Source organism: Micromonospora sp. HK10, assembly GCF_000982955.1.
In the GTDB taxonomy this organism is placed as follows: Bacteria; Actinomycetota; Actinomycetes; order Mycobacteriales; family Micromonosporaceae; genus Micromonospora.
The window spans coordinates 1-55,591 of sequence record NZ_KQ058833.1 but is presented as its reverse complement, the minus strand read 5'-3'; the positions used below and the strand labels follow the sequence as shown (position 1 = coordinate 55,591).

The following is a 55,591-nucleotide window of genomic DNA, read 5'->3' as shown; positions in this document are numbered from 1 at the left end:
CAGACCCCGTGCAGCAGGTCCCGGATCCGCTGGGAGCGCAGGGTGCCCTGGACGGCGCGCTGCAACCGGTCACCGACCCGGTCCAGCGCCGTGGTCTGTTCGAGTTTCGTCAGTAGTTCGCGCACCTGGTCCGACTTCCCGGCAGGAGGACTCCCAAACCGGGCGGCACCGACGATTCACGCCATCGGGTGGTTCCGCCCCGCCGGCCACCGATCGCGGCAACGTCCTCGGAGCCGAGCCAGCCCGACCCGAGCCAGGGCCGGGGTCGAAGCCGGGGCCAGAGCCGGGGCCGAAGCCAGGGCCGGGGCCGAAGCCAGGGCCGGGGCTGAAGCCAGGGCCAGGGCCGGCAGGCGGGACGAGGCGATCCGGGCCGGGGCGGTAGCGTCGGGTGCATGGCCCGCCGCATCCCGCGCTGGCTCGCCCGCGCTCCGATCCCCCTCTACCGCCACGGCCTCGGCCGACTGCTCGGCCGCCGGCTGCTGATGCTGGAGCACCGGGGGCGCCGCTCCGGCCTGCCCCGCTACGTGGTGCTGGAGGTGGCCGACCGGGAGCCGGGCTGCCTCTTCATCGCCTCCGGGCACGGCCAGGACTCGCAGTGGTTCCGTAACCTGCGGGCCGATCCGCACGTCCGGGTCTGGACCGGCCCTCAGCGGGGCGTCCCGGCCCGAGCCACCGTGCTGACCGGCGAGGAGACCCGGCAGCGGCTGGAGATCTACCGGCGACGCCACCGGCGGGCGGCGGCCGCCCTCGGCCGTACCCTCGACATCCCGGAACTGCGCGACACCGGGCCGCTGCCCGCCGACGTCGACGCCCGGCTGCCGTTGGTCCGCCTCGACCTCGGCGAGGGTTGAGCGCGCGGCACGGTTTCCGCCCGGGAGCCGGTGTCAGCGGGCTCGCGCCCAGGCCAGGAACCGTTCGGTCAGGTCGTCGGCGATCGCCGACCCGTTGAGGTGCGACAGCTGCGTACCGGCCTCGGCCATCAGGGTGCTCAGGTAGATCAGCAGGGCGCTCCGATCCGCGCGGTACTCCACCAGCAGCGCGAGCCGCGCCGGCTGGCAGGGCCACGGCGCGGCACAGGCCCGGCAGAGCCACAGCGGTCGCATCGGCAGGTGGGGGCGGGCGGGCCGGCTCACCTCGGACCGCCGTTCCGCCGCCACCCGTCGTGCCGTCCTCGGTGGGCGCCTATGCCGGGCTGAACGGGCCGTTCGTGATCGCGCAGTGCCCGGACCACCGGCTCGCCGGCTACCTCGACAACCAGGTCCAGGGACAAGTGGTTAGCGATGTCGATGACCTCGCGGCGATAATGGCCGCCTGGGAGAACGTGCGCGGCGAGGCGCTCTCCCACTGGCAGTCGGTCGATCTCATCATGGAAGTGGCGGAGACATGGAACTGACGGGCGCCCGGTGGCGCAAGAGCAGCCGCAGCAGCGGCAACGGCGGCAACTGTGTCGAGGTCGCCGACAACCTGCCCGGCCTGGTCGCGGTCCGCGACTCCAAGGACCCGACCGGCCCGGCCCTCACCTTCACCCCCACCGCCTGGCGCACCTTCCTCACCCAACCACCCACCCGCGGCTGAGCGATCCACCCACGCCATCAAGTCCGTAGCGGCCGCCGACCCATGACCCACCCCCGCCGGGCCCGCGACGACGCGCGCCACGAGAGGCATGACGACCTGGACCCGACGCCGGCTGGCGCGCCGGCCACCGTCGGGGGCATGCTGATCCGATGGGGGTACGCGTCGCGCACGCCGGGCCGGTGACCACGGTGATCCTGGACCGGCCGGAGGCCCGCAACGCCGTCGACGGCCCGACCGCCCGGGCCCTGGCGGACGCCTTCCGCGCCTTCGAGGCCGACCCTGGGGCGGCGGTCGCCGTGCTCTGGGGCGCGGGCGGCACGTTCTGCGCGGGCGCCGACCTCAAAGCCATCGGTACGCCGCGCGGCAACCGCGTCGAGCCGGAGGGCGACGGCCCCATGGGCCCCACCCGGATGCGGCTGTCGAAGCCGGTCATCGCCGCGATTTCCGGGTACGCCGTGGCCGGCGGTCTCGAGCTCGCGCTCTGGTGCGACCTGCGGGTCGCCGAATCCGACGCCACCCTCGGGGTGTTCTGCCGGCGGTGGGGCGTACCGCTGATCGACGGCGGGACGGTGCGGCTGCCCCGGCTGATCGGGGAGAGCCGGGCGATGGACCTGATCCTCACCGGCCGCGCCGTCCCGGCCGACGAGGCGTACGCGATGGGTCTGGTGAACCGGCTGGTCGCGCCGGGTGAGGCCCGGGCGGCGGCCGAGCGGCTCGCCGCCGAGATCGCCCGGTTCCCGCAGACCTGCCTGCGCAACGACCGGGCGGCGCTGCTGGCGGGTGCCGGCCTGCCCGAACCCGAGGCGATGGCCACCGAACTCGCCTTCGGCACGGAGTCACTGATCACCGACGCGGTCCAGGGCGCGGCGCGGTTCACCGCGGGCGCGGGCCGGCACGGCGCAGCCGCCGACTGACGCTACTTCAGCGACCGCAGGGCTTCCTCGATCGCCCGGTGGAAGGTCGGGTACGCGTAGATCATGTGCCGGAGCTGGCTGACCGGCACGGCCGCGTGCACCGCCACCACCAGCGCGGAGAGCACCTCGCCCCCGGCCGGGCCGACCGAGGTGGCGCCGATCAGCACGCCCTGGTCGGCGTCGGCGACCAGCTTGATGAAGCCGGCGTTGCCGGCCTTGTGGATCCAGCCCCGGGTCGACGCGGTGAGATCGGTGTAGCCGACCTGCACGTTGATGCCGCGCTCGCGGGCCTGCCGCTCGGTGAGGCCGACCGCCCCCACCTCGGGATCGGTGAAGGTGACCCGGGGCAGCGCCCGGTAGTCGGCGACCGGCACGCTGCCCGGCGCCCCGCCCGAGCTGCCGGCGCTCATCGCCCCGCCGACGGCGCTGACCACCCCGGCCGCGCCGCCCATCACGCTCGCGGTGCCGCTGGCGTCCGGGCCGCCCCTGGTCCGTCGCATGTGGTCGAGGACGTCCGCCACCACGATGGCCGCCTGGTACATGGCGATGTGCGTGAAGGCACCCTCGCCGGTGAGGTCGCCGACCGCCCAGATCCCGTCCGTGACGTGCATCCGGTGGTCCACCGGCAGGTAGCGCTGCCCGGCGTCGACACCGACGGTGTCCAGGCCCAGCTCGTCCAGGTGCGCCCGGCGGCCGGTCACCACGAGCAGCCGGTCGGCGGTGAACCGGCGCTCGCCCGCGTGCACGGCGAAGCCGGAGCCGTCGTGGCTGACCCGCTCGGCCTTGACCCCGGTCTCGATGGTCACCCCGTCGGCGCGCAGCGCCGCCGCCGCGACCTCCGACGCCTCCGGCTCCTCCACCGCGAGCACCCGGTCGGCCGCCTCGACGACCGTCACCCGGACACCGAACCGGGCGAAGACCTGGGCCAGTTCCAGCCCGATCGCGCCGCCGCCCAGCACCAGCAGCGACCCGGGCAGCTCCTCGACCTCGATCGCCTGGTGGTTGGTCCAGTACGGGGTGTCCGCGAGCCCGTCGATGGGCGGCACCGAGGGGCGGGTGCCGGTGCCGAGCACGATCCCGTACCGGGCTTCGAAAACCTGGTCGCCGACGCGTACCCGGTTCGGGCCGTCGAGCCGGCCGCTGCCCCGCACGAACCGGCCGCCCTTGCCGACGAAACGGTCCACCGCCGCCCTGTCGTCCCAGGTGTCGGTGGCCTCCTCGCGGATCCGCTTCGCCACCGGCGCCCAGTCGGGCCGCACCTCGGCCGTGCCGGCCAGCTCGTTGACCCGGTGCGCCTCGGCCAGCGCGTTCGCCGCCCGGATCATCATCTTGCTGGGGATGCAGCCCCAGTACGGGCACTCCCCGCCGACCAGGTCCCGTTCGACGCCGACGACGGTGAGGCCGGCTTCGGCGAGCCGCCCGGCCACCTCCTCGCCACCGACGCCGAGCCCGACCACGACCACGTCCACCAGTTCCGGTTCCGCCATCCCGCCAGCATCACCCACCGGCGGGCGTCCGGCCATCGCAGCGGGCCGGAATTCCCACCCCGGTCACCCGCCCGACGGCTACCGTGGCCGGGTGCACGCACGCTTCGCCCCGGTCCGGGACTGCTTCCACGACCTGTTCGGCGCCGGCCGGGAGACCGGCGCGGCCCTGAGCATCTGGTACGACGGGGCGCCCGTCGTCGACCTGCTCGGCGGGACCCGGGCGGTGGTCGCTCCCGGGGTGCCCGTCCCGGTGGTGGGTGCCGCCGACCCGTGGCGGCCGGACACCCTGGTCAACGTCTACTCGGTGGGCAAGCCGGTGGCCGCGCTCTGCCTGCTCCTGCTGGTCGACCGGGGCCGGGTCGACCTGGACGCGCCGGTGTCGGCGTACTGGCCGGAGTTCCACGCCCCGGCCACCGTGCGGCAGGTGCTCGACCACACCGCCGGGCTGCCGGCCTTTCCGGTGCCCCGGCCCGCCGGTGCGGTCGCCGACTGGGGGTTGCTCTGCGCCGACCTGGCCGCCGCCGAACCGGAGTGGACGCCGGGCACCGTCGCGGGCGAGCACGCCTGGACGTACGGGCACCTGGTGGGCGAGGTCGTCCGGCGGGTGGACGGGCGGCCGCTGGGGCGGTTCCTGGCCGAGGAGATCGCCGGCCCGTGGCGCCTCGACCTGGCCTTCGGGCTGGGCGCGGCGGACCAGGCGCGCTGCGCCGACCTGTCGTACGCCGATCCGGACTGGCCGGTGCGGTCCCTCGGTGAGCCGGGGTCGCTGCGGGCCCGGGCGATGGGCAATCCGGCCGGCGGCCTGGACCTGGCGGTGCTGAACAGCCCGCTCTGGCGTGCCGCCGAGATGCCGGCGGTGAACCTGCACGCCACCCCGGCGGCCCTGACCCGCCTCTACGCGGGCCTGCTGGCCGGCGGCACCCTGGACGGGGTGCGGTTGTTCAGCCCGGAACTGGTCGGCGAGGCGACCCGGGTGCAGTACGACGGCCCGGACCTGGTGCTGGACCGGCAGGTGTGCTGGACGTTGGGCATGCAGCGGGAGCCGGACGGGAGCTGGGGGATGGCCGGGCTCGGGGGCAGCAGCGCCTGGGCCGACCCCGACCGCGGCTACCTCTTCGCGTACGCGACGGCCCGGCTGGCCAGCCACGACCGGGTCGACGACCTGATCGACGCCCTGCACTCCTGCCTCTGACCCCTGAACCGCCACGGCCGGGCGCGCCGGGCACCCTGACCCGCCGTCCGGCGCCGCGACCGGCGGACCGGCAGGACCGGCAGGGCCGGCAAGAGCCGGCAAGAGCCGGCAGGGCCCGCGGTCAGGGCACCGGCACCGCCGCCGGTCGAGGTGCCGGGCCGGGGAGCAGCACCGGGGCGCCCGCCCGGGTGAGCAGCGACCGCGCGGCCACCGCCGCCCGCTTCCGGCCGGGCACCCGGGCCCGGCGCGCGAAGACGTCGTAGCCCTGGGCGGCCACCGCGTCGAGGATCCCGCCGTAGAGCGCGTACGCGGTGCGCATGCAGGCCTGCGAGGCAGGCGCGAGCAGCGGGATGCCCGGCGCGGCGGCCAGGTAGTGGGCCTGGGCGCGGGCCGTCTCGTACCGGATCAGGTCGCGGATCGCCGGGGTGGTGCGGCCGGCGGCCCGGGCGGCGAGCAGGTCCTCCCGGGTGAGGTCGAACCGGGCCAGGTCCTCGTCGGGCAGGTAGGTGCGGCCCCGGTCCAGGTCCTCGGCGACGTCCCGGATGAAGTTGGTGAGCTGGAACGCGAAGCCGAGCTGGCGGGCCGGTTCGCGGGCGGCCACCGGGTCGGAGCTGCCCAGGATCGGCAGCATCATGGTGCCGATGACGGCGGCCGAGCCCTCCATGTAGTCGAGCAGGTCGTCGTAGGTCGGGTACGACAGGACGGTGAGGTCCATCGCCATGCTGCGCAGAAACGACGCGAAGTCGGCGCGGTCCAGGTCGAAGACGGCGATGGTGTGCAGCACCGCGGGCAGGAGCGGGTCGTCGACCGGCTCCCCGTGCAGGCCGGCGAGGAAGCGCGCGGACCAGTCGCCCAGCTTCGCGGCGCGCTCGGCGGGCGGCAGGTCCTCGGTCCGGTCCACGATCTCGTCCGCGTAACGGGTGAAGCCGTACAGGGCGTGCACATGCCGGCGTTTCCAAGCGGGCAGCAACCGGGTGGCGAGATAGTAGGTGCGGCCGTGCCGTCGGTGCAGCTCACGGCAGCGTTCGTAGGCGGCGGCGAGATCGGTGTCCACCGGGCCCTCCTCAAATTCGACGCAGCAATCGACGCAACTCGTAACCCTAGGGTACGCTCCACCGCATGGCCAACGACGCAGTTGCGGGAGACACCCTCCGCGTCGCACCGGCACAACCGGGAGCGACAGGAGATCCGGTCCGCGGCGTGCTATCCGCGCTCACCCAGGACCTGGTCACCGGGATCGACGAGGTCCTGGCGGCCTTTCTCGCCAACGAGGTCGACTCGCTCACCGAGATCGACGCGGCGATGGGAGGCTTCGCCGCGGCGGCCCGCGACTGCGTGCTGGCCGGCGGCAAGCGGATCCGGCCGACCTTCGCCTACTGGGGCTGGCGCGCCGTGGTCGGCGGCGACGAGCGGCTGCCCTCGGTGTTGCCGGCGCTCGCCGCGCTCGAACTCCTGCACACCTTCGCGCTGGTCCACGACGACGTGATGGACGCCTCCGACACCCGGCGCGGGCTGCCCACCGCGCACCGGGCCGCCGCCGCCCGGCACCGGGCCGCCGGACACACCGGCGACCCCGAGCGGTACGGCGAGGCGGTCGCCGTGCTCATCGGCGACCTCTGCGTGGTCTGGGCCGACCGGCTGATGGCGCACGCCACCGTGCCCCCGACGCGGCTGCTCGACGTCCGGCGCTGCTACGACCAGATGCGGGTGGAGACCGTGGCCGGGCAGTTCCTCGACGTGCTGGGCGAGCACGACGCGGCGGGCTGGACGGTCGACCGGGCGCTGCGGGTGGCTCGCTACAAGACGGCGAGCTACACCGTCCAGCGGCCACTGCTCTTCGGCGCGCACCTGGCCGGGGCCGACGCCGACTCGCCGCTGATCGCCGCGTACACCCGCTACGGGCTGGCCGTCGGCGAGGCGTTCCAGCTCCGCGACGACCTGCTCGGGGTGTACGGCGACCCGGTCACCACCGGCAAGCCGGCCGGCGACGACCTGCGTACCGGCAAGCCGACGGTGCTGCTCATGCTGGCCCGGCAGCTCGCCGGCCCGGCCCAGCGCCGGGCACTCGAGCGGGCCGGCTCGGTCACCGGGGCCCGCGAGGTGAGCCTGCTGGCCGACCTGGTCCGCGAGACGGGCGCGGTGGCCCGGGTCGAGCGGATGATCTCCGACCGGGTGGCCGACGGGCTGGCCGCGCTGGACACCCCGGCGATCGACGGGACCGCGCGGAGCGCGTTGACGGCCCTCGCCACCGCCGCCACCGCACGGTGGGCATGATGGTCAACTTTGGGATGGAGGTGGTCACGTGCGCGCCGTGAACGGACGGACGGACCGGGTGGTGATCGTCGGTGCCGGCCTGGGCGGGCTGGCCTGTGCGCTGCACCTGGCTGGCAGCGGCCGGCAGGTGACCGTCCTGGAACGGGAGCCGGTGCCGGGCGGGCGCGCCGGCCGGCTCAGCGTCGACGGGTACGAGTTCGACACCGGCCCGACCGTGCTCACCATGCCCGACCTGATCGCCGAGGCGCTCGGCGCGGTCGGCGAGGAGCTGACCGACTGGCTCGACCTCACCCCGCTCGACCCGGCCTACCGGGCGTACTACCCGGACGGGTCGACGCTCGACGTGATCACCGACACCACCCGGATGGCCGCCGAGATCTCCCGGGTCTGCGGCCCCCGCGAGGCCGACGGCTACCTGCGTTTCGTCGACTACGCCCGCGACCTGTGGCGCTGGGAACGGGCCGACTTCATCGAGCGCAACCTGGACGCCCCCACCGACCTGCTCACCGGCAACCTGCTGCGGCTGCTGGCCAACGGGGCGTTCCGCCGGCTCCAGACGAAGATCAACCAGTTCTTCCGCGACCCGCGTACCCAGCGGATCTTTTCCTTCCAGGCGATGTACGCCGGCCTCGCGCCGCACGACGCGCTGGCCATCTACGCGGTCATCGCGTACCTCGACTCGGTGGCCGGGGTGTGCTTCCCGCGCGGCGGCATCCACGCGGTCTCCCGCGCGATGGCCGGCGCGGCCGAGAAGCACGGCGTGCAGATCCGGTACGGCACCACGGTGACCCGGGTGGAGACCGCGCACGGTCGGGCCACCGGCGTGGTGACCGCCGACGGCGAGCTGATCCCGGCGGACGTCGTGGTGCTCAACCCCGACCTGCCGGTCGCCTACCGGGACCTGCTGCCCCCCGCCCGGCAGCGCAAACTCACCTACTCGCCGTCCTGCGTGGTGCTGCACGTCGGCTCGACCCAGGGCTATGGCAAGATCGCCCACCACAACATCCACTTCGGCCGTGCCTGGAAGGGCACGTTCGACGAGGTGATCCGGCGAGGCGAGCTGATGACTGACCCATCGCTGCTGGTCACGAACCCGAGCCGAACTGACCCGTCGGTCGCCCCGGCCGGGCGGCACACCTACTACGTGCTCGCCCCGGTGCCGAACCTCGACCGGGCGCCCTTCGACTGGCGCGGCGACCTGACCCGCCGCTACACCGACCAGCTCATCGACACGCTGGAGGAACGCGGCTACGTGGGCTTCGGGGCGGGCGTCGAGGTGCTGCGCGCGGTCACCCCGGCGGAGTGGGCCGAGCAGGGCATGGCCGCCGGTACCCCGTTCGCCGCCGCGCACAGCCTCTTCCAGACCGGACCGTTCCGCCCGCCCAACCTGCACCGGACGCTGGACAACGTGGTCTTCGTCGGCTCCGGCACCCAGCCGGGCGTGGGCGTGCCGATGGTCCTGATCAGCGGCAAGCTCGCCGCGTCCCGGGTCACCGGCGGTGACCGGTGAGCGCGAGGAGTGCAGCGGAGCGGAGCCCCGCAGTCGCAAACGAGAGGTTGGCACGGTGACCGCGCGGGAAGGGCACCTGGTCGAGCTGGTCGACGACGGCGGCCGGGTGCTCGGCGAGGCGACCGTGGCCACCGCCCACCAACCGCCGGGCCGGCTGCACCGCGCGTTCTCGGTGCTGCTGGTCGACCCGGCGGGGCGTGTCCTGCTCCAGCGACGGGCCGCCGCCAAGACCCGGTTCCCGCTGCGCTGGGCCAACTCCTGCTGCGGTCACCCGCTGCCCGGCCAGTCGGTGGCGGACGCCGCCAACCGGCGGCTGGCCGAGGAGCTCGGCATCGAGCCGGTCGACCTCACCGAGATCGGCGTCTACGTCTACTACGCCGAGGACCCGGCGACCGGCCGCGTCGAGTTCGAGTACGACCACGTGCTCCGCGCCGACGTGCCCGCCGGCCTGCCCAGCCGGCCCGACCCCGACGAGGTCGCCGAGCTGCGCTGGGTCGACCCGAACGAGCTGGCCGGCAAGCTCGACACCGACCCCCGGGCCTACGCGCCGTGGCTCGGCGGGGTGGTGAACCGGCTGCTGAGCCGGACCGCCGCTCCCGGGTCGCCCCACCCCGCCCGGGCCGGCGTACCGGCCGACGAGGCACCGGAGCGGCCGGGTGGCCGATGAGGCGCTGAGCGCGGGGTCGGTGGCGCGCCGGCTCGGTGTGGCGGTCACCACGCTGCGCACCTGGCACCAGCGGTACGGCCTGGGCCCCAGCGAACACGTACCGGGCCACCACCGGCGCTACACGCCGGTGGATCTGGCACGTCTGGAGGTGATGCGGCGGCTCACCGCCGAGGGGGTGGCCCCGGCGGAGGCGGCCCGCTGGGCCCGGCAGGCGCCCCCCGGCACGCCCGCCGACCTCGCCGCGCTCCGCCCCGGCCTCCGGGACGGAGGTGGCACGACCATCCCGGTCGGCCGGGCCGGGCCGGTCGCCCGCGGCCTGGCCCGGGCCGCCATGCGCCTGGACTCGGCGGCCATCACCGGCACGCTCGGGCGGTCCCTGGCCACCAGCGGCGTGGTGGGCACCTGGGACGGCCTGATCCGGCCGGTGCTCGCCGGGATCGGCGAGCGGCACGCCGCCACCGCCGGCCTGATCGAGGTGGAACACCTGATGTCCCGGTGCGTCTCCGAGTCGCTCGCCGCGGCCGCCCGGGCCCACCCGGTCGCCGTACCGGCCCGGATCCTGCTCGCCTGCGCCGACGAGGAGCAGCACACCCTGCCGCTGGAAGCGCTCGCCGCCGCACTCGCCGAGGTCGGGGTGGGCTACCGCATGCTCGGCGCGCGGGTGCCCGTACCGGCCCTGCTGGAGGCGGTCAGCCGGACCGGGCCGGCCGCCGTGGTGCTCTGGTCGCACACCCGGGCCACCGCCGACCCCCACCAGCTCACCGCGCTGCTTGCCGCCCCACGCCGGCCGCTGCTGGTGCTCGCCGCCGGGCCGGGCTGGCGGGACGACACGTTGCCCGGCGGGGTGGTCCGGCCGGTGGACCTCACCGAGGCGATCTCGCTCGCGACCGCCGTACGGGACTCGCTCGACCAGTCCGCGGCCGGCTGACCCGGGTCTGCCCTTTCGGCGCTTCGTCCGCTACGGTCGGAAAGTCCGCGTACCCCGACCCCCTCTCGGGAGCGACGATGCGTCCACGCGCCGCGCTGGCGCTCGCCCTCGGCCTGGTCCTGTTGCTGACCGGCTGCGGTGAGCCCGGCAGGACGCCGCCCCAGGCCGGCGCGCCGCCAGCGGCCTCGGCCACCCCGGCACCCAGCGCCAGCCCCACCCCGAAGCCCAGCCGCACCACCCGCCCCAAGCCGGCCCTCCGCCCGCTGCCGAAAAAGCTCCCCGCCGGGCTGCACCGGCACAGCGGCGACCGGGCGGTCGCGCTCACCTTCGACGACGGGCCGGACCCGCGCTGGACGCCGCAGGTGCTCGACCAATTGCGGGCCGCCCACATCACCGCGACCTTCTGCGTGATCGGCCGGCAGGCCCAGCGCCACCCGCAGCTCGTGGCGCGGATCGTCCGGGAGGGGCACCAGCTCTGCAACCACAGCTGGCGGCACGACCTCAACCTCGGCCGGCGTCCGGTCGCCGAGATCCGCGCCGACCTGCTCCGCACCAATCAGGCCATCCGGGCCGCCGCGCCACACGCCAAGATCGGCTGGTTCCGGCAGCCCGGTGGCCGGTGGACCGCCGAGGAGCTGACCGTGGCCCGCCAGCTGGGCATGCAGCCACTGCACTGGAGCGTCGACCCCCAGGACTGGGACCACCCGACCGCCAAGACGATCATCAAACGGGTGTCGACGGCGGCCCGCCCCGGCTCGATCGTGCTCATGCACGACGGGGGTGGCGACCGGAGCCAGACCATCGCCGCGTGCCGGCAGCTGATCCCCGACCTCAACCGGCGGTTCCGGATCTCCAAGCTCCCCTGACATCGGCTCTGAGCTGCGGTTATGCCCACGGGTGCGCCGGGGGTCATACCGGTTTGGCCGACCGACCGGGCATGACATATGCTTCTCATGCCTCCGGCGGGGCCGGATGGGAGCAAGTCCGCTTGAAGTTGCGAGTGTGCAATGATGGCGGGGCCGCCCTCATCGTCTAGCGGCCCAGGACGCCGCCCTTTCAAGGCGGTAGCACGGGTTCGAATCCCGTTGGGGGCACGGTCCGGTTCAGCCGGATGCAACACCAGCCAGGTCCTGTGGAGCAGTTGGAGTGCTCGCCGCCCTGTCAAGGCGGAGGTCGCGGGTTCAAGTCCCGTCAGGACCGCAAGCGCTGACGCCGCGCCCATCCTGCGCGGCGTTCTGCGTATCGGCCCGTGCGGTAGCATGAGCCGAGCAACCCGGCCAGGTAGCTCAGTTGGTACGAGCGTCCGACTGAAAATCGGAAGGTCGGCGGTTCGACCCCGCCCCTGGCCACATAGCCTTTCGCCGGGCTACAGGAGCGCCGACCAGCGGAAACGCCGGTCGGCGTTCTGCTTTTCGCCCAGGGATCCTGCTGTCCGGTCTGGCCCTCGTTGGGCCCGGAATCCCGCTGATGGCCGCCCGATGTGCGTCATCCACCTCCTGATTGCCTGCGACGACGGCACCCGCACCGTCCGACGCACCACCGACCAGCCCGTCCGCAACCTCAAAGCCAGCCGGCCCCGCAAGGTGACCACGGCATGAGGCGGTCAACGCAGAAGACGACCCCCGTGAGAGCCTGTCGCGATGTCGCGTGCCCGCCTAGCGCTGACCGCCGGGGTTCTCCTGCTCATCGCCTCGTGCCTGCTGCCGTGCCTACCGTTCCTGGATCTGTCCGGGATCTCGATGCCCTACCAGGACCCCACCCCCGAGATGCTGGAAAAGCAAGCCGCCGACATCACCGCAGCCGAACACAGACTCGCCGTCCACGCAGCCATCGCCGGTGCACTCGCCGTAATCGGCCTGGCAGCCTTCATCTACGCCTGGAAGCACAGACGGACCCGCAAGGCCGACCACGGAATCTAGACCAAACGTAAAGCCTGTGCGGAACGGATCTGTCTGGCGCAACCCGCTGTCCTCCGTCGACTGATGCGCAGCACATGTCCGCCAACTGATCTGCGACACCTCGGCGCGCTGCTCGCAGAAGCGGACGTTCGGTCAGCGACCTCAACGGCGCGCCGTGAGGGGCACGAGGACGAGGACGGCAACGCCAAGTGTCGTGGCGCCGATAGCCCACCACCAGAAGAATCCCGAAAAGACCGAGGCGATCAGGAGCCCCATGCCGAGGCCGGCCAGCAGGCCGAGTGCGAACAAGGCTCGTGGGGGCAGGGCGAGGTAGGGCAGGCGCCGTACCACGAGCACTTCCAGCCAGGTGCCGCCCAACGCCAGCAGTGCTGCGCCGACCCCGTCTACGGCGGATAGTCCGTGACCTTCGCTGAGGGGCACGAGGACTCTGCCCTCGTCACTGGCGGGGACGAAGAGGATGAGCACTCCGGCGACGATGAGCAGAGCGGTGATTGCTACCTGCGTACGCGGCGCACCCCCGGCATCTTCAGACATCGCTACAGTCTCGGTCATCCGCCACGGTCTCCGCAGGAGCCGTATCGCCGAACAGCGACAGGCCGATGGAGGTGAACGCCGGCGGGGTCCGTTATGCCACCATGCTCCGGTGACGCTCACGGATCAGCTGGCACAGTGGCGGGAGTCGCTTGTCCGCCTCGGCGCTCCGGTCGCGCCAGTTCTGAAGCCAGGCAGGAGTCGACCTGAGATCGAAGCGGTGCTCGGCGCGACCGCTCCGCGCGCCGTGCTCGAGTGGTTTCTGTGGTGTGACGGCGTTGAGTACGCACCGGGACAGACGATCGGTGATTCCTGGGCGATCCCCGGCTTCTGGCCCGTTGAGCTGCAAGACGTCACCGGGATCAGGGCTGACTGTCACGACGAGGGCAGTCCACTTCTCGCAGGGAATTGGGTGCCGCTGCTACAGAACGGCAGCTCCGACCTCTACGTGGCGGCCTGGTCGGACACCAGCGAGCCGGCCGTGGTCACGATCATGCCGGAGTTCGCGCCGCCGGAGGTGGAGTTTCAGAGCGTCGAGCAGATGGTCACCGTGTTCAACGAGTGCTTCGCCCGGTCGGCCTACTACTTGAACGCGGAACGCCAACTGGACGTTGACGAGGAGCTGTACGACGAGATCTACGCGGCCGTCGTCGGTCCTCGCCCGACCGGCTGTTGGTGAGCGGTGACGGATCAAGTACGGCGGGCCTCACCTCATCCCTGCTGGTCAGCCGGGACGGGGGCGGCATTTCACCACGGCACGCGAGTACGACCAGCTCGCTGGCGCGGTCGGGGCCGCCCCGGGTTTCGCCTGGCTCTACGGGCGGGACGACACGTCGGCGCTGGGCGCGGACCACATCGCGATCACACGGGATGGTTCCTCATGGACCCGACTCGATCTCCCTCACTAAGCCGACGCCAGTGTTGTTATGGCCCGTCGACCGATCGGTTGGCCGGAGGAGACAACCGGCTGTTTCCATGTGCGACGAGCCGGCCGGGGCACCTAGGAAGGAGGCATGGCCAACGAGGTGACCGTTCCCCTGCTGCCGTGCGCGTCCATCGACGACATCGTCGCCTTCTACGAGGTCCTCGGTTTTCGCACGACCTACCAGCAGCGCAAGCCCAACCCGTACGCGGCGTTGCAGCGCGAGGACCTGCATCTGCACTTCTTTGAGATGGCCGGGTTCGACCCGGCTCAGTCCTACGGCTCCTGCCTGGTGCTCACCTCCGACCTTGAGGGACTGCACCGGGCGTTCGCCGCCGGCATGCGCGCCGCGTACGGCAAGGTGCTCGTCACCGGAACTCCGCGGATGACGCGACCCAGGGCGCGGAAGAACCAGGACGGGCTGAGCGGGTTCAGCGTCATCGACCCGGGCGGCAACTGGATCCGCGTCGTCCGGAAGGCCACCACTGAGCCGCTGCCCGCGACCACGCCGGCGGGGCGTCTGGCCAAGGCGCTGGCGAACGCTGTGGTGCAGGCCGACTCCCGGGGTGACGTCCGGCAGGCCGTCCGGATCCTCGACAGCGCACTGGCCCGCCCGCAACCCGACGACGACCCGGTCACGCAGGTAGAGGTCCTCGTCTACCGCGCGGAACTGGCCTTGATGCTGGACGACCCGGAGACCGCCGCCGACCTGCTGGACCGCGTCAAGCGCGTCGTGCTGAGCGAGGAGGAAACCGAAAGGGCGGCGTCCGCGTACGAGAACGCCGCCGACCTGGCGGCGGCACTGCGGCGGGTCTAGTCGGTCTGGTCGCGGGGGATGGACACGAAGCCGTCGTTCCACTGGTCCTGGTCGACGGTGTAGCCGTTGACAGCGAAGCAGTCCGGCTCGTCGCGGAAGCCCGGCAGGTTCCTGGCGCGTTGGATCCGGTCCGCCGCCCGGGCCTCGGACGAGTACACCCCCAGGAGCTTGAGGTCGTCACCGTCCTCCTCGTCCCAGACCAGCTCACCGGCCCCGTCCCGGTGCGTTGTCGCCCGCCCGTCGAACCACCGGGCGTGACGGACGTGCCAGAGCAGGAAGACCTCCATGCGGCCGGACGCTACCCGCCCGCCATCGACGAAGGTGACGGGCGATCGCCGAAGAGCTGTCCCTAGGCGCCCCAGGCGCCGACCCCACCCGCGCCGCTGCCCGCACTGCCGTCGGTCGGGTTGCGGTGATCGTCCAGTCGCCGGCGCGCTTCGGTTGACGCCTGGAGGTCACGGACCTGGCCGTCGTCGAGTACCGCCCGCCGCCGGGAACGGCGCCACCGCCAGACCGCCGCGACGAGCGCCAACACGATGATCAGAACGATGAGCCAACGCATTGTCGACCTCCGTCTGTCGGGCGACCGCCGCCCCGACGGGGCAGGCGGTGCGCATGTCACTGCGCTCAGTATGCGCAGCCCTGGTCAAGCCGCCAGCCCGGCGACCCGGCCGGTGCGCGACGACGGACCTACGGCACCGGAACAGGCCCGGTCAGTCCAGCACCTCCACGGCATCACCGACGCCGACCGTACGAACGGGGCCGGCGGACCCACCCGGCTCGGCCAGGACCGTCAGCTGGAGACCGAAGAGCAGCTTCTGGCCGATGTTCCGCCGGGCGGCGAGCATCCGCAGCGGCTCCCGTCCGTGCTCCCCGGTCTCCTGGTCGATGGTGGCGACCAGGCAGCGACCGCACTCGCCGACACCGTGGAACACGGCGCCGCCGATCCTGATCCGCCGGCCGACCCACGTCGCCTCGGCCCACGGCGCGGCGCCGCTGACCACCAGGTTCGGGCGGAACCGGGCCATCGGCAGTGGCCCCTCGGGGCTGCCCGATTCCCGCAGCCAGCCGTTGAACGCGTCCAGCGACGCGGCGTTGGCCAGCAGCAGCGGGGTGCCGTCGGCGAAGCTCACCTCGGCGCCGGTGCCCGCCGGTACCGGCCACGGCACGCGGTTACGGCTGGGCTCACCGAGCCAGACCAGCCGGGCCGGGCGCCCCAGCAACCGGTGCAACCAGCCGTCGGCTTCGGGGCCGGCGGCGCGTACCGGTGCGGGCGGCCGGCTCCGGAACACCCGGACCCGGACCTCGTCGCCGTTGACCGGCTCGGCCAGGTCGAGCGGGGTCAGCCCGGGCGCGTCCAGGGTCAGCCCGCCCGGCCGGGGCACCGCCCGCAGCGTCACCAGCTGCCGGTGCTGGCGCTGGGTGAGGCCGATCCCGGTCTCGTCCACGATCAGCCACCGTCGGTCGCCGTCCAGGCCCCACGGCTCGACCCGTGCCGTGTCGCGGTCCGTCCGACGGCACCCCTTGACGGGGTACGTGTGAATCGAGGCGACTCGCATCCGGTCAGGATGGCACCGCTCGGGACGCCGGCACCACCGGCCGTTCGGCAGGCCCGGGTGACCGGCACCTCCGGCACCGCAATCCACCTGCAACAGGGCCCGGATAGCCTGCACGTCGTCGGCCGCGACCGCGCGGCCGTCACCGGCATCCGGGAGGCGGATCGGCGCTTGCGTCACCCCATCGCTGAGCAGGCCGACGCGGCCGGACGGCAGACCGGCGACGTGCGACAACTGGCGACCCTGCTGCGCGAGCACCGGACGGCGGCGCGGCTCAGCCAGGAAACGCTCGCCGAGGCGGCCGGGGTCGCGGTGCGGACCGTACGCAACCTGGAGGGCGCGCGGATCGCCCGGCCGCGCCGCCGGACCGTGGAGGAGCTCGCCAACGCCCTCGGCCTGACCGGTCAGCCGCGCGCCCGGCTGCTCCAGACGGTGCACGCGATCGGGCTGGCGCCGGCGTGGCAGCAGAGCAGCCTGCCGCCGGTGGTGTCCGACTTCGTGGGCCGGGAGGCCGAGCTGGCGCAGTTGGTCGCGCAGGCGCGGCGCCTCGCCGACCAGCCGGGCAACGCCACCGTGGTGATCAGCGGCCCGCCGGGGGTGGGCAAGACCAGTCTGGTGGTACGGGCCGCGCATCTCCTCGCCGCGGAACTGCCGGGCGTCGCGTGCCACGTCGACCTGCACGGCCTGGACCTGACGCCGCTCTCCGCCGACCAGGCGATGGAACAGCTGCTCACCAGCCTCGGCGACGGCCGCGCCGGTCCGTTGCCGGCGAGCCCGGGCGAACGGGTCGCCCGCTACCGGATGTTGACCGCCGCCCGTCCCGGGCTGCTGGTCCTCGACAACGCGGCCACCGAGGACCAGGTGCGGCCGCTGCTCCCGACCGGTCCCGGCTGGCTCACGTTGGTGTCCAGCCGGTTCACCCTCGGCGGCCTGGACAGCACCTGCCGGCTACGCCTGGCCGACCTCGACGAGGCCACCGCGCGGCGGCTGCTCGAGGAGATCGTGGGCGCCGACCGGGTGGCGGCCGAGCCGGCCGCCGTCAGCGAACTCATCCGGCTCTGCACCGGCCTGCCGCTGGCCCTGCGGGTGGCCGGTAACCGGCTCGCGTCGCGACCGTCCTGGACCGTCGGTTGGCTGGTCGAGCGGCTGCGCGACGAGACGCGCCGGCTCGACCTGCCGCAGCCCGGCGGCAGCCCGGTACGGGCCGGGTTCGAGCTGTCGTACGACCAGTTGCCGGAGATCGCGCGGCGGACGCTGCGCCGGCTCGCGCTGCTGCCCTGGCCGGACTACTCCGCGCCGGCGGTCGCCCAGTTGCTGGCGGTCGACGTCGGTGCGGCGGAGGCGGCGCTCGAGACGCTCGCGGACGCCAGCCTGCTGTCCCCGGCCGCGGCGCCCGGCCGTTATCTGCTGCACGATCTGCTGCGCGTCTTCGCCGCCGAACGCCTCGCCGCCGAGGAGCCGCCAATGGACCGCGACGAGGCCACCGCCCGGGTACGGGCGTGGCTGCTCGCGCAGGTCGAGGACGCCGGCCGTTGGCTCGACCCCGACCCCCGCCGGGAGCCGGCCGCCGGCACCGCGTTCGACAGCGGCCGGGCCGCGATGTCGTGGCTCACCGCGGAGCGGCACGGCTGGTGGTGGGCCGTTCGGCAGGCGGCGGCGGCCGGGCGGCACCGGGAGGTGATTTCGGCCGCCGAGGCGCTGCACTGGTACTCGGACCGCTACCACCACGTCGTCGACTGGGCGGCGTTGTTCGGCCTCGCGGTGGCGGCGGCGCAGGCCTGCGGCGACCCGGTCGCGGAGGCCGCGCGGCGCAACGCCCTCGGCTGGACCGAGGGCCTGGTGCTCGGCCGACCGGCGGCGGCGGCCCGGCAGCACCGGGCGGCCTTCCGGCTGTCCGCCGAGGCCGGTGACCGGCGCAACCTCGGGTGGGCGTGCTTCTACCTGACCGGGGAGCGCCACCGGCACGGCGACCTGGCGGGCGCCGTCGAGACCTGCGCCCGGGCACTGCGGGAGCTGACCGGGGCGGGCGACCTGACCGGGCGGGTCATCGCGGCGTTCACGCTGGCTGACCTCCGGCGGCAGCGCGGCGAGGCGACCGCCGCGATCACCCACCTGCGGTACGCCCTCGACGACTGGCAGGCCGCCCGGGCGGACCAGCCGGCCGACCGTCATCTCGCCAGTCGCCCTCTGCAGGGCTGGATCCACCACCGGCTCGGGCATGCCCACGCCGACCTCGGGCAGTGGCCCGAGGCGGTCGCCTCGATGGAAGCGGCCGTCACCGACTTCGCCGCCGGGGGTGACCCGTTCGGTGCCGGTGAGGCCGCGCTCGGCCTCGGCGAGGTGTTGCTGCGGGCCGGCGACCCGCGGGGGAAGCGGGTCCTGCTGGACGCGGTACGGCGTTTCGAGGCCGACGGCGACCAGGGACGGGCGACCCGGGCCCGGCGGTTGCTCCGCCCCGGCCCAGCCCTGACACGGCAAATTGCCGGTGATCTTGCCTGGTCGGCCCCGGCGGCCGAACCTAGCGTTTCCCTCGACGTCATCCAGGTTGCCGACGACTGATCGCAGCCCCGCCAACGGTGGTGGACCGAACCGGCTGGGTGGCGTCGGCATCTCCTCCGGATCGAGGGGTGCCCCGTGGCCTGGGAGCGCTCCCAGGCAGGAGTGTGGAAGGAGTCTCGTGGCTACGAGCACGAGGAGAACCCGGCACCGGAGGAGACTGGCGATACCCCTGCTGGTACTCGCCCTGGCCGGCACCGGCACGGTCGCCACCGCGGGCACGGCAGCGGCCTCGCCGGGTGCCGACCGGATCGACAGCGGCCTCGACTTCGGACCGGCCAGGAACCACGACCGGCTGGACCTGACCGGCGGCGGGGGCCGGACCGGGAAGCCCGACCCGCAGCGCAAGGCGCCCTCCGGTCCGGCCCGGTACGTCGTCGAACTGGCCGACGAGCCGGTGGCGACGTACACCGGCGAGGTCCCCGGGCTGGCCCGGACCCGGCCGGCGGCCGGCGGACGGCTGATGCCGCAGTCGGCGGCGGCGAAGGCGTACCGGCAGCACCTGGGCGCCCGGCGGGACGCGGTGGCCGGGGCCGCCAACGTCAAGGTCGACCAGGTTTACACCACCGCCTTCGACGGGTTCTCGGCGACGCTGACTCCCGCTCAGGTCGACGCGTTGAAGCGGGACAAGCGGGTCCGTTCGGTCGTCGAGTCCCGGGCGTACAGCATCAACCAGGCCAGGCCGGGCGCGGCCGACCCGACCACCGCACCGCCGGCCAGCGCCACCCCGACCACCGGCGCGCCGGCCACCGGGCCGGCCACCGGCACCGGGACGGCCGGCGGACCGAAGCCGGGCGAGCCGAAGCCGGGCGGGCCGAAGCCGGGCAGCGGCACCGGTGCCGGGATCGTGATCGGCGTCCTAGACAGCGGCGTCTGGCCGGACAGCCCGTCGTTCGCCAAGACCATGCCGGCCCCGGCCGGATGGCACGGCACCTGCCAGACCGGCGTCATGTTCGTCGCCGAACACTGCAACGGCAAGATCGTCGGCGCCCGGTACTTCGCCGACACCTACCTCGCGGTCACCGGCGGGCTGCCGGACGGCGAGGTGCTCTCCGCCCGGGACATGGTCGGGCACGGTACGCACACCGCGTCGACCGCCGCCGGGCTGCCCGTCGAGCACGTCACCATCTCGGGCCGGGACTTCGGATCGGTCTCCGGCGTCGCGCCCGACGCGCAGATCGCCGCCTACAAGGTCCTCTGGGGCGGTGCCGGGTACGACGCCGACATCATCGCCGGCATCGACGCGGCGGTGGCCGACGGCGTGCAGGTGCTCAACTACTCCATCGGGAAGCAGCTGGGCGACTGGGAACCCAACACCCCGATCGGCACCGCCTTCCTCAACGCCACGCTGGCCGGGGTCTTCGTCTCGGCGGCCGCCGGCAACGACGGCTTCAGCGGCGCGATCAGCAACGCCCAGCCGTGGGTGACCACCGTGGGCGCGGCCGTGACCAACGTGAACGAGGGGACCGTCAAGCTCGGCGACGGGACCAGGATCGTCGGCGCCTCGCTGGACGTCCTGCCCGGTGGCCGGCCCCGCCCGCTGGTCTTCGGCGAGCAGGCCGGCAAGCTGGACGACGGCGCGGCGTACTGCTACGGCCTGGACCCGGCGAAGGTGAAGGACAAGGTCGTCGCCTGCGCCTTCGACGACCCGTACGCGGCGGTGGCCGAGGCCAGGGGCAAGGGCGCCGCGGCGCTGATCCTCTTCGACCCCGTCGGCAACTTCCGGGTCAACTCGATCCACGACTTCCCGGTGCTCTACCTGAACACCAGGGAGCAGGCCGGCCAGATCTTCAACTACCTGATGCGCCATCCGACCGACGGCACCGCCGTGGTCACCTCCGGCGGTGACGGCTCCAGCGTCCCCGCCGGCGTGCCGAGCGTGGCGGACTACTCGTCCACCGGCCCGGACAAGACCCACAACGGGCTCATGAAGCCCGACCTGGTCGCGCCCGGCAGCGACATCATCGCGGCCGTCTCGCCGCCCGGAAACTTCGGCCGGTACTACGACGCGTACTCGGGCACCTCGATGGCCACCCCGCACGTGGCCGGCGCGGCCGCGATCCTGCGGGCGAAGCACCCCGACTGGTCGCCCGGCGCGGTCGCCTCCGCGCTGCGGACCACCGCCACCGACACCGTGGGCACCGACAACCCGCTGACCCAGGGCAGCGGCCTGCTGGCCCTGGACCGGGCCGACGACCCGGGGCTGGTCCTCGAGCCGGCCGCCGCGGACCTGGTCGCGTTCGCCTCGGCGGCGCAGCCGGACGGCCGGGAGCTGAACCTGCCGTCGATCTCGCTGCGCGAGTACGACGGCACCAGGCCGGTGACGCTGACCCGCAAGCTGACCAACGTCGGCGGCAAGCTGGAGCAGTACCAGGCGTCCGTCAATGGACTGCCGGGCATGGACGTCACCGTGACGCCGAAGGTGGTGACGGTGCCGCCGGGCAGGACCGCCACGGTCACCATCATGCTGCGCCGCGGCAGCGCCCCGTGGGACCGCTACGTCACCGGCGCGATCACCTGGCGCAGCGCCGCCCACCAGGTGAAGGTTCCGGTCGCCGCCCGCCCGTGGGGGATCTCCCCCCGGCTGTACGACGACAACCTGGAGGACTTCAACCGGCTCGCCAACGGCGCCTTCGGGTCGATGCAGCCGGGCTTCACCGGCAAGGTCTCCGGCCGGTCGACCGGCTACGCCCCCGTCCACTGGGACTCGTACTCGATGCCGGCCGGGGTCAACGGCGGGGTCTTCGACCCGGCGGCTCTCGGGGTGCGGGCGCACACCTTCACCGTGCCGGCGGGTAGCGCCGGGATCGTGGTGGAAACCGCCACCGACGACCCGAACACCAACCTGGACCTCTGGCTGTACCGGGGCGACAAGCTCGTGTACCGGAGCGCCGCGAGCTGGCACAGCAGCGAGCGGGCCTGGGCGTTCATGCCGGAGGCCGGCACCTACACGGCGTACGTCTTCGCGCAGACCGCCGGCGGCCCGGTGGTTGACTACCGGCTCGGCCACGTGATCATCGGCCGCAACGGCCGGTACGCCCCGGCCACGCTGGAACTGCCGGCCAAGGTGGAACGGGGCACGACCGCGTCGTACCGGCTGCGGCCGGACGCGCCGCTGGCGGAGAACCTGGAGTACTGGGCGTACACCGAGCTGTCCACCAACGGGCAGGTGATCCCCGGACAGCTGGTCTCCACCGAGCAGTTCTGGTGGGAGTGACCCGCTGATGGTCCGCTGAGGTGGGGCGGGAGGTTCCGCCGCCCCACCTCAGCGGGCACCACCCGTCGCGAGCAGCGCTTCGGTGCCGCTCGCGGCGCTGCCGTATCGGCGGGATCACGCGGCGCCGGCCGAGCTTCTGCCCTGAGCCGCACGGCCTACAGGACGTCGAACTCGTTGCCCTCCGGGTCGGCCATCGTCACGTGGTCGGGAGTGTCGTCCGGTTCGTCCACGTGGAGCACGGTGCCGCCCGCCGCCACCAGCGTGTCGACCACCGCCTGGATCCGCGGCCAGCGCACGTCGAACGGCTCCTGCCGGCCGCCGCCGACGTGGAGGTCGAAGTGCATCCGGTTCTTGACCACCTTCGGCTCCGGCACCTTCAGGAACGAGATGCCGGGCCGGACGCCCTCGGGGTCCTCGATGAAGGCGCCGTCGTCCCACTCGTCCTCGGGAACGTTGCAGTGGATCTGCCATTCCTCCCAGGTGGCGAACCCGTCCGGGGGAGCGGCCGGGACGTATCCCAAGGCGCGGCACCAGAACTCGGCCAGTTCGCGCGGGCGCGCGCAGTCGACGGTCAAGGACCACTGTTCGGACATCGGCCCACCATAGGTGCCACCGGCAAGCGACAGTGACGATCCGGCTCGCGCCGCCGCAGGCGACCGGGGGTGCCGAGCGCCGCCGGACGCCGCTCAGCGCTTGGGGCGCTGCTGACGGTTCTGGCCCATGCCGCCCTGGATCGCCTCCCACACGCTCCGGCCCGCCTGCCGCAGTGTCTCCCCGGCCTGCCCGGCGAGCTGGGCCGCGCTCGGGCCGCTGGGCCGCCCAGCCTCGGACGGCTGCTTCGCCCCCGGTGCCTGCCCCGCACCGGCACCTCCCGGTGCCGGCTTCGCCGCACCGGAGTCAGCCCTCGGCCGGTCCTCCCCGCCGCCGGCACCGCCCGCTTCGGACCCCGCGCCGCCACCGCCGGCTTCGGACTCCCCGCCGCCACCAGCGGCCGCAGGCCTTCGCGCGCCCCCGTCACCCGCTCCGGACTCTCCGCTACCGGCACCACCCGGCGCGGGCTTCCCAGCGCCGCCGCCCGAAGGGCCGCCGGACGGGCCACCGCCGGACGGGCCGCCGGACGGGCCACCGCCGGTCGAGCCACCGCCGGACGGGCCGCCGACGGACCCGCCGCTGCGGGGGCCGGCCACGGCCGGACCGCCCACGGCCGCGCCGCCCACCGTCTCACCGGCCGGCGTCGGCCCGCCGCCGGCACCGGGTGCCGCCTGCCCGGCCTCACCCGTCGGCGGTTCGGGTGGCCGAGCCCTGGTCGGCTCCGCCGCCGCCGGTTCCGCCGTGTCGCGGCTGCGGAGCGCCCGGTCGGCCACCGCGCCGACCTGCTCGCCGAACTGGTCGACCACGGGTGCGTCCACACCGGCGAGCTTGCGGGCCTCCCGGTTCACGTCGTCGAGCGAGACCCCCGCCGACCGCGCGAGCGCCTCGATGACCTGCGGGTTCCGGTCGATGGTGGTGAGCGCCCGGTCCAGGATCTGGACCAACTTCTCCAGCCGTACCTTGAGCAGCGCCTCGGCGCTCACGCCGGTGACGTCCAGCTCCACGCCCTCCAGGTGCACCCGGACGCCGGCGTCGAGCTGCACCAGGTTGGCCAGCCGGGCACGCAGCGACAGGTCGGCGTCGAGTCCGTCGACCGCGAGCCGGATCTCGTCGACCGTCACCTCGGGGATGTCCAGCAGGACGTCCGGCTCGGGCGTGCCCTCGGGCCGGTGCCCTGGGCGTTCGCTCGTCGGGTCCGGTCCCCGCTCGGTGGCTGCGCTCTCGCTCATGCTCCCCGCTCCCCGCTGGCCCGTCCATCCCGGGCCGGATCAGCCGCGGTTACCCGGTTTCGGTCAGCGCATCCGTCCCCGCCCCGGGGAGTCGGTGGCGCACGGGACCCAGGTCGGCCCGACGGGCTGTCGGAAAAACGGGGACGGAGGTGAGAAACCGGCACACGCGAAGCTGCACACCGGGGCATCAGCCGGTATGGTCCGGGCCTATGGGACAGGAGATAGCCGGCCCGGATGAGGTTCGTCAGGAATTTGACCGGTTTGCCCTACGAACTTACCTCCTCGTCCCCGCCTCGGCCGAAACCGCGTTCGCCGTCTTCACCGGGTCGCTGACCGACTGGTGGGTGCCGGAATACACGTGGTCGGGACCGGAGGCGCTGGCCGAGCTCGGCGTCGAGCCGCGGGCCGGCGGCATGTTCTACGAGATCGGCCCGTACGGCTTCCGCAGCGACTGGGGCCGGGTGCTCACCTGGGACCCGCCCCGCCGGCTGGTCTTCACCTGGCAGATCGGTCCCGACCGGGTGCCGGTGCCGGACCCGGCGCGGGCCAGCGAGGTGGAGGTGCTCTTCCAGCCCGAGGCGCCGGAGCTGACCTGGGTCGAGGTCGAGCACCGCAACTTCGACCGGCACGGCGAGGCGGCCGAGGGCTACCGCAAGGCACTCACCGCCGGCTGGCACGAGCTGCTCAGCCGCTACCTCGCCACGGTCACCCGCGCCGCCGGCTGACGCCGACCGGTCAACGGCCGATGCCCGGCCAGCCGGCCGCGCCGGTCACGCCCGTACCGCCCAGCTCGGCGCGGCGGCCGGCCGCCGCGCCGGGAGCGAAGCCACTGCCCGCGAGCCGGCGACGCGGCGCGGTCCGCAGCCGCGGGTAGACCTCGGCCAGCCGGCGCTGGACCCGGTCCGAGCGGTCGGCCAGCACCAGCGCCACCGAGGGCGCCCCCGAGTCGGCGACCGCACCCGCCTCGGCCGCCCGCAACCGCTCGGCGACCACGTGCGCGAAGCCGGCCAGCCAGGTACGCCGGAACGCCGCCGGGTGTTCGTCGGCCGGCACGGTCGCGCCGGCCAGCCCGTGCGCGGCCTGCACCAGCAGCGACGTGAAGAGCAGCTCGACCCGTTCCAGGTCACTGGCGAAGCCGAACAGGTGCAGGGCGAAGCCCGACCCCGCGCGGCGCCGCACGCAGCGGCAGCGCAGCGGTTCGGCGACGGCGGCGAGCAGGCCGGCCTTGTCCCGGGCGTACGGGGCGACCACCTCGACCACCCGGTCACCGACCGGGTCGGTGGCGGGTGCCCGGGCGGCCAGCAGCGCCCGGTCGACGCCGTAGCGCGCGATCAGCTCGGTCGCCTTGGCCATGAACGCCGCCGCCTCGGCGGGCGTGCAGGCCGGGTCCTCGGCCTGGGCGAGCAGCTTGCGGACCTTGCTCAGCATCGCCTCGGACATGCACCAGAGCTATCACAGCCCCGCCGCGGCGCGCGGTCAGCCCGTCCGGCTGCGCAGCGTCGCGACCGTCGAACCGGCGAGGGTGAGCAGGCAGTCGGGGAGCTGGCCGTCGGCCACCGCGGCCCCGAACAGGGCTTCCCCGGTGTCGATGTCGTCGTTGGCGTACGCGCTGACGAAGCGGGCCACCCAGCGGGTGTCGTAGTCGGCCTGGTCGATCCCCGGGAAGTCGAGGGCGGCGCCGCCGGCCGGCGCGTCGTCACCGACCATGGTCGCGGCCAGGCACCAGGCCACCCCGTACGCGCCGGCCAGACCGGAGCGGTCCACCACGGCGTCGAAGGTGCCCACCACCCCGTCGCCATCACCGGCAAGTGCCCAGCGGAGCACGGCGGTCGCATCGTCCAGCGTCTGCTGTGCTTCGTCGGTCACCTGCGGAACTGTAGGACGAAGGGTCAAGCGGTGACCCCGAACCGGGCCCACCGTCACGCTGCGTAATAACGGGAGTCGGGGTGCCGACGGAGCGACCTCCACGGTCCCGTGTCCAGCGGCGGCACGCTATCGTGCCCAACGGACCTTCGCCGGAGGAAGGACGACCATGCCCGTATCACGCGCGTCGCGCGCGGCCCTGTCCACGGCCTGCGCGGCGCTCCTGCTCGCTACCAGCGCCTGCGGGAGCGACCAGCCCGAAGAGGCAGCCACCACCACCCAGGTGCGCCTCTACGGCACCGACGGCAACATGCAGAACTCGTACGCCGACGAGCTGAAGGACCGCGCGGACCTTCTGAACGGCATGAAGGGCACCACGCCCCTCACGCAGTTGCCGGAGAGCTTCAAGGAACGGCTACGCACGGTAGACCCGAAGCTGCGGGACTACCTCTATTCCGCCGAGTCGTACGACGCGGTGGTGATCAGTTCGCTCGCCGCTCAGCTCGCCGGCACCACCGAGCCGACCGAGATCGCCAAGCAGATCGTCGGCGTGACGAACGGCGGCGAGCGCTGCGAGGAGCCGGCGGCCTGCCTCCAGCTGGCCCGGGCGGGGCGCGACATCGAGTACCGCGGGGTGTCGCTGGACCGGGCCGGGTTCACCGACGCCGGCGAGCCGGCCACCGCCAGCTACGCCACCCTGCACTTCGACGACCAGAAGCTCAACGACGGCAAGACCGAGTTCGTCGGCGCCGGCGACGAGTCGGCGGCGAGCACCAAGGCCCCGCCGCCGGCGAAGAAGCAGCGCGGCGGCAAGTCGTACAAGGGCGACGGCTCGCCGCTGGTCCTCGGCGGGCTGCTGCCGAAGACCGGTGACCTGGCGCTGGCGTACCCGCCGATGGCGGCCGGGGTGGGTCTCGCGGTGCGGGAGATCAACGCGGCCGGCGGGGTGCTCGGCGAGCCGGTCACCTGGATCGAGGGCGACGACGGCACCGACCCGAAGGTGGCCAAGGCGACGGTGGCCGCACACATCGCCAGCGGAGTGCACGTGATAATCGGCGCGGGCGCGTCCGGCATCTCGCGGGCCGTGCTGCCGGACGTGGTGGCGGCCAAGCGGATCCTCTTCTCCCCGTCGAACACCGACGCCGGCCTGACCACGGTGGACGACAAGGGGCTCTACTTCCGGACCGCGCCGCCGGACGGGCTGCAGGGCCGCGCCCTGGCCGACGTGATAATGCGCGACGGGCCGCACAAGATCGCCATCGTGGCACGTAAGGACTCCTACGGCGAGGGCCTGCAGGAGAACGTCCGCGCCGAGCTGGAGCGGGCCGGCATGGGCGCGGACCGGGTCAAGCTGCTGACGTACGTGCCGCCGGAGGGTGCCTCGGCGCCGCCGGTGGACTTCTCCACCGGCGCCCGCGAGATCAAGGCGTACGGCGCGGACGCCGTGCTGGTCATCGGCTTCGGTGAGTCCGCGAAGGTGATCACCGCGCTGGCCGACGCCGGGGTCACGCTCCGGCACTGAGCGACGACGAGGGCCGCACCGGTTCGCCGGTGCGGCCCTCGTGCTGTCCGGTGGCTCAGCGGCTGCGGCGCCGCTCCAGGAACTCGGTCATCCGCCGCTGCTTCTCCTCGTCCTCGAAGAGCACCGCCTGGCTGAGCAGGTCGAGCTGGGGGTGGGCGGCGGCCGGGGAGTCCACGGCCAGCTTGGTCAGCCGGACCGCCAGGGCTGAGCCCTTGGCGATCTCGTCGAGCAGGCCGTGCGCGGTGGGCAGCAGCTCCGCCGGTTCGGCCACCACCCGGTTGACCAGCCCGATCCGCAGCGCCTCGTCGGCGTCCACCCGCCGGCCGGTGAAGAGCAGCTCCTTGGCTCGGGCCTCGCCGACCAGCGCCGGCAGCCGGTAGGTCGCGCCCGCGCCGGCCAGGATGCCCAGCCGCACCTCGGGCTGGCCGAACACCGCGCGGCTCGTGCACACCCGCAGGTCGCAGGCGTACGCCAGTTCGGCGCCGCCGCCCAGCGCCGGGCCGTCCACGGCCGCCACGGTCGGCATCGGCAGCGCCCGGATCCGAGCGAAGGCGGCCTGGTTGATGGCGGCCAGCGCGTCCAGCCGGCCCCGCTCGCGGAGCTGACCGATGTCCGCCCCGCCGGCGAAGATGCCGTCCGTGCCGCCGGTGAGCAGCAGCAGCCGCGGCCGCGCCTCCAGCTCGGCGCAGACCTCGTGGAGCTCGCCGATCAGGTCGGCGTCGATGGCGTTGCGCTTCTCCGGCCGGTCCAGAATGACCACCAGCCGGTCCGCCAACTCCTCGACCCGCAATCCACTCAATGCTTGGCCCCGTCCTTCCAGGTGTAGAAGCCCTGCCCGGACTTCTTGCCCAGCCGGCCGGCGGCCACCATCTCCACGAGCAGCGGCGGCGGCGCGAACCGGTCCCCGTACGCGGCCTGGAGGGTGCGGGCGATGTCGAGGCGGACATCCAGCCCGACCAGGTCGGTCAGCTCCAGCGGGCCGACCGGGTGCCGATAGCCGAGCACCATGGCCTTGTCGATGTCGGCGGCGCTGGCCACCCCGTCGGCGACCATCCGGATCGCCTCCAGGCCGAGGGTGACCCCGAGCCGGGAAGTGGCGAAGCCGGGCAGGTCGCGTACCACGACGGGGTCCTTGCCCAGCCGCCCGGCGAGCGCGACGGCCGCCTCGGTGGTGTGCGACGCGGTGGCCGGGCCGACCACGATCTCGAGCAGCGCCATCGCCCAGACCGGGTTGAAGAAGTGCAGGCCCAGGAAGTCGGCCGGCCGGTCCAGCCCTTCGGCCAGCGCGGCGATCGGGATGCTGGAGGTATTGCTGCCGAGCAGGGCGGGCCGGCGCGCCGCGGCGGCGGCGAGCACAGCGCGCTTGAGATCGAGCCGCTCGGGAACCGCCTCCACGATGACGTCAGGCCCCTCGGCGACCTCGGTGAGGCCAGCCCGCAGGATGACCCGCTCCCGGTTCGCCGTCGCCGCCTCGGCGGTCAGCTTGCCCCGCTGGACCCCGCGGTCCCACAGCTCGCCGAGGCGCCGTACGGCGGCCGCGCCGCGCTCCGGGTCCACCTCCACCAACTCGACGGCGTACCCGGCGCCGGCGGCCACGTACGCGATGCCGAGGCCCATGGTGCCGGCCCCGACGACCACAAAACGACCACTCATGACGTCCCCTCGTCGCGGCGGCGGGGGCGCGCGGGGTCTCCGCCGCACCGGGCCGGCCGCTTCCTCGTTCCTGGGTGCGACCCTACGCAGGGCCGACCCGGGCGGCATGCGTGGGGGCGCGCCGGATCGGGTACGACGGCCTCCAACGTCGAGGGAAGGACCGAGATGAGCCAGGCACCGGAGAGCGCGGAGAGCACGGAGACCGTGGAGACCCGCGGCGACGAGCGGGTGGACCTGCTGCGCGCGGACACCAACAACGACGGGCGGACCGACGTGTGGGTGGTGGACACCGACGGCGACGGCAAGGCCGACCTGTTCCAGTTCGACACCGACGGTGACGGCAAGGTGGACATCACCATGGTCGACATCGACGAGGACGGCACCCCGGACGAGGTGGTCGACGGCGACGGCGGCCTGCCGCCGGAGCAGACCACCCCCACCGTCCAGGTCTGAATGCCCGGCGGGGCCCCGTTCGTCGCGTACCGATGAACGGGGCCCCCGGCCTAACCCCGCAGGGTGAGCGTGGCCAGGTAGTAGGGGCGGTCGTGCTCGTCCACGTCGGCCAGTCGCCACGGGGTGCCGTGGACCAGCTCGGCCAGCTCGTCGACCGAGCAGACCAGGTAGTCGAACCACTCGGTGCCGAGCAGCCGGTAGCGCAACCGCAGCCGCAGCTGCCCGCCCAGCCGGCCGCGCCGCCGGTTGCGCTCGTGGTAGCCGGTGTGCACCGGATCGGTGGTGCCGTACGGGTCGGTGCCGTGCGCGATCACCTGCGCGCCGGGACGGGCCAGGGCGGCGAGCGCGGCCAGGAACGCCGGTGCCCGTTCCCGACCCTCCAGCAGCCCGAGGTTGTTGCCGAGCAGCAGGAACGTGTCGTACCGGCGGTCGCCGGCGGCGTGCTCGTCGACCGTGCCGTACACCAGCTCGCGTACGCCCCGGTGCCGGCTGACCCGCAGCGCGCCGGCCGAGATGTCCAGCCCGGTCACCGGCACCCCCTGCTCCTGCAGGTGCAGCGCGATCCGGCCGGCGCCCACGCCGATGTCCAGCACCTCACCGTGGACCCGGGCGACGGCCCGGTGGTCGTGCGGTTGCCAGTGCTCCGGCGGGTCCAGGTAGTGCCCGGCGGGTGCGCCGTTGACCAGGCCGTCGTCCCGTTCGATGATCTCGATGACCGGCCGGGGCAGCCGTCCGCCGGCCAGCGGCCGAGGCCCGACGCCGGTGGCGACGGCGTACGCGTCACGGATCATCTCGCCGAACACGTCGCCGATCGTGGGTTCCCCGATCGCGCTGGTCATTCTGGTGACGCTATCCGTACTCGTCCGGCGCGTCACGGTCGTATCCTGAGCGGCGTGACAGACCTGGACCGCTTGGCGGCGGAGAAGTACGTGCTGCTGACGACCTTCCGGAAGGACGGTCGGGCAGTGCCGACGCCGGTCTGGGCGGTGCGTGACGGCAACGCGTTGGCGGTGTGGACGGTGTCCGACTCCGGCAAGGTGAAGCGGATCCGGCGGGACGGCCGGGTGACGGTGGCCCCGTGCGACGTGCGAGGCCGGCCGCACGGCGAGCCGGTGCCGGGGCACGCGGCGGTTTCCGACCCGGCGGGTACGCGCCGGATCCGCGGGCTGTTGAAGCAGAAGTACCGGATGATCGGCCGGTTGAGCCTGCTGGGCAGCCGGCTGCGCCGGGGCGAGAGCGGCACGGTCGGGCTGCGGATCGTGCTGGACGAGTGAGGGACCGGTGAACCTGCCCCGGACACGACGAAGGGCGGCGGGATCGACGCTTTCGCGTACGTCCGGCCGCCCCTGACGGAACGCCTGGGTCTCAGTCCCCCTGACGCTGCTGGGGAATCTGCCCCTGCAGCAGGGCCCGGACCTCCGACTCGCGGTAACGGCGGTGGCCGCCCAGGGTCCGGATGGCGCTGAGCTTGCCAGCCTTGGCCCACCGGGTCACCGTCTTCGGGTCGACACGGAACATCGACGCGACCTCGGCCGGTGTGAGTAGCGGCTCTGGTTCGTGCGTTCGCGATGCCATCGGGGTCACTCCTCCACAGTTATAGACATCGGCCGGGGTCCCGCCGGCCGACGCGTCTCCCATGGTCCGGCTAGTCCCCGATGTCCGACATGGGCCGAACGGCTGAAGGTCCCTAGACGGACGGATGAACCATGCCCGATTTTTACTACTTTTATGCCGCAGAAACTACCTTATTCGGACTCATGATCGCGCGTGGTGATGCGTCAACTACGAGACAGTCTCATACTCTGCGGGCGATCCGGGGGCAAAACGGGCTAGTTGCAGCGCTCCAACAACTGCACCGCGCGCCACCGGGCGACCAGCTTGTCGTACGCCGCGGAGGCCTCCTCCGCCTCGCCCCGGGAGAGCCCGGCCAGCCCGGTGGCGACCAGCTCGGTCGAGTCGTCGGCGGCGAGCGTCTCGTCCGGCAGTAGCTGCACCAGGCCGCCGTAGTCCAGCTCGACCACCGAGCGCGGGTGGAACTCCTCCAGCCAGCGGGCGGCCTCCTCGACCGCCTCGGTGATCGGCGCCTCGCCGACCGACTTGCGCAGCACCGACAGCGCCCGGGAGGACCGGCGGCGCGCCTTGGAGATCTCCGTGCGGTAGCGCAGCGCCCGCCGGCCCGGCTCGGTCACCAGGTGCCGCTCCTGCGCGTCGAAGAGCACGAACCAGCGCAGCGGCACCCCCCAGGTGGCGATCTGCTCGTGCACCCGGGGCACCCCGTGCTCCAGCACCCGGGCCCCGCTGCGCCAGTCCTCCACCACCGCCTTGGCCTGCCCGGCCAGGATCGGCGGGACGAACGCGTCGGCCAGCACCGAGGGCACCCCGTCCCGGGCGCTCAGCGCCGCCTCAGCCACCCGGACCCGCAGGTTCCAGGGGCAGACCAGCAGGGTGTCGTCGGTCTCCAGCACGTACGCCTCGTCGGGCAGATCCGGCAACCGGGTCCAGCCCGCGCCGAGCGCCTCGATCACCGCGGTCCGCTGCCGGACCGGCCCCTCCAGTGGCGCGATGGCGCGCCCCTCGTTGACGTACCGGCGCCAGAACGACTGGCGTTCCCGATCGAAGGCGGTCAGCGGCTCGTACACGCGCAGGTAACTAGCGAAGAGCGACGGCACGGCGCGATCCTCCCACGAGACGGGACCCGTACGCCGCCGCCGCGACGGGGCTGCGTGACGTGCGCGACAGTACGGCTGCGGCCGATATTAGGCTCAGCAGCACCGGCAGCATCCCGCCGGCGTCACAGGGCCGCGCCCCACAAGGGCGCACACCGACACAGGAGCAGTCATGGGCGTATTCGCGAGCACCGACGACCCGGGAGCCACGGGTCACGAACAGGTGGTCTTCTGCCAGGACAAGCAGTCCGGCCTGAAGGCGATCATCGGGATCTACTCGACCGCGCTGGGCCCCGCGCTCGGCGGCACCCGGTTCTACCCGTACGCCAGCGAGGCCGAAGCCCTCGCCGACGTGCTCGACCTCTCCCGGGGCATGGCCTACAAGAACGCCCTGGCCGGCCTCGACCTGGGTGGCGGCAAGGCGGTCATCTGGGGTGACCCGGAGCAGCTCAAGAGCGAGCCGCTGCTGCGCGCGTACGGCCGCTTCGTGGAGTCCCTGGGCGGGCGCTACTACACCGCCTGCGACGTCGGCACGTACGTCGCCGACATGGACGTGATCGCCCGGGAGACCCGCTACGTCACCGGCCGCAGCGTGGAGCACGGCGGCGCCGGTGACTCCTCGATCCTGACCGCCTGGGGCGTCTTCCAGGGCATGCGGGCCGCCGCCGAGCACGTCTGGGGCGACCCGACGCTGGCCGGCCGCCGGGTCGGCGTGGCCGGCCTGGGCAAGGTCGGCAAGTACCTCACCGGCCACCTGGTCTCCGACGGCGCCGAGGTGGTGGCGACCGACGTCAACCCGAAGGCCCTGGATTGGGTGCGCGCCACCCACCCGCAGGTCGAGCTGGTGGACGACGTCGCGGCCCTGGTCGCGGCCGACATCGACGTGTACGCCCCGTGCGCGCTGGGCGGCGCCCTGAACGACGACACGGTGTCGGTGCTGCGGGCCAAGGTGGTCGCCGGCGCGGCGAACAACCAGCTCGCCCACCCGGGCATCGAGAAGGTCCTCGCCGACCGGGGCATCCTCTACGCCCCGGACTACGTGGTGAACGCCGGTGGCGTGATCCAGGTCGCCGACGAGATCGAGGGCTTCAACTTCGAGCGGGCCAAGCTGCGGGCCACCCGGATCTTCGACACCACCCGGGAGATCCTGCGGCTCGCCGACGACGAGGGTGTGCCGCCGGCGGTGGCCGCGGACCGCCTCGCCGAGCGGCGGATGGCCGACGTCGGCCGGCTCCGCACGATCCGCCTGAGCTGAACATCACCCCGGGGGCGGAGCGCGGGCTCAGCCCCCGGGGCGCACCGGCCGGCGCGCCGGGCTAAGCTGGCGATTGGGACTTTTCGTACCGGTTTGTCCGCTGTCACGCCCGGTCCCAGCATCACCCCTTACCGAGTACAATTTGTGACGGCCGGGCAACTGCGACGCGCAGGGCCGGTCGACGGTAACCCGAGGTGCCGAACGGTGGCATCCCCATGTACCGTAAGAGCCACGAGAGATGCCTGACGTCATCGGGGCCCGCCTTCGGGCTGCCCCGCATTCTGTGCGAGGGGGTCGAGCCATGGGGCGCGGCCGTGCTAAGGCCAAGCAGACGAAGGTGGCCCGGGAGTTGAAGTACCACTCCCCGAACACCGACCTCACCGCCTTGCAGCGCGAGTTGGCGGGTGCTGGTAAGTCTGAGCACAACTTCGACGACGACTACAAAGAGTATGTCGACGACGATGATGAGGATCACGCGGACGACGACCCCGACACCTGGGCGCGTCCGGCCCGCTGACACCTCCGGTCGCATCTTGAGCACGCGGTGACTCCCCGCGTGCTCACGTATGTGCCGTCTGAACCAGCGCAGTGCCGCCGATCAGGGACCTGGCCACCCCGGAGCGCATCCGGACGAGCGGCAGGTCCCTGATCGCGGGCAGGCACCGACCGTCAGCGGGGCCGGTTGTTCCAGTTGTAGAACGTCGGGATGTTCTCGAAGTGGTTCCACGCGCACACCGCGCTGGCCCCGTCGCCGCCCGCCACCTCCGCCCGTAGCAGCCGCGCGGCCTCGGCCTCGTGGAGCAGTGCAGTCAACCCCACCGCGGCGTCCCGCACCCGGTCGGCGACCGGATCCGGGCCGGCTTCCCCGGCGCGCTCAGGCTGCCGGTGACCCATGGTCTCGGGCATGCTCCAACACTCCCTCCAGTAGGCGGATCTTGCTGTTGCGGCAGTGCTCGGTCTCCGTACCGTCAAAACGCCCCAGCTCGAAGAAGCGGTTGGCCGCGTGGCCCCCGCCGCAGAAGCCGAAGTAGGGGCAGGACGACCGGCACGCCTCCACACCGGTGAGGAACTCCCCCACCCAGGGCGTGCCGCCGGCGCCGGCCAGGATCTCCGCCAGCGGGGCGGTCAGCACGTTGCCGCTGCTGAAGTCGCCGTACCGGGGGTCGGAGAAGCCGGCCAGCTCCGGGGAGAGCACCACCACCGAGCCGTCCTGGGCGACGGTCGGGATCGGGTCCAGCTGGCGGGGCAGCAACTCGTCCGCCGCGCCGGCCAGCACCGCCCCCGCGTACCGCAACGACCACTCGACCTCACGCAGGTGGATCCGGGGATCCCGCCGCCAGGCGCCGACCAGCTCCGCCCAGAACCCGGTCACCGCCGCGGCGTCCCGGGCGTTGCTGCGGGTGTTGACCCCCTCGGTCTCCTCGATGTTGACCCCCAGCACGTCGCAGCCGAGGTCGAGGAAGTAGTCGTACAACTCGGTGGCCAGGCCCGGCTCCGGGCGCGACACCACCGCCAGGGCCGAGAAGGGCAAGCCGTGCCGGCGCAGCGCCGCCACGCCGGCGACGATCCGGTCGTACGCCGGCCGGCCGCCCCGGGTCACCCGCTCGGCGTTGCGCTCCCGCGGCCCGTCCACGCTCACGCTGACCCGCACCCCGTGCTCGGCGAAGAACGCGCACCACTCGTCGTCGATCAACGTGGCGTTGGTCTGGACGTGGTGCTCCACCTCGGGCGCGAACGGCGCGAGCAGGGCCGCCAGGTGCTCCCGGCCGGCCGCGAGCGGCTCACCGCCGTGCCAGACCACCGAGAAGCGGCCGGCAGCCGCCCACGGGTTCACCGACGCCGCCACCGCCTCGGCGACCGCCACCGGCATCCGCCGGTCCACCGCCCGCATCGGCAGGTAGCAGTAGGCGCAGTCAAGGTTGCACAGCGTCGTCGGCTGCATCACCACGTACGAGGGGACGGCGGCGATGCCCCGCATCCCGGGATGCGTTCCACGAGCAGCCATCAGCCCTCCCCCGCCTAGCCTCAGACCCTTCAGGCTAGGCGGCACTGGCCACTCGGGTGAACCCCCGATCAGGTGCCCGGCCGATCCCGGAGCGTGATCATCCGCGGGTGTGCTGCCCGATCATCTGCACGTTGCCGGACCCCTCGATGATCTCGCCGGCCTGCCAGGCGTCCACGCCACGCCCGGTCAGGGTGGCCAGCGCCCGGTCGGCGTCCTCGGCGGAGACGACCGCGAACATGCCGACGCCCATGTTGAACGTCGCCTCCATCTCCGGGTCCTCGATCCGCCCCTTGGACTGGATCAGGTCGAAGACCGGCTGCGGCTTCCAGGTGGAGCGGTTGACCACCGCGTCGACGTGCTCCGGCAGCACCCGGACCAGGTTGCCGGGAATGCCGCCGCCGGTGACGTGGGCCAGCGCCCGTACGTCGGCCTCGGCGATCAGCTTGAGGCAGTCCTGCGCGTAGATCTTGGTCGGGGTGAGCAGCTCCTCGCCGAGGGTGCGCTGCCGGCCGAAGTCCTCGATCACCACGTCCAGCCGCATCCGGCCCGCGCCCAGCAGCACGTGCCGGACCAGCGAGTAGCCGTTGGAGTGCAGACCGGACGAGCGCATCGCGATGACGACGTCGCCCACCTCCACCCGCTCCGAGCTGAGGATCTCGCTCTCCTCCACCACGCCGACGCCGGTGGCGGAGATGTCGTACTCGTCGGGGCGCAGCACGCCCGGGTGCTCGGCGGTCTCGCCGCCGAGCAGCGCGCAGCCGGCGTACCGGCAACCGTCGGCGATGCCGGCGCCGATCTCGGCGACCTTGTCCGGCACGACCTCGCCGGTGGCGATGTAGTCGAGCAGGAAGAGCGGCTCGGCGCCGCAGGCGACCAGGTCGTCCACCACCATCGCGACCAGGTCGATGCCGACCGTGTCGTGGATGTCGAGCTGCTGGGCGATCACCAGCTTGGTGCCCACCCCGTCCGTGGAGGAGGCCAGGATCGGGTTCCGGTATTTCGTGGTGTCCAGCCGGAACAGCCCGGCGAAACCGCCCAGGTCACCCATCACCTCGGGGCGCCGGGTCTGCTTGACCTTGGACTTGAGCAGCTCGACGGCGCGGTCGCCCGCCTCGATCGACACCCCGGCGTCGGCGTACGAGACCGAGCGTTTGCGCGTCGTACGGCTGGTGCCGGCCGTCCAGGGCTGGCGGTCGCCGCCGGCGCCCGTCGGGCTGGTTCCTGCGCCGCTGCGCTCGGACACGTGCGTCACGGTTCTCCCCTTTGTGGTTCTCGCGGGCCCGCGGTTGTGCCGGCCCCGCGTCGGGTGGTGCTACGGGCGGTGGGTCGCGCCGCCCGGAGCGGCTACCGACTCGTTCAGGTCGGGTAGGGCGGTGGTGCCGGTGCGCTGGGCCGCCTCGGCGGTGACCCGGCGACCCACAGCTTCGAGGACGTGCTTGCCGATCAGGTTCCCGGCCGGTAGCTCGATCGGGTACTCCCCATCGAAGCACGCCCGGCAGAGCCGGGTCTTCGGCTGCTCGGTCGCGGCGATCAGCCCGGCCAGCGAGACGTAGCCCAGCGTGTCGGCACCGATCGACCGCCGGATGCCGTCGTTGTCCAGCCCATTGGCGAGCAGCTCCGCCCGGGTGGCGAAGTCGATGCCGTAGAAGCAGGGCCAGCTGACCGGCGGCGAGGAGATCCGGACGTGCACCTCCAGCGCCCCGGCCTCGCGCAGCATCCGCACGATGGCCCGCTGGGTGGTGCCGCGCACGATCGAGTCGTCCACCACCACCACCCGCTTGCCGCGGATGTTCTCCCGCAGCGGGTTGAGCTTGAGCCGGACGCCGAGCTGGCGCAGCGTCTGGGACGGCTGGATGAAGGTCCGCCCGACGTACGGGTTCTTCATCAGGCCCTGGCCGTAGGTGATGCCGGACTCCTCGGCGTATCCGATGGCGGCCGGCGTGCCGGATTCCGGCACCGGGATCACCAGGTCGGCGTCGACCGGGTGCTCCTTGGCGAGCTGGCGGCCGATCTGCACCCGGGCCGCGTGCACGTTGCGGCCGGCGATGGTGGCGTCCGGCCGGGCGATGTAGACGTACTCGAAGAGGCAGCCCTTCGGCTCCGGCGCGGCGAACCGGCTGGACCGCAGCCCGTCCTCGTCGATGGCGATCAGCTCGCCCGGCTCCACCTCGCGGACCACGCTCGCCCCGACGATGTCCAGCGCGGCGGTCTCGCTGGCGACCACCCAGCCGCGCTCCAGCCGGCCGAGCACCAGCGGCCGCACGCCGTGCGGGTCGCGGGCGGCGTAGAGGGTCGACTCGTCCATGAAGACGAAGCTGAACGCGCCGCGCAGCTGGGGCAGGACCTCCAGCGCGGCCGCCTCGACGGAGAGATCCGGCCGGCTCGCCAGCAGCATGGTCACCAGCGAGGTGTCGTTGCTCGACCCGTCCGGGTCGATCCCCCGCTCGACCACCTCCCGCTGCAGCTCGGCGGTGTTGACCAGGTTGCCGTTGTGGGCCAACGCGATGGTCGTGCCGGCACTGGTCGCGCGGATCGTCGGCTGCGCGTTCTCCCAGGTCGAACCGCCGGTCGTCGAGTAGCGGGCGTGGCCGATGGCGAGGTGCCCGCGCAGGCTCGCCAGGGTCGGCTCGTCGAAGACCTGGGCGACCAGCCCGAGGTCCTTGTAGACCACCACGCCCGAACCGTCGCTCACCGCGATGCCGGCGGCCTCCTGGCCGCGGTGCTGGAGGGCGTACAGCCCGAAGTAGGTGAGGTTGGCGACCTCCTCGCCCGGCGCCCAGACGCCGAAGACGCCGCAGGCGTCCTGTGGGCCGGGTCGTTGGGGGTCAAGGTCGTGGCTCAGCCGGCCATCGCCTCGGGGCACGTGCCGCTCCCTCATGCTGATTTGGACTGGCCTGGCGGAGATCGGGGGTCAAGCTCCGCGTGGTCGGCCCGGACCGTCGTCGCCTGACAGTGTACGCGAATCAGCGTCGACACCGACAGTCACGATTCCCCTGCGCTGGGTAACCCCGTCGGGTCAGTGTCCGGGCTGCTGGAGCGGGAGATGTGCGGAGAGGTCGGCCCGGACCCCGCTGACCCGAACGCGACCCTCGGTGACCGCCTCCGCCCAGCCGAGCCGGCCGGTGGCCAGCTCCAACCAGGTCATCGGGTCCGTTTCCACCACGTTAGGTGGCGTTCCCCGGGTGTGTCGCGGCCCCGCCACGCACTGCACCGCGCCGTAGGGTGGAACCCGCACCTCCACCGATCGGCCGGGGGCGCGCTCCGCGAGGACGGCCAAGAGCGTACGGACCGCCTCCCGGAACACCGGCCGTTCGGGCGTACGCCCCTCATCCAGCGCCGACAACGCTGCCGCGACCGCGGCGGAATTAGTGTGCGGAGAGGACACGACGGGACGATACGACCCCGCGCCGGCCCGTTCGACGCCGGCCCTGGGTAGAGATGATCCGGTCAGACAAGGCATAGTTGCCGACGGCGTATTCGTACCGTGAGTGATCGACCCGGCCCGACCGACCGGCCGGCGGGACGATCAGACCCGGAAGGCGGTGGACGTGTCAACACACCGACGTGCCTGGCAGCAGCGGGCCGGTGTGGTCGTGGCGCTGGTGTTCGGCGCGCTGCTCACCGTCCCCGCCACACCGGCATCCGCCGCGGAAGCCACGGTCAACCCCGGTTCAGTCACGGTCAACGCCGGCAGCGATGCCACGGTGAGTGTCACCATCCGACCGGACCTGTCCGACAAGAACGGGGAGATCAGCCTGACAGGCTTGCCTGCGGGTGTCAGCTGCGTCAACGGTTGCGGAAACTTCCAGTTCAACGGGCCACCCGGCTCACCGAAGACCGTGCTGCTGACGTTGAAGGCGAACGACAACGCTGGCGACGCCAACACGACCGTGACGGTCCGGGTGGTCCCGGACTCGTCCGATCCCGCCACGCCGTCGTTCTCGATGACGGTGAAGGCAAAGACTCCGCCGCAGCCGGAGAGCGTGAAGTCCGTCTCCGGCAAGGTCGTGGCCTCGGCGAACAACGAGCCGGTCGCCGGCGCCCTCGTCATGCTCCGGGACAGCCGGAACAGGCAGTACCGGACCACCTCCGACGGGAGCGGCAACTTCCGCTTCACCGGCTCGACCTCGAACCCGATCGCCCCCGGCCGGCTCGACGTGGGGGCCAGCAAGGACAACAAGAACGAGGTCAAGTCGATCGACGCCAGCGCCGGCCAGTCGGTGACCGGCGTACGGATCGGCCTCGCGATCGAAGTCAAGGCCACCCCGACTCCCACCGCGTCGGCGAGCGAGGAGGCCCTACCGAGCGAGGAGGCGACCGAGGAGGCGTCCGAGGAGCCGGCCAGCGAGGCCCCCGCCGCGCAGCAGCCCGCCGCCAACGAGGACTCCGGCGGCATGAGCTCCTGGCTGCTGATCCTGCTCGGTGGCCTGTTCGTCGCGGTGGGCGTCGGCACCATCGTGCTGCTCTACGTGCGACGCAAGAACGACGACGGCGACGGCGACGGCCCGGCCGGTGCCGGCGCGGCGGCCGGCGGCGTGCCGCCCGCGCGCGGCGGCTACCGGGGTGGCGACGACCAGACCCGGGTGGTCAACGGGATGGGCGCTGGGGCGGCCCCCACCATGATCGGCAGCAGCTCGCTCAGCGACGCGCCGACGATGATGCACCGCCCGGTCGTGGACGACGTCCCGCCGGACCCGTACGGTGCCCCGCCCGCTCCCGCCTACGGCGGCGGCCAGGGTGCCGGCTGGGCCGGCGGCGGCTACGGCGACGAGGGGCCCGGCCAGGGCTACGGCAACAACGGCTACGGCAACGCCCCCTCCTCGGGCGGCGGCTACGGCAACGCCCCCTCCTCGGGCGGCGGCTACGGCAGCGGTCCGCAGGGTGCCGGCTACGGCAGCGGTCCGCAAGGTGCCGGCTACGGCAACGCCCCCTCCTCCGGCGGCGGCTACGGCAACGCGCCGTCCTCCGGCGGCGGCTACGGCAGCCGGGACTACGGCGCCGGGGCCGGCGGCTACCCGCCCGCGCAGGGCGGCGGCTACGGCGGCGAGCGGTACGACGAGCCGACCGGCCGCTACCCCGGCGACGGCACCCAGTACACGCCGCCCGCCGACCCGTATCCGACCAGCACCTACCAGCCCGACCCGGCACCCGGCTACGGCCAGCCCGACCCGGCACCTAGCTACGGCCAGCCGGACCAGGGCCGCCACGGCCGCGGCGGGGAGCAGGGCGGCTACGGCGCGGGTGGTGGCTACGGCGCCCAGGGCGGCTACGACGCCGGCGCGCCCTACGACAGCGGTTCCCAGGGCGGCTACGGCAACGGGCCGCAGGGTGGTGGTTACGACAACCGGCCCGCCGGCGGCTACGACAGCGGACCCCAGGGCGGCTACGACGGCGGTCAGCCCGGCTACGACGGCTACGACCAGCGGGCCGGCTACGGTGGCGACGCTTACGGCCAGCAGGGCGGGTACGGCCAGGAGCCGCCGCAGCAGCGCACCGGCGGCTACGACGACCCCGGCTACGACCAGGCCGGCTACTACGGCGACCAGACCCAGGCCGGACGCACCCGGCCGGACGCCCCGCAGGACCGGGGCGGCCGCCGCCTGGACTGGCTGGACGACTAGACCCGCCGGGGCCGAGTCCCCGACCAACCGACAGTGGCCGTCCGGATCCCTCCGGGCGGCCACTGCGCATTCCGGCCACGGCACGCCGACCCGGCCACTGACCGGAGCGCCGGCCGGGAGCTGACGGGCACGGCGACCGGACGGCGCGCGGCGCCCGGGTGGGCCTAAGTCAGCCGGCGACGAAGTAGCCGTGGCGCAGCACCGGCACCACGCGCGAGACGCCGACCTGCGCGGCGATCTCCACGTCGGCCGCGAAGCCGCCCTCCACCAGCTCCCGGCCGGAGACGCAGCCACGGACCGCCGCCGGCACGTCGGGGGTGCTGGCCAGGGCGGCCAGCGCCATCGCCGCCTCCACCGACAGACCACCCGGTACGTCGGCGAGGGCGTCCAGCACGCTGGCCGCCCCCAACTGATCCTCCACGCTGGGCCGCAGCGAGCCGTCCGGCCAACGCTCCCCGGCGGCCACCACGCCGACCGGGGCGTCGGTCGAGCCGTACCCCTGGGTCCGGAGCCAGCGCCCGACGGCGGGCGCGTTGCGCAGGCAGGCCGCGACCACCGGCATGCCGGCGGCGCTGGCGGCGGCGCTGATCGCCGAGCCGTTCGGCGAGGGCAGCACCAGATCGGTCACGACCGGCGCGGCCCGCAACGCCGCCGGCGAGAGCGACCACGGGTGGTCCGGGGTCACCTGCCGGCGACCGACCGCCGCGACGGCGCCGACCCGGCGGGCGTACTCGGCGGCCTGCTCGCCCCACGGGAACGGGTGCACCCGCATGCCGCGCCCGACCGCCACGTCCACGGCGGTGGTGAACGAGAGCACGTCCACCACCACCAGGGCGGCGCAGACCCGGCCGAGTTCCGCCGCCCCGGTCAGGCCCCAGTCGAAGCGGGCGCCGGAGCCGGGTTGGGTGAAGACGGCCAAGGCCGCGGTCTCAGCGCTGGTCCGGCTCGCCGGGAGGCGTCGCGGAATCTTCCGGCGCCGCCGGGGCGTGACCGGCCGACGCGTCGGTGCCCGTCGGAGCCTCGACGTCCTCCTCCGCCACGCCGCCAACCGCCACATCCGCGCCCGCCAGCGTCTCGGCGTCCGCCGCCGCGTCGACCCCTGCCGGAGCCTCGGCGTCCGCCGCGGCGTCCACATCCGCCGCGGCCGGCCCGGCCGGCGCGACCTCATCCGCCGGCACGGGAGCGCCCTCGGCCGGCGCGACCGGCTCGCCGCCGGCCGGCGTCGGAGCACCGCCGGCCCGGGCGATCGGCTCGGCGTCGATGGCGTCGGTGTCGACCTCGACCGGCTGCTCGGCGGTGGCCGGCAGGACGGTGGTGGTCCCGGTACGGGCGGCCTCCACCGTGACCTGGGCGGCCTCCGCCCCGCCGAAGAGGCGCGGCAGCGTCGCGGTGTGCGCGGCGCTCAGCTCGTCCAGGCCGATCCGGAACTGGCCGTGCACCTCGAGCGCGCCGCCGGCCGGATCGGTGACGCCGATGAACTCCCACGGCACGCCGTGCTCGGCGCAGAGCGCGGTGAACGCCTTCTCGTGCCCGCGCGGCACGGACACCAGCACCCGGCCGGCCGACTCGCTGAACAGGAAGACGAACGGCATCGAACCGTCGGCGAACTGCTCGGGCAGCGCGACCCGGGCGCCGACCCCGCGCCGCAGGCAGGACTCGACCAGGCTCTGGGCGAGGCCGCCGTCGGAGAGGTCGTGCGCGGAGCTGACGTGCCCGACCCGCGCCGCGTCGGCGAGCAGGTCGGCGAGCTGCCGCTCGCGGGCCAGGTCGACCTGCGGCGGGATGCCGCCGAGGTGCTCGTGCGTCACCCAGGCCCACTCGGAACCGGAGAGCTCGACGTGCGTCTCGCCGAGCAGGAAGAGCTGGTCGTGGTCGCCGCCGGCCCGGGGCACGAAGCCCATCGGCACCCGGTCGGCGACGTTGTCCAGCACGCCCAGCACGCCGACCACGGGGGTCGGGTGGATCGGCGCCGCGCCCGTCTGGTTGTAGAAGCTGACGTTGCCGCCGGTCACCGGGATGCCCAGCTCGAGGCAGCCGTCGGCGAGGCCGCGCACGGCCTCGGCGAACTGCCACATCACGCCCGGGTCCTCCGGCGAGCCGAAGTTCAGGCAGTTGGTCACCGCGATCGGCTTCGCGCCGGTCACCGCCACGTTCCGGTACGCCTCGGCCAGCGCGAGCTTCGTGCCGTGGTACGGGTCGAGCCGGGCGTACCGGCCGTTGCCGTCGACGGAGAGGGCGACACCGAGGCCGGTCCGCTCGTCGATCCGGATCACGCCCGAGTCCTCCGGCTGGGCGAGCACGGTGTTGCCCAGCACGTACCGGTCGTACTGCTCGGTGACCCAGGTCTTGTCGGCCAGGTTCGGCGACGCGATCATCCGCAGCACGGTCTCGCGCAGCGCCTCCGGGTCGCTCGGCCGGGGCAGCGTCTCCGCCCGGTCGGCCTGGAGCAGGATCAGGTCGGCCGGCTCGCGCATCGGGCGGGCGTAGACCGGCCCGTCGTCGACCAGCGAGCCCGGCGGCACGTCGACCACGAGCTGGTCCCGCCACGTGATGACCAGCCGGCCCGGCTGGCCGTCCGGGGACGGCGCGGTGACCTCACCGATGGCGGTGGCCCAGACGCCCCACTTCTCGGCGGTCTTGAGCACCGCCTCCAGCTTGTCCGGGGCGACGACCAGCAGCATCCGCTCCTGGGACTCGCTGGCCAGGATCTCGTGCGGCTCCATCGAGGGCTCGCGCAGCGGCACCCGCTCCAGCCACACCCGCATGCCGGTGCCGGCGGCCGCGGCGGTCTCGGTGAGCGCGCAGGTCAGCCCCGCGCCGCCGAGGTCCTGGATGCCGACGACCAGTTCGGCGTCGTACAGCTCGAGGCACGCCTCGATCAGCAGCTTCTCCATGAACGGGTCGCCCACCTGGACGGACGGACGCCGCTGCTCGCTGCCCTCGTCGAAGGTGGCGCTGGCCAGCACCGACACGCCGCCGATGCCGTCGCGGCCGGTCTTGGCGCCCATCAGCACCACGACGTTGCCGGGGCCGGCGGCCTCCTTCTTCTGCAGCCGGTCGACCGGCAGCACCCCGAGGCAGAGCGCATTGACCAACGGGTTGCCCTGGTAGCAGGGGTCGAAGACCACCTCGCCGCCGATGTTGGGCAGGCCCAGGCAGTTGCCGTACCCGCCGACGCCGGCCACCACGCCGGGCAGCACCCGGGCGGTGTCCGGGTGGTCGGCCGCGCCGAAGCGCAGCGGGTCCATCACCGCGACCGGGCGGGCGCCCATGGCGAGGATGTCCCGGACGATGCCGCCGACGCCGGTCGCCGCGCCCTGGTACGGCTCGACGAAGCTCGGGTGGTTGTGCGACTCGACCTTGAAGGTCACCGCCAGCTCGTCGGAGACCCGGACCACGCCGGCGTTCTCCCCGATGCCGGCGAGCAGCCGGTCGCTCGGCGGGGCCTTCTCGCCGAACTGGCGCAGGTGCACCTTGCTCGACTTGTAGGAGCAGTGCTCGCTCCACATGATCGAGTACATGCCCAGCTCGGCCTGGGTGGGCCGGCGGCCGAGGATGTGCCGGATCCGGTCGTACTCGTCATCGCGGAGACCGAGCTCCGCGTACGGCTGGAGCTCGTCCGGGGTGTCCGCGGCCCGGGGCACGGTGTCCACGCCGACGGCCCAGTCGGCCGGGCCCGCCTGCGGCACCACGCCCGGGGTTTCCCGCAGGGCCGGGTCCGGATGGGTGGTCATGACCTCTCCTCGCTGCGCTCGCCGCCGTACGGGCGGGTGAGCCGACCGATGATCCCGCCGCGCGCGGTCGCCGAGCCGGTCGTCGTACCCGGCTGCGGGGCTCGCGGACCTGGCTCGCTCCGCACGCTCACGCCGGCGCCCCCACCAGGTGCTTGAGCACCGAGGTGAAGAAGCCGAGACCGTCCAGGGAGGGGCCGGTGAGCGCCTCCACGGCGTGCTCGGGATGGGGCATGATGCCGACCACGTTGCCGGCCTCGTTGGTGATCGCGGCGATGTCCCGCTGCGACCCGTTGGGGTTGCCGCCGAGGTAGCGGGCGACGACCCGGCCCTCGGCCTCCAGCCGGTCCAGGGTCGCCGGGTCGGCGACGTAGCAGCCCTCGCCGTTCTTGACCGGGATCAGCACCTCCTGGCCCGCCTGGAAGGCGTTGGTCCACGCGGTGCCGACCGCCTCGATCCGGAGGATCTGGTCGCGGTTGCGGAAGTGCAGGTGCTGGTTGCGGGTGAGCGCGCCGGGCAGCAGGTGTGCCTCGCAGAGGATCTGGAAGCCGTTGCAGACGCCGAGCACCGGGAGGCCACCGCGGGCGGCGTCCACGATCGTCTCCATCACCGGCGCGAACCGGGCGATGGCGCCGCAGCGCAGGTAGTCGCCGTAGGAGAAGCCACCGGGCAGGACCACGGCGTCCACCCGGTGCAGGTCCGGGTCACCGTGCCAGAGCCGGACCGGCTCGGCGCCGGCGATCCGGACGGCCCGGGCCGCGTCCCCGTCGTCGAGCGACCCGGGAAAGGTCACCACACCGACGCGGGCGGTCACGGGCGCGCGTCCACGGTCTCGTCGGCCTCGACCAGGCGGACGGTGAAGTCCTCGATGACCGGGTTGGCGAGCAGCTTGTCGGCGATCTCGCGGGCCCGGTCCAGGTCCGGTTCACCGGTGAATTCGATCTCGATCCGCCTGCCGATCCGAACCGAGGCGACGTCGTTGACGCCGAGCCGGGGCAGCGCGTTAGCGACGGCCTGGCCCTGAGGATCGAGGATCTCGGGCTTGAGCATGACGTCGACGACGACGCGAGGCACGGGGCACTCCTGACTGTGTACGCAGTTGGGTGCCGGCCCACAACGGGGCGAGCGAAGCCAGCCTACCTGGCAGATACCGCCCTCCCGGCACCGGCCGGGGGCAGTTCAGGCAGTGATGGGCGTGACCGGCCGCCGGGGCGGAGGGCCGTTGCGGAGTCGTTGTGACCTCGATACGGATTCGTTGCCGGAGACCCGGACCGGCGGCGGCACCGGCGGCTCCCACCAGGCATTTTCCCGCGTCACGCGGGCGGCTGGACCGGTTTCCGACAATCGGCCGACCCGGCCGGGAACGTGGCTGGCGGCGACCCGACGGAAATCACCCCGGCTCTTGTGAGTGACACCCGTCACCACCTAGCATTCATCGCCGTACGTCGATGTATGGCATCGACGTCCATCGCCGGATCGCACCGGACCCGGCGCCACCACCTCTGGCCCACACCCCCGGGCCACCGCGCGGAAGGAAGTCCCGTATGCGCCTCCGACCCCTGCTCACCGTCCTGACCACCGCCCTGGCCGGCGTCCTCGCCAGCACGACGGGCGCCGTCGCCGCCCCGGCCGGTCCGCAGCCGATCATCGGTGGCAGCACCGTCTCGTCCGCCCCCTGGGCCGCTGCGGTCTTCAGCAACGGATCGTTCACCTGCTCGGGCAGCGTCATCGCCGCGCAGTGGGTGCTCACCGCCCGGCACTGCGTCAGCGGCACCATGTCCGTCCGGGTCGGCAGCGTCTACCGCTCCTCCGGCGGGGTCACCCGCACGGTGAGCGCCTCGTACACCCGCAACGACCTGGCCCTGCTGCGGCTCTCCAGCACGGTCAGCACCAGCGCCGTCACCCTGGCCACCAGCAACCCGCCGATCGGGTCCACCAACTCGATCTACGGCTGGGGCATGACCTGCTACAGCGGATGCAGCGCCGCCAGCCAGCTCAAGACCGCCACCGTCCAGGTCACCAGCACCAGCGTCACCGACGCGTACGGCGGCCAGGCGATCCGGAGCACGAAGATCAGCGGCAACGCCTGGCGGGGCGACTCCGGCGGGCCGCAGTTCTACAACGGCCGGCAGGTCGGCGTGGCCTCCACGGCCGACGGCGTGAGCATCCAGAACTACGGCAGTGTGGCGTACAACCGGTCCTGGATCACCTCGGTGGCCGGTGTCTGACGGTTAACGCCCGGGGCGGCGCGGATGGGTCGGTGGCACCCCGACCGTCCGCGCCGCGCCGTTTTGCAGCATCCGGTCAGCTGAACACGGCTCGCGAACCGGCCGCCGGGCGGCTGACAGCATCGGAAACGTGCTGGTCGTGACGACGGATCAACTGCCCGGCTACGAGATCCGCCAGATCCTCGGCGAAGTGGTCTCCTCGATGGCAAGGACCCGGAACCCGTACCGCGAGGGCGTCAAGAACCTGCGCGGTGGCGCGTACGACCCGATGGCGCCCGACAACCTGACCCGCTGGCGTACCGACTCGGTGGCCCGGCTCGGCGAGGAGGCCCGCCGGCTCGGCGCGAACGCGGTGATCGGGATGCGGTTCGACAGCCGGGACTGCGGCGAGATGTGGATGGAGATCTGCGCGTACGGCACCGCGGTGATCGTGGTGCCCAAGACCCCCGACGTCATGCCGCCCGACCAGCCCATGGTCGCCGCCGAGACGGCGCACGACCCGGAGATCACCAGCGCCCCCGGCGGCATCGCCGAACCCGCCAGCGCCCCCAACCTCTCCACAGCCGCCGAAACCCCCACCCCCGGCACCTAACCCCCACCCACCCCACCCCCACCCCCATGTGCCCCGCCAACCCCGGGCGCTCCCGCCCCGCGCGATCCCGCCGGCGCGCTCCCGCCCGTGCACTCCCGCCGGCGCGCCCCGCGCCGCGCGCTGTCCCGTGCGCCCCGCCTGGTGCGCTGCCCCGTGCGCCCGGCCCCGCGCAGCGCCCCGCGCGCTGTCCCGTGCGCCCCGCGCGCAGCGCTGTTGATCAAGGGGTTTGCGTCGGTGTTGATCTCCAAACAGACCGAAACCCCTTGATCAACGGGACGGACGCGGGGCGGGGGCGGGGAGGGGCGAGGCGAGGCGGGGTGGGCGGGTGGAGGGGCCTAGCTAGAGGATGGGGGGTGGGGAGTAGGCGGCGGCTTCGGGGTGGCGCTGGACGATCGTGGTGATGCGGGCGGTGACGCGGTCGACCTGGGTGGCGGCGGCGCCGACGAAGGCGTTGCGGTCGGCGACCAGGGCGTCGATCTCGGCGCGGGTCAGGCCGAGACGGCCATCCGCGGCGAGCCGGTCGAAGAGGTCGTTCTCGGGGGCGCCCTTCTCCCGCATGGCCAGCGCCACGGCCACCGAGTGCTCCTTGATCACCTCGTGGGCGGTCTCCCGGCCGACGCCCCGGCGCACGGCGGCGACCAGGATCTTCGTGGTGGCCAGGAAGGGCAGGAAGCGCTCCAGCTCCCGGTTGATCACCGCCGGGTACGGCCCGAACTCGTCAAGCACGGTGAGGAAGGTCTGGAACAGCCCGTCGGCGGCGAAGAAGGCGTCCGGCAGCGCGACCCGGCGGACCACCGAGCAGGAGACGTCCCCCTCGTTCCACTGGTCGCCGGCCAGCTCGCCGACCATCGACAGGTAGCCCCGGATGATCACCGCGAAGCCGTTCACCCGCTCCGACGAGCGGGTGTTCATCTTGTGCGGCATGGCGCTTGAACCCACCTGGCCCGGCTTGAAGCCCTCGGTGACCAGCTCCTGGCCGACCATCAGCCGGATCGTGGTGGCCAGCGACGACGGCGCGGCGGCCACCTGGGCCAGCACCGAGAGCACGTCGAAGTCCAGCGAGCGCGGGTACACCTGGCCGACGCTGTCCAGCACCCGGGCGAAGCCCAGGTGCCCGGCGACCCGGCGCTCCAGCTCGGCCACCTTGTCGGCGTCGCCGTCGAAGAGGTCGAGCTGGTCGGCGGCGGTGCCCACCGGCCCCTTGATCCCGCGCAGCGGGTAGCGGCCGATCAGGTCCTCCAGCCGCTCGTACGCGATCAACAGCTCTTCGGCGGCGGAGGCGAACCGCTTACCCAGCGTGGTGGCCTGGGCGGCGACGTTGTGCGACCGGCCGGTCATCACCAGCGCGGAGTATTCGCCCGCGTGCCAGGCCAGCCGGGTCAGGGCGGCGACCACCCGGTCCCGGATCAGCTCCAGCGAGGCGCGGATCTGCAGCTGCTCGACGTTCTCGGTGAGGTCCCGGGAGGTCATCCCCTTGTGCACGTGCTCGTGCCCGGCGAGTGCGCTGAACTCCTCGATCCGGGCCTTCACGTCGTGCCGGGTGACCCGCTCCCGCGCCGCGATGGAGGCCAGGTCGACGTCGTCGACCACCCGCTCGTACGCCTCGACCACGCCGTCCGGCACCGGCACGCCGAGGTCCCGCTGGGCCTTGAGTACGGCGAGCCAGAGCCGCCGCTCCATGCGGACCTTCTCCTCCGGCGACCAGAGGGCGACCAGTTCGGGTGAGGCGTACCGGTTGGCGAGCACGTTCGGGATCGTCGTCACGGCCCTCATTCTCCCGTACGCCGCGTCCGCGGATCCGGCCCACTGGCGATCAACGGAGGGTGAGCGTGGGATAACGGGCGATCCCTATCGCCTGATCCACGGTGAACAGCTTCTCCTTGTTCCACGCAACGGCGGTGACGGTCACCAGCATGCCGTCCTGTCGCAGCAGCCGGACCTGGAACGTGTTCCATGGGTCGGCAACGGGCTGGGACGTTCGAGTGGCCCCCGAAGGAGCGCGTCGCGGAGCGCCGGTCACCGCCGGTTGCACCTGGTTCGTCCATTCGGACTGCGGCAGCGGCCCCTCCGTCACCCTGGCCCACTCCCCAGCCGGCCCGGTCCGCTCCTCACACGTCCAGCCGTCCCGATCTCCGGCTGGCGGACAGAACATCCGCTCGGCCGTGGCGCGGACGACGGGCTCGATCATGATGGTCACGTGCCCCCGCCGCCCGTCGACCATCAGGTTCGCCGTGACCACGTAGCCGGCCTGGCCGAAGGGGTTGCTGAACGCGGCGATCAGCAGCTTCGGAGGGTCCACCGGCTTCTCCCAGATGCTGGCGTCCGGGAGCCATCTGAGCTGTGGCAGGTTCTCCCGCAGGGCGACGAGCGCCGCCCCGCCGAACCGGTCACGCACCTCGATGTCGTACCGCATCGGGACGTTGGCCGGCGCGGAGCTCCACGGGCCGGTCGGGCGGGGCGTCGGAGCGGCGGGACGCGAGGCCGTGGGGCCGACCGGAGCGTTGACTCCCGCGACCGTGACAGCAGTACCGGCCAGCGTGATCACCGCGAGGGCGGCACCGCTGACCGCGCCGACACGACGGCGTCGGGCCCGCCGCATCTCACGTTGGATGATGTGTTCGACATCCACCGCCGCCGGCGGTGGTGCCCCGATCGCCTCGTCCAGGATCTGCCGGTACGTCATGCCCGCCTCCCGTGCTTGGTGGTCGATCCGGTCCCGGCGAGCAGACGCAGGTGCGCCAGTGCCCTGGCGGCCTGGCTCTTCACCGTCCCGGCGCTGACGCCGAGGATCTCCGCGGTCTGCTCGACGGACAGATCGCAGTAGAAGCGCAGCACCACCACCGCGCGACGCCGTGGCGGGAGCTGGCCGAGTAGCTCCCACAGCAGCTCCCGGTCGGCCAACGACACCTCCACGGTGCCCGGCTCGGGCAGGTCGGGCAGCTGGTCGCTGCTCTGTTCCCGCCGCCACGGGCGCCGCCGCTCGTCGAGCCAGGCGTGCGTCAGCACCCCGCGGACGTACGCGTCGACGTTGTCCGCCGCCCGGACCCGCCGCCAGTGCCGGTACAGCCGGCCGACGGTGATCGACACCAGGTCGTCGGACAGGTGCCAGTCCCGGCAGAGCAGGTAGGCCGTCCGGCGCAGCGGATCCAGCCGGACGGACACGAACTCGCGGAACTCGTCCTCATTGGGCCGGTTCACGCCACGGAGCCTGTTGCTCGCCTCATGACCAGGGGACGTAAGTCGTTCCCCCTCGGGTTGCTCGGGGACCGGAGCTGGCGGCTTATCCGGTTCCGGACCGGCGACGTCCGCCCGGAGGGCGGACGTCCGTCGTTCGTCGTCAGCGCTCCAGGATCGCGGTCACGCCCTGCCCGCCGGCGGCGCAGATGGAGATCAGGCCCCGCCCGCTGCCCTTCTGCTCCAGCAGCTTGGCCAGGGTGGCCACGATCCGCCCGCCGGTGGCCGCGAACGGGTGCCCGGCGGCCAGCGAGGAGCCGTTGACGTTGAGCTTGTCCCGGTCGATCGCGCCGAGCGGCGCGTCCAGGCCGAGCCGCTCCTTGCAGAACTCCGGCGACTCCCAGGCGGCCAGGGTGGCCAGCACCTGGGAGGCGAACGCCTCGTGGATCTCGTAGTAGTCGAAGTCCTGCAACGTCAACCCGGCCCGGGCCAGCATCCGGGGCACCGCGTACGCGGGGGCCATCAGCAGCCCTTCGTCGCCGTGCACGAAGTCGACGGCGGCCGCCTCGGACCAGGAGAACCAGGCCAGCACGGGCAGGTGGTGTTCGCGCGCCCACTCCTCGGAGGCCAGCAGCACGGTGGACGCACCGTCGGTGAGCGGGGAGGAGTTGCCGGCGGTCATGGTGGCCCGGTCGGCGTCCGGGCCGGTGGTGCCGAAGACCGGCTTGAGCGAGCCGAGCTTCTCCAGGGTGGTGTCCGGGCGGAGGTTCTGGTCGCGGGTGAGCCCCAGGTAGGGGGTCATCAGGTCGTCGAAGAACCCCTGGTCGTACGCGGCGGCGAGGCGCTGGTGCGAGCGGAGCGCCAGCTCGTCCTGGGCCTGCCGGTCGATGTTCCAACGCAGCGCGGTCCGTGCGGCGTGCTCGCCCATGGAGAGCCCGGTACGCGGCTCGGCGTTGCGGGGGATCTCCGGCTTGAACGGCTGGAGCGGGCGGAGCTTCGCGGCGAGCTTCAGCCGGGCGCCGAGGGTGCGGGCGGAGTTGAGCTGGATGAGCGTCCGCCGCAGGTCCTCGTTGATGGCCAGGGGCGCGTCGGAGGTGGTGTCCACACCTCCGGCGATGCCGACCTCGAGTTGCCCGAGGGCGATCTTGTTGGCGACCAGGATGGCCGCCTCCAGCCCGGTGCCGCAGGCCTGCTGGATGTCGTAGGCGGGGGTGTGCGGGTCGAGCCGGGAGCCGAGCACCACCTCGCGGGTGAGGTTGAAGTCGCGGGAATGCTTGAGCACCGCGCCGGCGACCACCTCGCCGACCCGCTGGCCGGCCAGGCCGAACCGGGCGACGAGGCCGTCCAGCGCCGCGCCGAGCATGTCGGCGTTGGACGCCTGCGCGTAGCGCGAGTTGGACCGGGCGAAGGGGATGCGGTTGCCGCCGATGACGGCGACCCGGCGGACACTCTGCACGATCGGCCTCCTGGTAGCTGTTGCCCGAACCCTACTCGCCAGTAGGCTACGCCTATGACCGACAGGTACGCGAGCTTCGTCCAGACGGGGGCCGGTCGCGCGCTGGTCAAGCGCCTCGGGCTGCCCGACCCGCCCCGACTGCGCCGACACACGCCCGGCGACCCCCTCGTGCCCGGGCCGGTCCTGCTCGGCTCCGCCACCGGCGGCCGGCTCGCCGACCCGGTGGGCAAGGTCCTCACCGCCGCCGGGGTGGAGCTGGTCGACCCGGCCGCCGACGCCGACGGCGCCGCCCGCTTCGCCGCCCTGGTGTACGACGCCACCGGCATCACCGACTCCACCGGGCTCCGCCAGCTCTACGACTTCTTCCACCCGCACGCCCGGGCGCTGACGCCCAGCGGCCGGGTGATCGTGCTGGGCACCCCGCCGGCCGAGTGCGGCTCCCCCCGCGAGGCCACCGCCCAGCGGGCCCTGGAAGGGCTGACCCGCAGCATCGGCAAGGAGTTCGGCCGGGGCGTCACGGCGCAACTGGTGTACGTGACGAAGGACGCCGGTGCCGGCCAGGGCCTGCCCGCCGGCACACTCACCAGCCTTGAATCGACCCTCCGGTTCCTTCTCTCCGGCCGCTCCGCGTACGTCTCGGGTCAGGTGATCCGGGTCGGTGCCGGCACCGCCGTCGCGCCCGCCGACTGGGACCGGCCGCTGGACGGCCAGGTCGTGCTGGTCACCGGCGCGGCCCGGGGCATCGGCGCGGCGCTGGCCACGGTGCTCGCCCGGGACGGCGCCCAGGTGGTGGCGCTGGACATCCCGGCGGCCGGGGACGAACTGGCCGCGGTCGCCAACGGGATCGGCGGCAGCGCGCTGCAACTCGACCTGACCGCGCCGGACGCGCCGACCCGGCTGGCCGAGCACCTGGCGTCCCGGCACGGCCGGGTCGACGTGGTGGTGCACAACGCGGGCATCACCCGGGACAAGACGCTGGGCCGGATGGACGCCGACCGGTGGGACTCGGTGATCGACGTGAACCTGTCCAGCCAGGAGCGGATCAACGACGTACTGCTGGAACGCGGCCTGATCCCGGCCGGTGGGCGGATCGTCTCGGTCTCCTCGATCGCCGGCATCGCCGGGAACCGGGGCCAGACCAACTACGCGACCAGCAAGGCCGGGGTGATCGGGCTGGTCGACTCGCTCTCCCCGGTGCTGCGGGAGCGGGACATCAGCCTCAACGCGGTGGCGCCCGGTTTCATCGAGACCCGGCTGACCGCGCGGATCCCGCTGATGATCCGGGAGGCGGGCCGGCGGATGAACAGCATGGCCCAGGGCGGCCTGCCGGTGGACGTGGCCGAGACGATCGGCTGGCTCTCCTGGCCGGCCACCGGCGCCGTCAGCGGCAACATCGTCCGGGTCTGCGGCCAGAGTCTGCTGGGGGCGTGATGGCGTGGCGTAAGCAGCAGCCGTCGGAGGAGCCGGCCGCGGAGCTGTCGGTACACGAGCTGATCGAGGGCCCGACCCAGGACCTCACCTCGGCCCGCAACGCCCTGCGCGCGGGCGCCGATCCGCGCCCGGCGGAGCTGGGCACGGGCACCGATCCGCGCCCGGCGCAGCCCGGCGCGGCGGAGCCGCCCGCTCTCTCGTCCGAGGCGACCCAGGACCTCTCCGCGCTGGCGGGCGACCTGACCCACGACCTGTCCGCCGCGAGCCGGTCGGCGGCCACGCCGACCGCCGGCGCGCCCGGTCGGCCGGACGGGCGGGTCCGGGTCGAGCTGGGGCGGCTGCCGGCACCCGGCGCGCTCTACCGGCGGGCGCTGCTCGGGGTGCTGCCCGGGACGGGCCGCCGGCGCGGGCAGGACGTACCCGAGGTGGAGCTGACGGTCGGCGGGGTCACCGTGGACCCCGGGCACCTGGCCGACTACGACCGGGTGTGCGGGTTCCGGCTGGCCGACCGGCTGCCGGCCACCTACCTGCACGTGCTGGGTTTCCCGCTGGCGTTGCGGCTGATGACGGTGCCGGAGTTCCCCATCCCGCTGACCGGGGTGGTGCACGTGGCCAACCGGATCACCGTGCACCGGCCGGTCGACGCCGGCGAGACCGTGGACTTCCGCACGTACGCCGAGAACCTGCGCCCGCACGAGCGGGGCCGGCAACTCGACGTGGTGCTGGTCGGCTCGATCGCCGGCGAGGAGGTCTGGCGGGGCGTCTCGACGTACCTGGGGAAGGGGCGCTCGGCCGGCGGCGGCCCGCGGCGCGACCGGGGTGACCGCCCGGCGCCGCCGGCCGCCTCCGCCCAGTGGCGGGTGACGCCCCGGGTGGGCACCGACTACGCCCGGGTGTCCGGTGACCACAACCCGATCCACACGTCACGGCTCGGGGCGCGGCTGTTCGGCTTCCCGGGCCCGATCGCGCACGGGATGTGGAGCAAGGCCCGGTGCCTGGCGGCGCTGGAGGGCCGGCTGCCGGAGGCGTACACGGTGGACGTGGCGTTCAAACTGCCGGTGCCGCTGCCGTCCACGGTCGCCTTCAGCGCAGGCGGCACCGGCACGGAGTGGGACTTCGCGCTGCACAGCGCCCGGGACGGCCGGCCGCACCTGGTGGGCACCATCCGCTGAGCCGGCCCCGGTTACCCCCTTTTGTACGGGAAGGGGCCCCGCCCGACCGCGTACCCCCGAGCATGGGGGGATGGGGGACGCGCTCGACCTGCTGTACCAGACGGTGGCCTCGCCGTGGGTGTACCTGCTGATCATCGCGGTCACCGCGGTCGACGCGTTCTTCCCGGCGGTACCGGGCGAGACCGTCGCCATCACCGCCGGGGTCTTCGCGGCCAACGGTGAGCCGCACCTGGTCGGAGTGATCCTGGCCGCCAGCTTCGGCGCACTCGTCGGCGACCACATCTCGTACGCCATCGGGCGCGGCGGCGGCGCGCACCGGCTGGCCCGGCTGCCCGCCGACAGCCGGCGCCGGGCCAGCTCCGAGTGGGCCCGCCGGGCGGTCGACCGGCGTGGCGGGGCGATCCTCACCACCGCCCGGTACGTCCCGGGCGGCCGCACCGCGGTCACCCTCACCATGGGCGCGGTCCGCTACCCGATCCGCTCGTTCCTGATGTACGACGCGCTGGCCTGCGCCGTGTGGGGGACCTACTGCGGGTTGCTGGGCTGGTTCGGCGGTCTCGCCTTCGCCCACCACCCGATCCAGGGCCTGCTCGTTGGCGTCGGCCTCTCGGTGCTGGTCGCCGGCCTGCTGGAAGCCGCGCGCTGGGCCCACCGCCGGGCCCGCGCCCGCGCCACCATCCGCCGCTGACCCACCCGACCGCCCCACCCGACCGCCCCACCCGACCGGTCCGGCCGCCCGGTCCGGCCGACCGCCCCGGCCGCTCGGTCCGGGCACGGGATGCGGCAGACGGTGGTCTCCGCAGAGACCGAGGGCACGCTTTGCCGCATCCCGTGCCCCGGTTCGGGCCGCAGGTGGGGGTGAGTCATGTAAAGGACTCCGGTGC

At 73.4% G+C, this 55,591-nt stretch carries 56 protein-coding genes, 3 tRNA genes and 1 pseudogene (1 of these 60 cut by a window edge); 30 read left to right on the top strand and 30 right to left on the bottom strand.

Annotated elements, in window-relative coordinates; translation table 11 throughout:
- Positions 1 to 125, bottom strand: the 5' portion of a protein-coding gene (locus LQ51_RS18390) for a Rieske (2Fe-2S) protein (RefSeq protein WP_046567383.1). 727 nt of this gene lie to the left of the window's left edge; 125 of the gene's 852 nt are visible here — the first part of the coding sequence; it begins with the start codon at positions 123 to 125; the stop codon falls past the left edge of the window.
- Positions 126 to 392: 267 nt separating this feature from the next.
- On the opposite strand from LQ51_RS18390, the gene LQ51_RS18385 reads away from it, so the two are divergent.
- Complete coding sequence (locus tag LQ51_RS18385; protein WP_046567381.1) at positions 393 to 851, top strand: nitroreductase family deazaflavin-dependent oxidoreductase; 459 nt, start codon at positions 393 to 395, stop codon at positions 849 to 851.
- A gap of 33 nt (positions 852 to 884) precedes the next feature.
- On the opposite strand, the gene LQ51_RS18380 is transcribed toward LQ51_RS18385, so the two are convergent.
- Entirely contained in the window at positions 885 to 1,157 is a 273-nt protein-coding gene (locus LQ51_RS18380) for a hypothetical protein (RefSeq protein ID WP_052744951.1), read from the bottom strand.
- Between LQ51_RS18380 and LQ51_RS18375 the strand changes: the two are divergent.
- The 3 genes and pseudogenes from LQ51_RS18375 to LQ51_RS18365 all read left to right on the top strand — a co-directional run.
- Positions 1,065 to 1,393, top strand: a pseudogene (locus LQ51_RS18375) (Scr1 family TA system antitoxin-like transcriptional regulator); the annotation flags it as partial. The gene LQ51_RS18380 and the pseudogene LQ51_RS18375 overlap by 93 nt on opposite strands.
- Positions 1,384 to 1,575 carry a DUF397 domain-containing protein gene (locus LQ51_RS18370; RefSeq protein WP_046567380.1) on the top strand — a complete coding sequence of 64 codons (192 nt, stop codon included), beginning with the start codon at positions 1,384 to 1,386 and terminating at the stop codon, positions 1,573 to 1,575. The pseudogene LQ51_RS18375 and the gene LQ51_RS18370, both read left to right, overlap by 10 nt.
- A 149-nt stretch (positions 1,576 to 1,724) precedes the next feature.
- Positions 1,725 to 2,489, top strand: a complete 765-nt coding sequence (locus LQ51_RS18365) for a crotonase/enoyl-CoA hydratase family protein (protein ID WP_046567379.1) — start codon at positions 1,725 to 1,727, stop codon at positions 2,487 to 2,489.
- Between the two features lie 2 nt (positions 2,490 to 2,491).
- Here the strand turns inward: LQ51_RS18365 and LQ51_RS18360 are convergent, their stop codons facing one another.
- Positions 2,492 to 3,976, bottom strand: a complete 1,485-nt coding sequence (locus LQ51_RS18360) for a dihydrolipoyl dehydrogenase family protein (protein ID WP_046567376.1) — start codon at positions 3,974 to 3,976, stop codon at positions 2,492 to 2,494.
- Positions 3,977 to 4,067: 91 nt separating this feature from the next.
- Here LQ51_RS18360 and LQ51_RS18355 point away from each other — a divergent pair, with 91 nt between their 5' ends.
- Positions 4,068 to 5,168, top strand: a complete 1,101-nt coding sequence (locus tag LQ51_RS18355; RefSeq protein WP_046567374.1) for a serine hydrolase domain-containing protein — start codon at positions 4,068 to 4,070, stop codon at positions 5,166 to 5,168.
- A 121-nt stretch (positions 5,169 to 5,289) separates the two neighbouring features.
- Here the strand turns inward: LQ51_RS18355 and LQ51_RS18350 are convergent, their stop codons facing one another.
- Entirely contained in the window at positions 5,290 to 6,222 is a 933-nt protein-coding gene (locus tag LQ51_RS18350) for a phytoene/squalene synthase family protein (RefSeq protein ID WP_046567371.1), read from the bottom strand.
- 65 nt (positions 6,223 to 6,287) lie between these two features.
- Here LQ51_RS18350 and LQ51_RS18345 point away from each other — a divergent pair, with 65 nt between their 5' ends.
- The 9 genes from LQ51_RS18345 to LQ51_RS18305 all read left to right on the top strand — a co-directional run bounded on the left by LQ51_RS18345 (position 6,288) and on the right by LQ51_RS18305 (position 12,466).
- Positions 6,288 to 7,442 carry a polyprenyl synthetase family protein gene (locus tag LQ51_RS18345; protein WP_046567370.1) on the top strand — a complete coding sequence of 385 codons (1,155 nt, stop codon included), beginning with the start codon at positions 6,288 to 6,290 and terminating at the stop codon, positions 7,440 to 7,442.
- 28 nt (positions 7,443 to 7,470) lie between these two features.
- Positions 7,471 to 8,952 (top strand): phytoene desaturase family protein, encoded by a 1,482-nt coding sequence (gene crtI, locus LQ51_RS18340; protein WP_046567368.1) that lies wholly within the window; start codon positions 7,471 to 7,473, stop codon positions 8,950 to 8,952.
- Positions 8,953 to 9,007: 55 nt separating this feature from the next.
- On the top strand, positions 9,008 to 9,619 hold the full coding sequence (gene idi / locus LQ51_RS18335; RefSeq protein WP_046567367.1) for an isopentenyl-diphosphate Delta-isomerase: 612 nt from the start codon (positions 9,008 to 9,010) through the stop codon (positions 9,617 to 9,619).
- Positions 9,609 to 10,547 carry a MerR family transcriptional regulator gene (locus tag LQ51_RS18330; protein WP_046567366.1) on the top strand — a complete coding sequence of 313 codons (939 nt, stop codon included), beginning with the start codon at positions 9,609 to 9,611 and terminating at the stop codon, positions 10,545 to 10,547. Before idi ends, LQ51_RS18330 begins: the two co-directional genes overlap by 11 nt.
- Before the next feature lie 77 nt (positions 10,548 to 10,624).
- The gene (locus tag LQ51_RS18325; protein ID WP_046567365.1) at positions 10,625 to 11,413 is read left to right on the top strand and encodes a polysaccharide deacetylase family protein; all 789 of its coding nucleotides are present in this window, start codon (positions 10,625 to 10,627) and stop codon (positions 11,411 to 11,413) included.
- Between the two features lie 155 nt (positions 11,414 to 11,568).
- Positions 11,569 to 11,641 (top strand) — tRNA-Glu (locus tag LQ51_RS18320).
- 32 nt (positions 11,642 to 11,673) lie between these two features.
- Positions 11,674 to 11,747, top strand: a tRNA-Asp gene (locus LQ51_RS18315).
- 75 nt (positions 11,748 to 11,822) lie between these two features.
- A tRNA-Phe gene (locus LQ51_RS18310) sits at positions 11,823 to 11,896 on the top strand.
- 291 nt (positions 11,897 to 12,187) lie between these two features.
- Positions 12,188 to 12,466, top strand: a complete 279-nt coding sequence (locus LQ51_RS18305; protein ID WP_046567364.1) for a hypothetical protein — start codon at positions 12,188 to 12,190, stop codon at positions 12,464 to 12,466.
- Between the two features lie 141 nt (positions 12,467 to 12,607).
- Here the strand turns inward: LQ51_RS18305 and LQ51_RS18300 are convergent, their stop codons facing one another.
- Positions 12,608 to 13,000, bottom strand: a complete 393-nt coding sequence (locus LQ51_RS18300; protein ID WP_156313137.1) for a hypothetical protein — start codon at positions 12,998 to 13,000, stop codon at positions 12,608 to 12,610.
- A gap of 109 nt (positions 13,001 to 13,109) precedes the next feature.
- On the opposite strand from LQ51_RS18300, the gene LQ51_RS32815 reads away from it, so the two are divergent.
- Both LQ51_RS32815 and LQ51_RS18290 read left to right on the top strand, forming a co-directional pair.
- Positions 13,110 to 13,676, top strand: coding sequence for an SMI1/KNR4 family protein (locus LQ51_RS32815; protein ID WP_156313136.1), 567 nt, complete (start codon positions 13,110 to 13,112; stop codon positions 13,674 to 13,676).
- A gap of 334 nt (positions 13,677 to 14,010) precedes the next feature.
- Positions 14,011 to 14,736 (top strand): VOC family protein, encoded by a 726-nt coding sequence (locus LQ51_RS18290; protein ID WP_046567358.1) that lies wholly within the window; start codon positions 14,011 to 14,013, stop codon positions 14,734 to 14,736.
- Here the strand turns inward: LQ51_RS18290 and LQ51_RS18285 are convergent.
- From LQ51_RS18285 to LQ51_RS18275, 3 genes are all read right to left on the bottom strand, one after another.
- Positions 14,733 to 15,023, bottom strand: coding sequence for a hypothetical protein (locus LQ51_RS18285; RefSeq protein WP_046567357.1), 291 nt, complete (start codon positions 15,021 to 15,023; stop codon positions 14,733 to 14,735). The genes LQ51_RS18290 and LQ51_RS18285 overlap by 4 nt on opposite strands.
- 62 nt (positions 15,024 to 15,085) lie before the next feature.
- Positions 15,086 to 15,298, bottom strand: coding sequence for a hypothetical protein (locus LQ51_RS18280; protein WP_046567356.1), 213 nt, complete (start codon positions 15,296 to 15,298; stop codon positions 15,086 to 15,088).
- Between the two features lie 151 nt (positions 15,299 to 15,449).
- On the bottom strand, positions 15,450 to 16,295 hold the full coding sequence (locus tag LQ51_RS18275) for an MOSC domain-containing protein (RefSeq protein ID WP_046567354.1): 846 nt from the start codon (positions 16,293 to 16,295) through the stop codon (positions 15,450 to 15,452).
- Positions 16,296 to 16,352: 57 nt separating this feature from the next.
- Here LQ51_RS18275 and LQ51_RS18270 point away from each other — a divergent pair, with 57 nt between their 5' ends.
- Both LQ51_RS18270 and LQ51_RS34385 read left to right on the top strand, forming a co-directional pair.
- Positions 16,353 to 18,851, top strand: a complete 2,499-nt coding sequence (locus tag LQ51_RS18270; protein ID WP_052744950.1) for a helix-turn-helix domain-containing protein — start codon at positions 16,353 to 16,355, stop codon at positions 18,849 to 18,851.
- 118 nt (positions 18,852 to 18,969) lie between these two features.
- Positions 18,970 to 22,065, top strand: coding sequence for a S8 family serine peptidase (locus LQ51_RS34385; RefSeq protein ID WP_046567352.1), 3,096 nt, complete (start codon positions 18,970 to 18,972; stop codon positions 22,063 to 22,065).
- A 155-nt stretch (positions 22,066 to 22,220) separates the two neighbouring features.
- On the opposite strand, the gene LQ51_RS18260 is transcribed toward LQ51_RS34385, so the two are convergent.
- Together LQ51_RS18260 and LQ51_RS34270 are read right to left on the bottom strand one after the other, a co-directional pair.
- On the bottom strand, positions 22,221 to 22,658 hold the full coding sequence (locus LQ51_RS18260) for a VOC family protein (protein ID WP_046567350.1): 438 nt from the start codon (positions 22,656 to 22,658) through the stop codon (positions 22,221 to 22,223).
- A gap of 93 nt (positions 22,659 to 22,751) precedes the next feature.
- Positions 22,752 to 23,885 (bottom strand): hypothetical protein, encoded by a 1,134-nt coding sequence (locus tag LQ51_RS34270; RefSeq protein ID WP_052744949.1) that lies wholly within the window; start codon positions 23,883 to 23,885, stop codon positions 22,752 to 22,754.
- A 209-nt stretch (positions 23,886 to 24,094) separates the two neighbouring features.
- Between LQ51_RS34270 and LQ51_RS18250 the strand changes: the two genes are divergently transcribed.
- A complete protein-coding gene (locus LQ51_RS18250; protein WP_046567348.1) occupies positions 24,095 to 24,610 on the top strand; it encodes an SRPBCC family protein in 516 nt (171 codons plus the stop codon).
- Between the two features lie 10 nt (positions 24,611 to 24,620).
- On the opposite strand, the gene LQ51_RS18245 is transcribed toward LQ51_RS18250, so the two are convergent.
- Positions 24,621 to 25,325: a DUF2786 domain-containing protein gene (locus tag LQ51_RS18245; protein WP_046567347.1), complete on the bottom strand. Its 705-nt coding sequence runs from the start codon at positions 25,323 to 25,325 to the stop codon at positions 24,621 to 24,623.
- Between the two features lie 36 nt (positions 25,326 to 25,361).
- Positions 25,362 to 25,751 carry a hypothetical protein gene (locus LQ51_RS18240; protein WP_046567346.1) on the bottom strand — a complete coding sequence of 130 codons (390 nt, stop codon included), beginning with the start codon at positions 25,749 to 25,751 and terminating at the stop codon, positions 25,362 to 25,364.
- 166 nt (positions 25,752 to 25,917) lie between these two features.
- On the opposite strand from LQ51_RS18240, the gene LQ51_RS18235 reads away from it, so the two are divergent.
- Positions 25,918 to 27,270 (top strand): ABC transporter substrate-binding protein, encoded by a 1,353-nt coding sequence (locus LQ51_RS18235; RefSeq protein WP_046567345.1) that lies wholly within the window; start codon positions 25,918 to 25,920, stop codon positions 27,268 to 27,270.
- Between the two features lie 55 nt (positions 27,271 to 27,325).
- On the opposite strand, the gene LQ51_RS18230 is transcribed toward LQ51_RS18235, so the two are convergent.
- Positions 27,326 to 28,069, bottom strand: a complete 744-nt coding sequence (locus LQ51_RS18230; protein ID WP_046567343.1) for an enoyl-CoA hydratase/isomerase family protein — start codon at positions 28,067 to 28,069, stop codon at positions 27,326 to 27,328.
- Complete coding sequence (locus LQ51_RS18225) at positions 28,066 to 28,923, bottom strand: 3-hydroxyacyl-CoA dehydrogenase family protein (RefSeq protein ID WP_046567342.1); 858 nt, start codon at positions 28,921 to 28,923, stop codon at positions 28,066 to 28,068. The genes LQ51_RS18230 and LQ51_RS18225 overlap by 4 nt, the downstream gene beginning before the upstream one ends.
- 165 nt (positions 28,924 to 29,088) lie before the next feature.
- On the opposite strand from LQ51_RS18225, the gene LQ51_RS18220 reads away from it, so the two are divergent.
- A complete protein-coding gene (locus tag LQ51_RS18220) occupies positions 29,089 to 29,376 on the top strand; it encodes a hypothetical protein (RefSeq protein WP_046567340.1) in 288 nt (95 codons plus the stop codon).
- Positions 29,377 to 29,426: 50 nt separating this feature from the next.
- Here LQ51_RS18220 and LQ51_RS18215 read toward each other — a convergent pair whose 3' ends face one another.
- Complete coding sequence (locus tag LQ51_RS18215) at positions 29,427 to 30,215, bottom strand: class I SAM-dependent methyltransferase (protein WP_046567338.1); 789 nt, start codon at positions 30,213 to 30,215, stop codon at positions 29,427 to 29,429.
- Between the two features lie 54 nt (positions 30,216 to 30,269).
- On the opposite strand from LQ51_RS18215, the gene LQ51_RS18210 reads away from it, so the two are divergent.
- Entirely contained in the window at positions 30,270 to 30,650 is a 381-nt protein-coding gene (locus tag LQ51_RS18210) for a PPOX class F420-dependent oxidoreductase (RefSeq protein ID WP_046567335.1), read from the top strand.
- 91 nt (positions 30,651 to 30,741) lie between these two features.
- Here the strand turns inward: LQ51_RS18210 and LQ51_RS18205 are convergent, their stop codons facing one another.
- Complete coding sequence (locus LQ51_RS18205) at positions 30,742 to 30,951, bottom strand: BldC family transcriptional regulator (RefSeq protein ID WP_007073996.1); 210 nt, start codon at positions 30,949 to 30,951, stop codon at positions 30,742 to 30,744.
- A 254-nt stretch (positions 30,952 to 31,205) separates the two neighbouring features.
- Positions 31,206 to 32,045, bottom strand: coding sequence for a hypothetical protein (locus LQ51_RS18200; RefSeq protein WP_046567334.1), 840 nt, complete (start codon positions 32,043 to 32,045; stop codon positions 31,206 to 31,208).
- 169 nt (positions 32,046 to 32,214) lie between these two features.
- On the opposite strand from LQ51_RS18200, the gene LQ51_RS18195 reads away from it, so the two are divergent.
- On the top strand, positions 32,215 to 33,297 hold the full coding sequence (locus LQ51_RS18195) for a Glu/Leu/Phe/Val family dehydrogenase (RefSeq protein ID WP_046567333.1): 1,083 nt from the start codon (positions 32,215 to 32,217) through the stop codon (positions 33,295 to 33,297).
- 301 nt (positions 33,298 to 33,598) lie between these two features.
- Positions 33,599 to 33,814, top strand: coding sequence for a DUF3073 domain-containing protein (locus tag LQ51_RS18190; RefSeq protein ID WP_046567332.1), 216 nt, complete (start codon positions 33,599 to 33,601; stop codon positions 33,812 to 33,814).
- 152 nt (positions 33,815 to 33,966) lie between these two features.
- Here LQ51_RS18190 and amcA read toward each other — a convergent pair whose 3' ends face one another.
- From amcA to LQ51_RS18165, 5 genes are all read right to left on the bottom strand, one after another.
- On the bottom strand, positions 33,967 to 34,203 hold the full coding sequence (gene amcA / locus LQ51_RS18185; RefSeq protein WP_046567331.1) for a multiple cyclophane-containing RiPP AmcA: 237 nt from the start codon (positions 34,201 to 34,203) through the stop codon (positions 33,967 to 33,969).
- Positions 34,172 to 35,275 (bottom strand): cyclophane-forming radical SAM peptide maturase AmcB, encoded by a 1,104-nt coding sequence (gene amcB / locus LQ51_RS18180; protein WP_197087821.1) that lies wholly within the window; start codon positions 35,273 to 35,275, stop codon positions 34,172 to 34,174. Before amcB ends, amcA begins: the two co-directional genes overlap by 32 nt.
- A gap of 124 nt (positions 35,276 to 35,399) precedes the next feature.
- A complete protein-coding gene (purM, locus tag LQ51_RS18175) occupies positions 35,400 to 36,554 on the bottom strand; it encodes a phosphoribosylformylglycinamidine cyclo-ligase (protein ID WP_046567327.1) in 1,155 nt (384 codons plus the stop codon).
- A 60-nt stretch (positions 36,555 to 36,614) separates the two neighbouring features.
- A complete protein-coding gene (gene purF, locus LQ51_RS18170) occupies positions 36,615 to 38,165 on the bottom strand; it encodes an amidophosphoribosyltransferase (RefSeq protein WP_082159513.1) in 1,551 nt (516 codons plus the stop codon).
- A 153-nt stretch (positions 38,166 to 38,318) separates the two neighbouring features.
- Positions 38,319 to 38,687, bottom strand: coding sequence for a sterol carrier family protein (locus LQ51_RS18165; RefSeq protein ID WP_046567325.1), 369 nt, complete (start codon positions 38,685 to 38,687; stop codon positions 38,319 to 38,321).
- 163 nt (positions 38,688 to 38,850) lie between these two features.
- Between LQ51_RS18165 and LQ51_RS18160 the strand changes: the two genes are divergently transcribed.
- Complete coding sequence (locus LQ51_RS18160) at positions 38,851 to 40,923, top strand: carboxypeptidase-like regulatory domain-containing protein (protein ID WP_052744952.1); 2,073 nt, start codon at positions 38,851 to 38,853, stop codon at positions 40,921 to 40,923.
- A 169-nt stretch (positions 40,924 to 41,092) separates the two neighbouring features.
- Here the strand turns inward: LQ51_RS18160 and LQ51_RS18155 are convergent, their stop codons facing one another.
- From LQ51_RS18155 to purS, 4 genes are all read right to left on the bottom strand, one after another.
- Positions 41,093 to 41,842, bottom strand: a complete 750-nt coding sequence (locus LQ51_RS18155) for a 2-phosphosulfolactate phosphatase (protein WP_046567323.1) — start codon at positions 41,840 to 41,842, stop codon at positions 41,093 to 41,095.
- Between the two features lie 10 nt (positions 41,843 to 41,852).
- Positions 41,853 to 44,657, bottom strand: coding sequence for a phosphoribosylformylglycinamidine synthase subunit PurL (gene purL / locus LQ51_RS18150; protein WP_082159510.1), 2,805 nt, complete (start codon positions 44,655 to 44,657; stop codon positions 41,853 to 41,855).
- Positions 44,658 to 44,784: 127 nt separating this feature from the next.
- Entirely contained in the window at positions 44,785 to 45,468 is a 684-nt protein-coding gene (gene purQ, locus LQ51_RS18145; RefSeq protein ID WP_046567322.1) for a phosphoribosylformylglycinamidine synthase subunit PurQ, read from the bottom strand.
- Positions 45,465 to 45,728 carry a phosphoribosylformylglycinamidine synthase subunit PurS gene (gene purS / locus LQ51_RS18140; RefSeq protein WP_046567320.1) on the bottom strand — a complete coding sequence of 88 codons (264 nt, stop codon included), beginning with the start codon at positions 45,726 to 45,728 and terminating at the stop codon, positions 45,465 to 45,467. The genes purQ and purS overlap by 4 nt, the downstream gene beginning before the upstream one ends.
- Before the next feature lie 470 nt (positions 45,729 to 46,198).
- Between purS and LQ51_RS18135 the strand changes: the two genes are divergently transcribed.
- Together LQ51_RS18135 and LQ51_RS18130 are read left to right on the top strand one after the other, a co-directional pair.
- Positions 46,199 to 46,882, top strand: coding sequence for a S1 family peptidase (locus tag LQ51_RS18135; RefSeq protein ID WP_046567319.1), 684 nt, complete (start codon positions 46,199 to 46,201; stop codon positions 46,880 to 46,882).
- Between the two features lie 130 nt (positions 46,883 to 47,012).
- A complete protein-coding gene (locus LQ51_RS18130) occupies positions 47,013 to 47,474 on the top strand; it encodes a YbjQ family protein (RefSeq protein WP_197087818.1) in 462 nt (153 codons plus the stop codon).
- 339 nt (positions 47,475 to 47,813) lie between these two features.
- Here the strand turns inward: LQ51_RS18130 and purB are convergent, their stop codons facing one another.
- The 4 genes from purB to LQ51_RS18110 all read right to left on the bottom strand — a co-directional run bounded on the left by purB (position 47,814) and on the right by LQ51_RS18110 (position 52,104).
- Positions 47,814 to 49,238 carry an adenylosuccinate lyase gene (gene purB / locus LQ51_RS18125; protein ID WP_046567318.1) on the bottom strand — a complete coding sequence of 475 codons (1,425 nt, stop codon included), beginning with the start codon at positions 49,236 to 49,238 and terminating at the stop codon, positions 47,814 to 47,816.
- 49 nt (positions 49,239 to 49,287) lie between these two features.
- A complete protein-coding gene (locus LQ51_RS18120; protein WP_046567317.1) occupies positions 49,288 to 50,157 on the bottom strand; it encodes a hypothetical protein in 870 nt (289 codons plus the stop codon).
- Positions 50,154 to 50,672, bottom strand: a complete 519-nt coding sequence (locus LQ51_RS18115; RefSeq protein WP_046567316.1) for a SigE family RNA polymerase sigma factor — start codon at positions 50,670 to 50,672, stop codon at positions 50,154 to 50,156. Before LQ51_RS18115 ends, LQ51_RS18120 begins: the two co-directional genes overlap by 4 nt.
- A gap of 139 nt (positions 50,673 to 50,811) precedes the next feature.
- On the bottom strand, positions 50,812 to 52,104 hold the full coding sequence (locus tag LQ51_RS18110; protein WP_046567315.1) for an acetyl-CoA C-acetyltransferase: 1,293 nt from the start codon (positions 52,102 to 52,104) through the stop codon (positions 50,812 to 50,814).
- A 54-nt stretch (positions 52,105 to 52,158) separates the two neighbouring features.
- Here LQ51_RS18110 and LQ51_RS18105 point away from each other — a divergent pair, with 54 nt between their 5' ends.
- The 3 genes from LQ51_RS18105 to LQ51_RS18095 all read left to right on the top strand — a co-directional run bounded on the left by LQ51_RS18105 (position 52,159) and on the right by LQ51_RS18095 (position 55,395).
- Positions 52,159 to 53,535, top strand: a complete 1,377-nt coding sequence (locus tag LQ51_RS18105; protein ID WP_046567314.1) for a 3-oxoacyl-ACP reductase — start codon at positions 52,159 to 52,161, stop codon at positions 53,533 to 53,535.
- 251 nt (positions 53,536 to 53,786) lie between these two features.
- The gene (locus LQ51_RS18100; protein ID WP_369799869.1) at positions 53,787 to 54,707 is read left to right on the top strand and encodes a MaoC/PaaZ C-terminal domain-containing protein; all 921 of its coding nucleotides are present in this window, start codon (positions 53,787 to 53,789) and stop codon (positions 54,705 to 54,707) included.
- A gap of 70 nt (positions 54,708 to 54,777) precedes the next feature.
- Positions 54,778 to 55,395, top strand: a complete 618-nt coding sequence (locus LQ51_RS18095; protein WP_046567313.1) for a DedA family protein — start codon at positions 54,778 to 54,780, stop codon at positions 55,393 to 55,395.
- The last annotated feature ends 196 nt before the right edge of the window (positions 55,396 to 55,591 follow it).

Bases quoted from the DNA above. Each gene is read 5' to 3' on its own strand.
- LQ51_RS18385 (WP_046567381.1), top strand. From the start codon at position 393: ATGGCCCGCCGCATCCCGCGCTGGCTCGCCCGCGCTCCGATCCCCCTC.
- LQ51_RS18370 (WP_046567380.1), top strand. From the start codon at position 1,384: ATGGAACTGACGGGCGCCCGGTGGCGCAAGAGCAGCCGCAGCAGCGGC.
- LQ51_RS18365 (WP_046567379.1), top strand. From the start codon at position 1,725: ATGGGGGTACGCGTCGCGCACGCCGGGCCGGTGACCACGGTGATCCTG.
- LQ51_RS18360 (WP_046567376.1), bottom strand. From the start codon at position 3,976: ATGGCGGAACCGGAACTGGTGGACGTGGTCGTGGTCGGGCTCGGCGTC.
- LQ51_RS18345 (WP_046567370.1), top strand. From the start codon at position 6,288: ATGGCCAACGACGCAGTTGCGGGAGACACCCTCCGCGTCGCACCGGCA.
- LQ51_RS18325 (WP_046567365.1), top strand. From the start codon at position 10,625: ATGCGTCCACGCGCCGCGCTGGCGCTCGCCCTCGGCCTGGTCCTGTTG.
- LQ51_RS18305 (WP_046567364.1), top strand. From the start codon at position 12,188: ATGTCGCGTGCCCGCCTAGCGCTGACCGCCGGGGTTCTCCTGCTCATC.
- LQ51_RS18300 (WP_156313137.1), bottom strand. From the start codon at position 13,000: ATGTCTGAAGATGCCGGGGGTGCGCCGCGTACGCAGGTAGCAATCACC.
- LQ51_RS18290 (WP_046567358.1), top strand. From the start codon at position 14,011: ATGGCCAACGAGGTGACCGTTCCCCTGCTGCCGTGCGCGTCCATCGAC.
- LQ51_RS18285 (WP_046567357.1), bottom strand. From the start codon at position 15,023: ATGGAGGTCTTCCTGCTCTGGCACGTCCGTCACGCCCGGTGGTTCGAC.
- LQ51_RS18280 (WP_046567356.1), bottom strand. From the start codon at position 15,298: ATGCGTTGGCTCATCGTTCTGATCATCGTGTTGGCGCTCGTCGCGGCG.
- LQ51_RS18275 (WP_046567354.1), bottom strand. From the start codon at position 16,295: ATGCGAGTCGCCTCGATTCACACGTACCCCGTCAAGGGGTGCCGTCGG.
- LQ51_RS18260 (WP_046567350.1), bottom strand. From the start codon at position 22,658: ATGTCCGAACAGTGGTCCTTGACCGTCGACTGCGCGCGCCCGCGCGAA.
- LQ51_RS34270 (WP_052744949.1), bottom strand. From the start codon at position 23,885: ATGAGCGAGAGCGCAGCCACCGAGCGGGGACCGGACCCGACGAGCGAA.
- LQ51_RS18250 (WP_046567348.1), top strand. From the start codon at position 24,095: ATGGGACAGGAGATAGCCGGCCCGGATGAGGTTCGTCAGGAATTTGAC.
- LQ51_RS18245 (WP_046567347.1), bottom strand. From the start codon at position 25,325: ATGTCCGAGGCGATGCTGAGCAAGGTCCGCAAGCTGCTCGCCCAGGCC.
- LQ51_RS18235 (WP_046567345.1), top strand. From the start codon at position 25,918: ATGCCCGTATCACGCGCGTCGCGCGCGGCCCTGTCCACGGCCTGCGCG.
- LQ51_RS18225 (WP_046567342.1), bottom strand. From the start codon at position 28,923: ATGAGTGGTCGTTTTGTGGTCGTCGGGGCCGGCACCATGGGCCTCGGC.
- LQ51_RS18220 (WP_046567340.1), top strand. From the start codon at position 29,089: ATGAGCCAGGCACCGGAGAGCGCGGAGAGCACGGAGACCGTGGAGACC.
- LQ51_RS18215 (WP_046567338.1), bottom strand. From the start codon at position 30,215: ATGACCAGCGCGATCGGGGAACCCACGATCGGCGACGTGTTCGGCGAG.
- LQ51_RS18205 (WP_007073996.1), bottom strand. From the start codon at position 30,951: ATGGCATCGCGAACGCACGAACCAGAGCCGCTACTCACACCGGCCGAG.
- LQ51_RS18195 (WP_046567333.1), top strand. From the start codon at position 32,215: ATGGGCGTATTCGCGAGCACCGACGACCCGGGAGCCACGGGTCACGAA.
- LQ51_RS18190 (WP_046567332.1), top strand. From the start codon at position 33,599: ATGGGGCGCGGCCGTGCTAAGGCCAAGCAGACGAAGGTGGCCCGGGAG.
- amcA (WP_046567331.1), bottom strand. From the start codon at position 34,203: ATGCCCGAGACCATGGGTCACCGGCAGCCTGAGCGCGCCGGGGAAGCC.
- amcB (WP_197087821.1), bottom strand. From the start codon at position 35,275: ATGCGGGGCATCGCCGCCGTCCCCTCGTACGTGGTGATGCAGCCGACG.
- purL (WP_082159510.1), bottom strand. From the start codon at position 44,657: ATGACCACCCATCCGGACCCGGCCCTGCGGGAAACCCCGGGCGTGGTG.
- LQ51_RS18135 (WP_046567319.1), top strand. From the start codon at position 46,199: ATGCGCCTCCGACCCCTGCTCACCGTCCTGACCACCGCCCTGGCCGGC.
- LQ51_RS18120 (WP_046567317.1), bottom strand. From the start codon at position 50,157: ATGACGTACCGGCAGATCCTGGACGAGGCGATCGGGGCACCACCGCCG.
- LQ51_RS18105 (WP_046567314.1), top strand. From the start codon at position 52,159: ATGACCGACAGGTACGCGAGCTTCGTCCAGACGGGGGCCGGTCGCGCG.
- LQ51_RS18095 (WP_046567313.1), top strand. From the start codon at position 54,778: ATGGGGGACGCGCTCGACCTGCTGTACCAGACGGTGGCCTCGCCGTGG.